General features: G+C 43.0%; 39 protein-coding genes and 2 pseudogenes. 13 read left to right on the plus strand and 28 right to left on the minus strand.

Annotated elements, in window-relative coordinates:
* Positions 1-174, plus strand: a pseudogene (locus L4D76_RS23835) (IS5/IS1182 family transposase); the annotation flags it as partial.
* A 43-nt stretch (positions 175-217) separates the two neighbouring features.
* Here the strand turns inward: L4D76_RS23835 and L4D76_RS23840 are convergent.
* From L4D76_RS23840 to L4D76_RS23885, 10 genes and pseudogenes are all read right to left on the minus strand, one after another.
* On the minus strand, positions 218-1,015 hold the full coding sequence (locus tag L4D76_RS23840; RefSeq protein ID WP_428443392.1) for a methyl-accepting chemotaxis protein: 798 nt from the start codon (positions 1,013-1,015) through the stop codon (positions 218-220).
* A 47-nt stretch (positions 1,016-1,062) separates the two neighbouring features.
* Entirely contained in the window at positions 1,063-1,575 is a 513-nt protein-coding gene (locus tag L4D76_RS23845) for a hypothetical protein (RefSeq protein WP_428443356.1), read from the minus strand.
* Positions 1,576-1,946: 371 nt separating this feature from the next.
* A complete protein-coding gene (gene leuO, locus L4D76_RS23850) occupies positions 1,947-2,903 on the minus strand; it encodes a transcriptional regulator LeuO (protein ID WP_428443357.1) in 957 nt (318 codons plus the stop codon).
* Positions 2,904-3,010: 107 nt separating this feature from the next.
* A complete protein-coding gene (locus tag L4D76_RS23855; protein ID WP_428443358.1) occupies positions 3,011-3,751 on the minus strand; it encodes a MipA/OmpV family protein in 741 nt (246 codons plus the stop codon).
* Positions 3,751-3,912, minus strand: coding sequence for a hypothetical protein (locus tag L4D76_RS23860; RefSeq protein ID WP_428443359.1), 162 nt, complete (start codon positions 3,910-3,912; stop codon positions 3,751-3,753). Before L4D76_RS23860 ends, L4D76_RS23855 begins: the two co-directional genes overlap by 1 nt.
* Positions 3,913-3,937: 25 nt before the next feature.
* Entirely contained in the window at positions 3,938-4,075 is a 138-nt protein-coding gene (locus L4D76_RS23865; protein ID WP_428443360.1) for a hypothetical protein, read from the minus strand.
* A gap of 3 nt (positions 4,076-4,078) precedes the next feature.
* Entirely contained in the window at positions 4,079-4,492 is a 414-nt protein-coding gene (locus L4D76_RS23870) for a hypothetical protein (protein ID WP_428443361.1), read from the minus strand.
* A gap of 759 nt (positions 4,493-5,251) precedes the next feature.
* Complete coding sequence (locus L4D76_RS23875) at positions 5,252-5,737, minus strand: TetR/AcrR family transcriptional regulator (RefSeq protein ID WP_428443362.1); 486 nt, start codon at positions 5,735-5,737, stop codon at positions 5,252-5,254.
* 684 nt (positions 5,738-6,421) lie between these two features.
* Positions 6,422-6,649 (minus strand): annotated as a pseudogene (locus L4D76_RS23880) (IS6 family transposase); the annotation flags it as partial.
* A gap of 239 nt (positions 6,650-6,888) precedes the next feature.
* Entirely contained in the window at positions 6,889-7,635 is a 747-nt protein-coding gene (locus tag L4D76_RS23885; RefSeq protein WP_428443363.1) for a GntR family transcriptional regulator, read from the minus strand.
* 156 nt (positions 7,636-7,791) lie between these two features.
* Here L4D76_RS23885 and L4D76_RS23890 point away from each other — a divergent pair, with 156 nt between their 5' ends.
* The 3 genes from L4D76_RS23890 to L4D76_RS23900 are packed head-to-tail and all read left to right on the plus strand — an operon-like array spanning position 7,792 to position 11,221.
* Positions 7,792-8,868 (plus strand): ADP-ribosylglycohydrolase family protein, encoded by a 1,077-nt coding sequence (locus L4D76_RS23890; RefSeq protein ID WP_428443364.1) that lies wholly within the window; start codon positions 7,792-7,794, stop codon positions 8,866-8,868.
* On the plus strand, positions 8,855-10,258 hold the full coding sequence (locus L4D76_RS23895; RefSeq protein ID WP_428443365.1) for a purine-cytosine permease family protein: 1,404 nt from the start codon (positions 8,855-8,857) through the stop codon (positions 10,256-10,258). The genes L4D76_RS23890 and L4D76_RS23895 overlap by 14 nt, the downstream gene beginning before the upstream one ends.
* 15 nt (positions 10,259-10,273) lie before the next feature.
* On the plus strand, positions 10,274-11,221 hold the full coding sequence (locus L4D76_RS23900) for a PfkB family carbohydrate kinase (RefSeq protein ID WP_428443366.1): 948 nt from the start codon (positions 10,274-10,276) through the stop codon (positions 11,219-11,221).
* A 145-nt stretch (positions 11,222-11,366) separates the two neighbouring features.
* On the opposite strand, the gene L4D76_RS23905 is transcribed toward L4D76_RS23900, so the two are convergent.
* Positions 11,367-11,747 (minus strand): hypothetical protein, encoded by a 381-nt coding sequence (locus L4D76_RS23905; protein WP_428443367.1) that lies wholly within the window; start codon positions 11,745-11,747, stop codon positions 11,367-11,369.
* Positions 11,748-12,267: 520 nt separating this feature from the next.
* On the opposite strand from L4D76_RS23905, the gene L4D76_RS23910 reads away from it, so the two are divergent.
* The gene (locus tag L4D76_RS23910) at positions 12,268-13,263 is read left to right on the plus strand and encodes a YdcF family protein (RefSeq protein ID WP_428443368.1); all 996 of its coding nucleotides are present in this window, start codon (positions 12,268-12,270) and stop codon (positions 13,261-13,263) included.
* 252 nt (positions 13,264-13,515) lie between these two features.
* Here the strand turns inward: L4D76_RS23910 and L4D76_RS23915 are convergent, their stop codons facing one another.
* The 3 genes from L4D76_RS23915 to L4D76_RS23925 all read right to left on the minus strand — a co-directional run bounded on the left by L4D76_RS23915 (position 13,516) and on the right by L4D76_RS23925 (position 16,551).
* Positions 13,516-14,829 (minus strand): malic enzyme-like NAD(P)-binding protein, encoded by a 1,314-nt coding sequence (locus L4D76_RS23915; RefSeq protein WP_428443369.1) that lies wholly within the window; start codon positions 14,827-14,829, stop codon positions 13,516-13,518.
* 420 nt (positions 14,830-15,249) lie between these two features.
* Positions 15,250-16,233 carry a Gfo/Idh/MocA family protein gene (locus L4D76_RS23920; RefSeq protein WP_428443393.1) on the minus strand — a complete coding sequence of 328 codons (984 nt, stop codon included), beginning with the start codon at positions 16,231-16,233 and terminating at the stop codon, positions 15,250-15,252.
* A gap of 15 nt (positions 16,234-16,248) precedes the next feature.
* On the minus strand, positions 16,249-16,551 hold the full coding sequence (locus L4D76_RS23925; RefSeq protein WP_428443370.1) for a putative quinol monooxygenase: 303 nt from the start codon (positions 16,549-16,551) through the stop codon (positions 16,249-16,251).
* A gap of 380 nt (positions 16,552-16,931) precedes the next feature.
* Between L4D76_RS23925 and L4D76_RS23930 the strand changes: the two genes are divergently transcribed.
* Entirely contained in the window at positions 16,932-17,813 is an 882-nt protein-coding gene (locus tag L4D76_RS23930; RefSeq protein WP_428443371.1) for a LysR substrate-binding domain-containing protein, read from the plus strand.
* 43 nt (positions 17,814-17,856) lie between these two features.
* On the opposite strand, the gene L4D76_RS23935 is transcribed toward L4D76_RS23930, so the two are convergent.
* The 9 genes from L4D76_RS23935 to L4D76_RS23975 form a co-directional block, all read right to left on the minus strand.
* On the minus strand, positions 17,857-19,635 hold the full coding sequence (locus tag L4D76_RS23935; protein ID WP_428443372.1) for a choline/carnitine O-acyltransferase: 1,779 nt from the start codon (positions 19,633-19,635) through the stop codon (positions 17,857-17,859).
* 233 nt (positions 19,636-19,868) lie between these two features.
* Entirely contained in the window at positions 19,869-21,086 is a 1,218-nt protein-coding gene (locus L4D76_RS23940) for a hypothetical protein (protein WP_428443373.1), read from the minus strand.
* A gap of 389 nt (positions 21,087-21,475) precedes the next feature.
* Positions 21,476-23,170 carry a choline dehydrogenase gene (gene betA / locus L4D76_RS23945; protein ID WP_428443374.1) on the minus strand — a complete coding sequence of 565 codons (1,695 nt, stop codon included), beginning with the start codon at positions 23,168-23,170 and terminating at the stop codon, positions 21,476-21,478.
* A gap of 96 nt (positions 23,171-23,266) precedes the next feature.
* Positions 23,267-24,727: a betaine-aldehyde dehydrogenase gene (betB, locus tag L4D76_RS23950; RefSeq protein ID WP_428443375.1), complete on the minus strand. Its 1,461-nt coding sequence runs from the start codon at positions 24,725-24,727 to the stop codon at positions 23,267-23,269.
* Between the two features lie 42 nt (positions 24,728-24,769).
* On the minus strand, positions 24,770-25,363 hold the full coding sequence (betI, locus tag L4D76_RS23955) for a transcriptional regulator BetI (RefSeq protein ID WP_428443376.1): 594 nt from the start codon (positions 25,361-25,363) through the stop codon (positions 24,770-24,772).
* Between the two features lie 256 nt (positions 25,364-25,619).
* Complete coding sequence (locus L4D76_RS23960; RefSeq protein WP_428443377.1) at positions 25,620-25,916, minus strand: DUF503 domain-containing protein; 297 nt, start codon at positions 25,914-25,916, stop codon at positions 25,620-25,622.
* 255 nt (positions 25,917-26,171) lie between these two features.
* Positions 26,172-26,747, minus strand: a complete 576-nt coding sequence (gene efpL, locus L4D76_RS23965) for an elongation factor P-like protein EfpL (RefSeq protein ID WP_428443394.1) — start codon at positions 26,745-26,747, stop codon at positions 26,172-26,174.
* Positions 26,748-27,540: 793 nt separating this feature from the next.
* Complete coding sequence (locus tag L4D76_RS23970; RefSeq protein WP_428443378.1) at positions 27,541-27,891, minus strand: carboxymuconolactone decarboxylase family protein; 351 nt, start codon at positions 27,889-27,891, stop codon at positions 27,541-27,543.
* Between the two features lie 82 nt (positions 27,892-27,973).
* A complete protein-coding gene (locus L4D76_RS23975) occupies positions 27,974-28,855 on the minus strand; it encodes a LysR family transcriptional regulator (protein WP_428443379.1) in 882 nt (293 codons plus the stop codon).
* A gap of 99 nt (positions 28,856-28,954) precedes the next feature.
* Between L4D76_RS23975 and L4D76_RS23980 the strand changes: the two genes are divergently transcribed.
* From L4D76_RS23980 to L4D76_RS23990, 3 genes are all read left to right on the plus strand, one after another.
* Positions 28,955-30,022 carry an HlyD family secretion protein gene (locus tag L4D76_RS23980; protein ID WP_428443380.1) on the plus strand — a complete coding sequence of 356 codons (1,068 nt, stop codon included), beginning with the start codon at positions 28,955-28,957 and terminating at the stop codon, positions 30,020-30,022.
* A 39-nt stretch (positions 30,023-30,061) separates the two neighbouring features.
* Positions 30,062-31,138 carry a DUF2955 domain-containing protein gene (locus tag L4D76_RS23985; RefSeq protein WP_428443381.1) on the plus strand — a complete coding sequence of 359 codons (1,077 nt, stop codon included), beginning with the start codon at positions 30,062-30,064 and terminating at the stop codon, positions 31,136-31,138.
* A gap of 75 nt (positions 31,139-31,213) precedes the next feature.
* Positions 31,214-31,474: a hypothetical protein gene (locus tag L4D76_RS23990; RefSeq protein ID WP_428443382.1), complete on the plus strand. Its 261-nt coding sequence runs from the start codon at positions 31,214-31,216 to the stop codon at positions 31,472-31,474.
* 59 nt (positions 31,475-31,533) lie between these two features.
* Here L4D76_RS23990 and L4D76_RS23995 read toward each other — a convergent pair whose 3' ends face one another.
* Positions 31,534-31,749 carry a dodecin gene (locus L4D76_RS23995; RefSeq protein WP_428443383.1) on the minus strand — a complete coding sequence of 72 codons (216 nt, stop codon included), beginning with the start codon at positions 31,747-31,749 and terminating at the stop codon, positions 31,534-31,536.
* Positions 31,750-31,975: 226 nt separating this feature from the next.
* Complete coding sequence (locus tag L4D76_RS24000; RefSeq protein WP_428443384.1) at positions 31,976-32,173, minus strand: hypothetical protein; 198 nt, start codon at positions 32,171-32,173, stop codon at positions 31,976-31,978.
* 400 nt (positions 32,174-32,573) lie between these two features.
* On the opposite strand from L4D76_RS24000, the gene L4D76_RS24005 reads away from it, so the two are divergent.
* Positions 32,574-33,146 carry an SOS response-associated peptidase gene (locus tag L4D76_RS24005; RefSeq protein WP_428443385.1) on the plus strand — a complete coding sequence of 191 codons (573 nt, stop codon included), beginning with the start codon at positions 32,574-32,576 and terminating at the stop codon, positions 33,144-33,146.
* Between the two features lie 158 nt (positions 33,147-33,304).
* Here the strand turns inward: L4D76_RS24005 and L4D76_RS24010 are convergent, their stop codons facing one another.
* Positions 33,305-34,390: a saccharopine dehydrogenase gene (locus L4D76_RS24010; RefSeq protein WP_428443386.1), complete on the minus strand. Its 1,086-nt coding sequence runs from the start codon at positions 34,388-34,390 to the stop codon at positions 33,305-33,307.
* A gap of 545 nt (positions 34,391-34,935) precedes the next feature.
* Here L4D76_RS24010 and L4D76_RS24015 point away from each other — a divergent pair.
* Positions 34,936-35,871: a S1 family peptidase gene (locus L4D76_RS24015; protein ID WP_428443387.1), complete on the plus strand. Its 936-nt coding sequence runs from the start codon at positions 34,936-34,938 to the stop codon at positions 35,869-35,871.
* Between the two features lie 109 nt (positions 35,872-35,980).
* On the opposite strand, the gene L4D76_RS24020 is transcribed toward L4D76_RS24015, so the two are convergent.
* Entirely contained in the window at positions 35,981-36,988 is a 1,008-nt protein-coding gene (locus L4D76_RS24020; protein ID WP_428443388.1) for a hypothetical protein, read from the minus strand.
* 910 nt (positions 36,989-37,898) lie between these two features.
* Here L4D76_RS24020 and L4D76_RS24025 point away from each other — a divergent pair.
* Positions 37,899-38,564, plus strand: a complete 666-nt coding sequence (locus L4D76_RS24025) for a GIY-YIG nuclease family protein (RefSeq protein ID WP_428443389.1) — start codon at positions 37,899-37,901, stop codon at positions 38,562-38,564.
* A 92-nt stretch (positions 38,565-38,656) separates the two neighbouring features.
* Here L4D76_RS24025 and L4D76_RS24030 read toward each other — a convergent pair whose 3' ends face one another.
* Positions 38,657-39,022, minus strand: coding sequence for a DUF3653 domain-containing protein (locus L4D76_RS24030; RefSeq protein ID WP_428443390.1), 366 nt, complete (start codon positions 39,020-39,022; stop codon positions 38,657-38,659).
* 436 nt (positions 39,023-39,458) lie between these two features.
* Between L4D76_RS24030 and L4D76_RS24035 the strand changes: the two genes are divergently transcribed.
* Entirely contained in the window at positions 39,459-39,947 is a 489-nt protein-coding gene (locus L4D76_RS24035; protein ID WP_428443391.1) for a type II secretion system protein, read from the plus strand.
* Positions 39,948-40,378 lie beyond the last annotated feature (431 nt).

Consider the following 40,378-nt stretch of genomic DNA (forward strand, 5'->3'; position numbering starts at 1 on the left):
GGGTATCATTTTAGATCGCTCTCAGAAACTGCCATGTCGAGATACAAAGGACTAACCAACGGTACATTGACACTCCGTAGTTACAACGGTCAAGTTGGCGAAGCCCTAGCCAATGTAAAAGCTATAAACAAAGTCATAAGACTAGGTATGCCTGAAAGAAAAGCTATTGCATAGCATGCGGCTAATTAGAACTAGATCCGCTTAGAAACTGATTTGATCAACAACGCCCCGCAAGATTGATAGTTTCGTTTGTTGTAGCTTCTCCATTCGCAGATAACTCACCGACAATTTCATGAATGGAGGTCATGTTACGTGTAATTTCATCTGCAACAGTGCTTTGCTGTTCGGCTGCTGTAGCAATCTGCATATTTAAGTCATTAATGTGCACCACTGAGTGAGCGATAGCATCGAGGTCATTCGCCACCATAGACGTATTTTCCACTGTTCTTTCACATGTTGATTTAGTGGAATTCATTGCAGATATGGCTGCATTTGAGCCATTAAGCAACTTATTTAACGTTTGTTCAATTTCCGCAATGCTGGTAGATGTATTTTCAACATCCTCAACGAGCTGAGAAACCGTTGTTGTAGCGCTGGTTACAACGCTTTTAGAGCTAATAACTTGAGAGTTTGTATTATCAGTGGACTGTGATGCCTCAGATGCGTTCTGCGCTACATCATTTGCAGTCGCACTCATTTCCTCAACAGCGGCAACAATTTGCACGGTTTCCTTGGTGTGATCCTTTAATACATTGCTGTTTGCTTCTGTTTGATTTTTAAGTTGGTCGACACTCGTAGAAATGTGCTCAGAGCTCTGCGAGACTTCTAACATCAAAGTTTGCAGGTTTTGGATAAAGACATTAATTCCTTCTGAAATTTGACCTAAATCATCATCACTGGTTACAGGCAAGCGTCGGGTTAGATCGCCATTACCTTTCGATAAATCCAGTACCACCTCTTTAAGTGTGAGTATTGGTCGATATAGAATGTTTAAGATGGTGATAACTAGAAAAATCCCAACGGCAAGTCACCGCTTTCAAACCTGGGTCGTACTTATAAAGCTCACTGATTATTATTTGCAGTCGCTAGTTCTTCTGCCCTTGTCATTTCTTCGATTATGTCAACGTTTAACATAGCTACATACTCAAGGCCGTATAGCTGCACTAGGTTCATTGCGTCAACTGTGCTACCCACAAAGAAACGCTCGGACTCAAGGCCGAAACAAATCTCAAGCGTTAGCTTTGTCCTGCCAGTATTGCCAATATAAAGCGAACCTAATGTTATGACTTTGTGGTTTCCGTGCTTAAGCTGATAACCAGACTCAAAACCGTAGCTAACACCGTAGCTAACACCGCCAGTGTTGCCACCGATACTGCCCCACGTTATTTTTTTAAGTTCTTTAGACATGGTTTCCTGTGTGAACCATTTGCCGTTAATAAAAGCGCCATGAAAAATTAAATCATTATCTTGCATATTGTTTCTTCCTACATATTCAACATTTAAAAGCCAGACAAAGACCCCCCCCAAAAAAAAGGATCGCTTAAACAGATTTTGTTTAGCGTGTTCAATTTCCAATTGTTAAAGAACCGTTACTCTAACGGCAGCTAACGACGACGTCCGCAAGAAGAAAACAATAGCGCCCCGTTTAATTAGTGAATTGCGTTCGTTTTAGCTGATTCGGTGCGGCAATATGAAACCCAAGAACGCCAATCGGCACATAGCGATTTGTTGTTAAGATTAATATCGTGACGGAATGTGTACTCCTGACCATTTCAATTCAAAGCTAGGCTTGGATTTGAGGGGGGGAGCATTATCAAAACAGCGAAAGCTAATGACCTTAAGCCGAATGTAATCCGTAACGACCAAATGTTGTATGAATCACCTTTTCGTATGTACTTTAAATCATCAATCGCCGAAAAAGCCGACTGACGCCGGCTTCTAAGAAATCAGAACGATGAATCACCACAGATGGTTAGCAGCTGATCGCGCATCCAGATAATGCCTTTATCTTTCTGCGAAGATTCATGCCAGCTCAGATAACCACGGATAGAAGCCGATTCAAACGGTAAAGGCAGCACTTTTAACTGCAGGTTTGCCGCAACAGATTCCGCTAGCCAGCGAGGCGCTACAGCAACCAATTCAGATTGACCAACCACATACATGATATTACTCAGGCTAGCCCCCTGATATGCTTCCTGATATGAGATATGCTGGTTGTAAATATCATCAGCAAACATATTTAAACCCGGCATCGACTTTAATACCGCATGCTTTTCTAAGTCAAACATAGCTTCAGAAATAGCGTCACCGATCCGAGGATGATTATCTGCCGCAATTACGACCAGTTCATCACTGAATAATTCAGTGCTGCAAAAACCGGGTTCATCAAAGCGAACGTAGTCGATAACAAAATCAATTTCCTGGTAATACATTTTTTGCGTTAGCTCAGCATCAAATTTTGCTTCAAGCTGCATACATAAATTCGGCGCCTGCTCTGTTACATTACGAAGTATGCGAGGTGCAAAACGCATATCCAACGGGCTGCAAATTGCCAGCTTAAAGGTACGAGTTGAGGTTTCTGGCGAGAAGATCGACGATGGCAGTTCACTCTTCACCAGTTGTAATGCCTGGCGTAAAGGACCAAACAACTGCTTAGCACGTTGCGTTGGCTGAATACCACGACCATGACGAATGAAGAGTTCATCATTAAACATCACCTTTAAACGAGCGACAGAATTACTTACAGCAGGTTGAGACATACCCAGGTTTTGCGCTGCTCGGGTGATGTTTTGCTCTTGCATAACCGCATCAAATACAGTCAGTAAATTAAGGTCGACACTTCTTAAATTTGACTCCACCTTGTAACCATCAGCAGGGTGAATAGAAGAGCTTCTATGTGTCATATGTTGCCTCTAAATGAATTTTTCTGGGGGTGTAGTGGTACGGTGCATCCGTTATGCCATTGCTGAATTAAAGAACCGAAATCTTGTTCTTATTTAATCCAGCGCCCTTAGAAGACATAGGCAACGCCAAGCGTTCCAGATAAAGCATTTTCAGTTTTAACGATTGGGCTATTTGCCAGTTCATCATCAAGCTTTGTGTATCGTAGCGAGCCGGTAATGCGGATCTTCTTTGTTATGTGCATGTACGAACTGGCACCAACAAACAACTTCCCACTCCAACCAGCATCAAAAGCGTCAAATCGGGTTCTCTCTGCTTCAGCGCTAGATACTCCGTATAGGTGGTTATTGAGCTTGTCGCTGTTATATGCGTAACCAACCTCGGGGATTAACCCATAACGGCCATTGATGAAAGGCTTCTTCCAGGTAACTTCAGAGTAGAGCCCGTAATGGTCGCCAGTAACGTCACTACCAACCGAGAACTGAAATACACCAGCCTGGTTGACAGCCTGTAAGGTGACACCACCCAACACACCAGGCTCTCGCTCATCGAGCTTTTGAATATCCAAATCATCTGAATCACCAGGCCTCAGCGTTCTTGGGTCATACTGAAGAAAACCAATCACGTTGAACGGGGAACCTGCAGGGCGTAAGCGGATACCACCGCCAGTGCCTCTTAAGTAAAGGTGCTTTCCTTCGTAACCAATCATCGGGAACGGAACAACATCTGAATCCAGGCCCTTGTAAACTGCAGGGGAATACGAGGTGACTAAGCCTAAAGAGAACTCACCTGCGTTTGCGGTTGGTGCTGTTGATAGCGCGATGGCCGCTAATACTGCTAATTTTTTCATTAAATCATACCGCCTGCTGTACGTGCCATTTGGAAAGTTTGTAAAACCTTAACGTTCATTGGGGTTTCTTCGTAACTGTCTAGATTCTGTAATTGAGCGTCTCTTGTTGAGCAGCCAGAAAGAGCAATAACAGCAGCAATTGCGATGACTAGTTTTTTCATTGTTTCTTGTCCTGATTATTTCTTACTAAAGCCATTTATCTCTAAGAGCACTGCACATAACAGCCTGGGCGTATATTTTGCCGATTGAACGAGCAGGTTTAGCTAATGCCTGAGGTGCTACAAGTGCTGCTGCCAGAACAATTGCTACTGCTTTAAGTTCCATGTGTTATTTCTCATTAATTTTGTCGCGCTGGTTAAACTCAATATCAACAATGTCGTAGAAAAGGCGATAATCATCTGGCCACACCTCTGCAGGGATATCGACAAAGTAGCCACGTTTCATTAGCTTGTAGTCGTGGTGCCAGTCATTAAGCTCTCCGTCGGTAAAACCAGAAACAAGCTTTGCGTACTTTGCAACGGTGCTAATTTCATTTTTCACTACACCCCTTACGCTATACTTTGCCATCTTGAAGATATACGTAATAACGATGACAGCGCCCATCAGAAGCAACAAAAGAGCGCCAGCATTTAGCGCATTGGCCAATCCACCGCTCATAACGTCGATGATTGTTTTTGCGGTGCCTAAAAAAACAAGAATGCCGATAAATATCATGCCGCTTTTGTCTGGTTTGCTTCTCATATCATTAATCCACTTAAGGCCAAATGTTGTTCAGGATGTAAATTTCGCCTACCTGTTCTGTTCTGTTCTGTTCTGTTCTGTTCTGTTCAAGGATGTGCATGGTAATGGGTTACCGCCAAAAAATAAAGGTCAGCGACATCTATTTTTACATCTAACATCTCTTCTTTGTGTAAGTTCAGCCCATAATGACAGACATCTTGTCGTCCACTTTGCATGTATTTTGTAGTGCAAAGTGCATAGCACTTTATGTTTCACGAGAACGGCTTCCATGTTCACCAATAATACTATGCAAATAAAAATCAGTGACTTACTAGCCAGCTGACGACTATTGACATTCGATTGTCAGTTTGAAGCGTTACGTTATAAACGGAGTGTGGCCTGTAGCGATTCCGAGTTGCAAATCAAAGACTTACTCAGCGAAATATCACTCACCTTCAGTCACCGGTGTTGCACACTCTCGTCCGAAACAAACTAATTTAAATCAACAAATAACAGACGCCAACCATTAAGTCAGAGTGTAATGGATAAATAACTTTACGGTTGTACATATCGACAAACAATGCAGGATAAGAAAAATACCAGCAATAACTGGCCATTATTACTACGAATAGTGGTTACTGCAGGTTATATGTTGAATGCTTATAGATAAGCCTGCAAAGTGTCAACTTATCTCAGGATGGGACATAAAATCGCGTCCAGAGGATCGCTTGATAACTTCCAAAAAAGTAGGCCGTATAATCCGATCCTAACTTATTGAACTCACCTATCAGACGATTTAGTATCGTCTGTTCTTGTGGCATTGAGTGTCTCTGCGTTTGGCAAGTTCATAACTGCATAGCCAATACTCATATAAATACAACACTCGACTTCCTTACTATCGCCTTTAATCTTGCTTAATAGTCTGTTAAGCCCGCTGCTTTTTGGTATGACTGGCTCTGCATTCACTATCGCCTTAATGAATTCATTGTTGTTGTTGATTGCATACACCCATGAGGTAAAGAATAGCTCCGGTGATGAAAATATTAATGGCTTACTGATTATCGCTGAAAATAGCGGCGTAAGTTCAGCCAGCAAATCAGACTTTAGCTTGAAGTGAGCATTTATACCTGAGCGGGTTATTCCGACTCTTTTTGTTACCTTGCTGAACGTAAAGTTTTCAAACCCTTCATTCATGATGATATCAAACGCAACCTCAATTATTTTTTGTCGTGTTTTCGCGGCTTCAGCTTGGCTTACTCTTGGCATATTGCCCGCCATATAGTGGTCAGTGACAGTTATTTGAGCTATGATTATATTTCCAATCAGGCGGTATTACCAGCTTTTACAAAAATTTCAGGTACTTCCGCTGCTGCAAATAAGCATCAAGTTTAATAAATAATTTCGGGGGGTCATTCATTTTGACACCTAAAGCAAAATAAAAACTATCGCCTCAAGCTTAATGGGTGGACAGTGGCCACCGAGGAAAGGGAATAGGTTTACAGTTAGGACATTACATGTACAGAGTAATAAAAGACTCAACAATAAACAGTACTTTAAACGGACTAGTCTCGGAACTCAGCAAAGAAGACGGTTATCAAGATAGACGATTTTCACCAGGCCAGTATTCAAACCTTTTTTCGGCTGCTTGTGTCTGGGGAAACAAGATAAGTATTGAGCTTTGGGGCCTGCGTCGTTGGGTGATGATTAGAGAGGAAGTTACCCCATATGCGCGTTCTTAATTCCTCTGTCACCGTCGCCAAAAGAACTCAACGAGTCAAAACAAGTTGCAACAGCATTATTGAGTACACATCTTTTGTTGTTCGCTGGTATGAAGATGGCGAAAAGGTGGAATCAACCAAGTGGTTTGGCCCCCATCGATACGGATCTTTAGAGGATGCAGAGATAGCGGCCAATATGTTCGCAGCAAAAAAGCGAGCTATCCATACCAGTGGTGAATTGAATCTGCCACGATGAGTCTGTCCGGATGAATTGATGGCGACGTAACTTCTTGCGTAATGTCGGGGCATATTCAATGAACCAACGATAAATGGTCGAGCGATTAACCGAAATCCCTCGCTCTACCAGCATGTCGCTGAGGTTGGCGTAACTCATTGGTGTCGAACCATACCAACGAAGGCACCAAACAAAGTGTTTCCATTTGAATTCTGGGTTGGTCATTAAGTCGCTAGATTAGAGAGGGAAAAGAAGGGATTCTGAGCCTTGGTTGAATTTTTTGTAACAGACCCACCTACAGAGGGAAGTACTCAGCATCAAACAAATAACATTGATGCAGATCGTTCAATAACATTTTGGGTCAAAAGTGATCTCCATCGATGTTATTCGGTGATCTGGTTGAGTGTTATTAGGCGATCTCCATCAATGTTAATGGGTGATCTCGATGGATGAAAATATGCAAGTTATCCACTTAACTGAACTTTAAACTTAAAGTTGTAACTAGCACTACGACATATCGCATATCCATACTCTAGTACGTTTCCTTCCTTATTAAGACTTTTCAGTATAATTTTTAATGCAGGCTCACTCACCTCAATTTCTAGCATATCGGCTTCTTCTTGAGTTAACTGGTGCACATTTATTTCATACTCTTGAGTGCAAGGTTTGATGCCTTGCTGATTCCAATAGTTGTAAAGCGACCCTTCAAGCAGCTCAGGCCGAGGCAAGTACACAGGTGCTATAAACATGGTTTCGATAGAAACAGGAATATCATCAGCTAAACGAACTCTTTTTACCTTAGCTACTTTGCTTCCTTCATCCACTTCTATCTCTTGTCGGATATTTTCATCGCCCTGAATAAGCTCTCTACTAATCCAACGATTCGACAACTTACCCTGACTTTGTAACTGAGATGAAAATCCGCCACCAGACAAGTTGTAGTCCAGAGGGAAGTTTACCGTTGTACCCTTGCCTTGCTTTTTAATTACCAAGCCAGATTTTCTCAGCTCATCGAGCACTTTCACAATAGTAACTCTGGACACATTCAACTCTTGCGCAAGCTTTCTTTCTGAAGGTAATACCGCGCCATTAGCAATGATTCTTTTTTGAATCACACGCTCAAGACTTTCTTTCAATTGAATATATTTAGGCGTTAAAGAGTTTTCGCTTAGGTTTTCTTTAATCGCGGTTACTAAGTCTTTGCTCGTCATTTGTCAAAATTCTAGGTTGTTTTTGAATCTAGGTGAAGAGTAACAAAAAACGTGCGAGGTGTCACACTGGACTACAAAATCGCCCCACTGGACTTGAGCTGGACTTGAACTGGACTTATACTAGCTACAGCAATTCAATTCTTATGGTGACACAACATGACTAAAACCGCAGTTAATGACAATAGCGCTGCACTTAGCCGAATCCAGGGATGCTTATTCGGCCAGGCCTATGGCGATGCTCTAGGCATGCCATCAGAGCTTTGGACTAAAAGCAGAGTAGAAAACTATTTTGGCTGGATTGATAGTTTCCTAGTTGGGCCTGAAGAAAATATAGCGGCCAATGAGTTCGCGAAAGGACAGTACACAGATGACACTAGTCAGGCTATCGCCTTAGTTGAGGCTGTTATTGAGGCTGATGGGGAAATCGACCCGAAGATTATTGCTAAGCACATAATCAAATGGGCAAATGATATCGATGCGTTCAATAAAAATATTTTGGGTCCTACGTCCAAAAAGACACTCAATGACATAGCGAAAGGTATTGAGATTGAAGAAATTGAATCCAATGGCGTTACCAATGGTTCAGCCATGCGAATCTCGCCAGTTGGCTGTCTTCTTAAATCAGACGACTTAGACCAATTTATTAATAGCGTTCGCCTTTCATGTATCGCTACTCACAAATCCGACATTGCTATTGCAGGGGCTACCGCTATCGCATGGTGTATTAGTCGCGCAATTGATGGTTTCCATTGGGACAGCATAAAAGGAGAGCTTTGCGAAGTATCCAATTTAGCGCAAGAGAAATATCAGTCTACTTTTAGTCCCCTACTGGGCTACAGAATTAATTACGCTATGGATTTAATTGCTGAGTTAAAAAAACAGCGCGATGAAGCATCCAAAGAATATAAAGAGGATGTTGTTAAAGTCGTATATGAACAAGTAGGTTCAGGGATGGATATTATTGAATCGATTCCAGCGGCAATTGCGCTGGTTGAAGCTTCAGATACAGACCCCCTCCTGTGTGCAGAACTGGCAGCAAACTTAGGTGGAGACACTGATACCATTGGCGCAATGGCAACTGCTATATGTGGCGCAATTCACGGCATTCAGGCTTTCCCTACAGACAGCATATCGCTAATCGAGGAAGTAAATAATACAAATTTCAACCTATATGCAGGCAAATTGACTGAGTACAGACTTAATAAAAAGGGTGAAAACAATGAAAACCGATAACACAAGCTCCATATCCAGCGGTATAGACGCAGGCTCGAATGCAGACTCTACATCAATTAACGATCTTGGCATTGATATTGTGCCAGAAGACCAAAAAACAAAATCACCGTCGGAGTTATTCTTCGTTTGGTGTGCAGCGAATATAGGAGTACTGGGGGTAGTTTATGGCGCAATCATTGTTTCATTCGGCCTCTCATTTTTTCAGTCAATACTCGCAGCTATTGTTGGTATTGCCTCTTTTTCTCTAGTGGGCATAACAAGTATTGCTGGTAAAGTGGGTAGCACAACCACGCTAACTCTATCTAGAGCTAGTTTTGGTAAGAAGGGCAACATCGCGCCTACGTCATTCTGCTGGATGAACTTAATGGGATGGGAAGCCGTCAACATCATCACTGGCACACTGACCTTATCTGCTCTTTTTGCAGCGTTAGGCTTTGAAGAGTCAACATTCATTACCGTTGTGTCTTTGGTTCTGTTTGGTGGCTTAACGGTTGTTGTCAGCATCTTGGGGCAAAACTTTGTTCTGAAGATGCAAGAGTGGATAACTCGCACATTTGGCATCATGACATTGATTGTTGTTGTTTACTTGCTAGCAACCTCTGATTGGGCTGCAATCATGGCACTTCCACATGGTGATTGGCTAACAGGGTTCTTGCCTGCGGTATCTATCATTGCTGCTGGTACTGGTATTAGCTGGGCTATTGCTGGTGCAGACTACAGTCGCGACCAATCTAGAACGTCTAGCAACAAAGGCATTTTCGCATCCGTTGTTGGTGGTGCAGCACTGCCTCTATTCCTGCTGATTACCGCCGGCATTCTGCTAACTGCTCAAATCCCAGATTTGGCTTCTCACGAAAACCCAATCGCGGCCATTGGTAAGCTACTACCGACTTGGATGGCAATTCCATACCTTCTAGCGGCTGTTGCAGGCATCGTTACCATCGCAGTTCTTAGCCTATACTCTGCGAGCCTAAACCTTCTTACTATTGGCGTTAAATTAAAACAACGTACAGCTATTGCCATTGATGCTTTCTTAGTTCTTGGCGTTGCTATCTACGTATTGTTTGTCTCAGGCGACTTCTTAGGGCCATTCATCTCGTTCCTAGTATTCTGTGGCGTATTCCTTGCTGCATGGGCTGCAATCTTCATTAACGATTACTACACCCGCCACAAAGACAACGGCTACAAGTTTGAAGACCTATATGGCGACACTGGCATCAACAAAAATACTTTGGGTTGTTGGTTAGCAGGTGCGGTTTCTGGCTTGCTTGTGACAAATACGGGATTCATCGACGGTCCATTTGCGGTAGGTATCTTTGCCGACTCTAGCTTAGGCTTATTTGTCTCATTTTTCGTAAGTCTGATTGCACATCGCATATTTTCCAAGTAAATAGAGGGGCTTATTTTGGACTTGAATCAACTAAACCAAACAACGCCTATTGCTGTGATAGGAGCAGCATTTGGCGACATCATTCTTGAAATGAATAAACTGCCAGCGAGCGGTGGCGATGAGATAGCAAGCGAACAATCCAGACAAATTGGCGGCTGTGCTTTTAACGTTGCGCGTTCTTTGTCTCGCTTAGGGGTAAACATAATCAACGGTATCCCTGTAGGAAATGGCTCCTGGGGTGAAGCGGCAAAAAAAGCTATGCAGCAAGAAGGCATTGAGCCTGTTTTGTACAACGACAGTGTGGATAACGGATGGTGTTTAGCCATTGTAGAACCCGATAAAGAACGCACCTTTATCACGGTAGAAGGCTGCGAACAGTATTGGAGTCAAGCGCTATTAAACAAGCTCAACGTCAATAGCGGTTCAATTGTTTACGTATCTGGCTACGAGCTAGTTGATAAAGAAAGCGAACCGCTAAAAAACTGGCTACTAGGATTAGATGATTCGACCAAAATATTTGTCGATTTCGGACCTCGCCTTGGCGATATCGAGACGTCATTTGTCGATAAGCTACTTCTCAAGCAGCCAATCCTAACGGTCAATAGAGACGAGCTTAAAGTGCTAATCAAGAAATCTGATGCCACAGTAAGTGACGCAAAAGCTTTCTCTAGCGACAAAGGCGTAAGCCTTGTATATCGTCTCGACAAGCAAGGTGCATGGGCGATTGAACCTAACTGCAAGCCTGTCAACATCCCTCCATATAAAGTTGAGGTTGTAGACACTATCGCCGCTGGTGATAGTCACTGCGGTGGTGTGCTGGCGGGACTTTCGTCAGGCTGGTCACTTGAAGACTGTGTGCGGTTAGGAAATATGGTTGCAGCTATGGTTGTCGCAACACAAGGCGCTGACGGTGCTCCAACGAAGCTGGAACTCGAAGAATTTAATAACATACAGCAAAAATAAAAAAGGATTAGAGGTAGAATATCTGGGCGGGAGCATACTTTGCTTGAATTTTAACCAAAGAAAACTTCCGCTCGATAATTAAAAATGGGCAGCTCGACAATCCTGAAGGCTTATCTGTTTGGGAGCAGTTTTACGCGCTAGCAGCCTAATTGTATCTGAAAATTAATACACTTATACTTCTACATAGCTTTGCGACAAAGCCCTCTTTTTTGAGTTGTAGGATGTCGATTATGTTTTTCCTGACTTCACTATCTACGTCATCAGATGCCATGAACTCAATAAATTCCATAGCTAGCTCTCTAAAAGTCAATGTCACCGAATGCTTTGATTCGGAATATTCCACAATCCACCACACCTGCCGGCTTTTATAACCCTGTTCAGCAACTAGATCATCGGTCAGCTTAATCGACTGTGTATAAAGTCCCAGCTTAGCAAGCAGTAAAATATCTTGGGCATCTATTGGCATTACGCCATGTGTGTTTGCAAAGTCTTCATGGCTAATTGTAAAAGTGTTTTTTTGCGACAATCAAACTGACTAATGCAGTAATTAAAAGCGAAACTTAAAATTCATGATTAATATATTTGCTTGATTTTCACTAATAAGCAAAATACAAATTAAAAGCAATTCATCACCTTATACACAAACGACATATACGGTTTTACGGTGGAGTTGTGCCTTACCTATGTCCCCTTCCCTTGATTAGCGCCCTTGCTACACCAATCAAAACCATATCTTTCGTTACCAGGCCCCTGCATTTATCTATCTGTGCATACCTGCGACCGCGGTGCCTTTGTTGTCACATTAATAGCTATAAAGTTATATAAATTAAATACAAAACCCTGTTTGATATAGTAAAAAGCAAGCATAAAAAATAGATCGAGATCCAGATATAACGTACACTGTCCGCTAATACGAGTTTTAAGGCAAAGAAAGACATTTCTGTACCCGGCACTGACCGCCAGATTGATGTAAGCAAATAAGATACATGCACCCTCACTGGTTGAGGGGGCTTTTAACGAAACTCTATAAACAGGAAAGACACAACATGAAAAAGCTAATTCTTGCGGCTGTTATTACTGCAACTTTCTCCGCTTCTGTCCTCGCTGGTAGCGTTGACACTTACGCAAAAGACGCAACATTGGCCCCGGTTGTTGAAGACTTCAAAACGCGTCAATTTCAAGAAGGTCTAAACCTTGTTGACGCTATCGTAGCAAAAGACCCGGCTAACCTAGACGCTCACAGAATGGGGATGCTTATCGGCACTAACAAAGATGATTTCACAACAATCATTCACCATGCCGACTCAATCCTTGCTCAACAGCCAACAGACGCACAAGCGCTATACATGAAAGCCATCTATAGCAAAGGCACAGGCTTACAGGGTTATGACGCCGCATACCAGACAATGAGCATTGCAAAGCCTAACGCAGCTAAAGCGATGAAAGATGTTGTAACGGCTGTTGATGCTCTATGGGAAAAGCCAGTTTACAAAGAAGCGCCTGACGTATCACCTGACGGCTTAGGCATTCTAGCGCTAGGCTCGCCAGCGAACCCAGACGGCACGCCACAGCCACGACTACAGAACACGCTAAACCGCACGCTTGAACTAGCGAACGCGTTCCCTAAATCGCCAATTTTCGTCACTGGCGGGGCTATTTACACAAGCATGACTGAATCACAGGCTATGAAAAACTGGCTAGTGAAAAACGGCGTTGATGCTGACCGAATCGTAATGGAAGATCAAGCGCGTGACACAGTAGGTAACGCGATCAATATCATGCCGTACCTAAAAGAGCAGAAACTTGATCGTCTATTGCTTGTAACTGTTGAGTATCACCTTAGACGTTCAGCGCTAATCATTGACGGCGTGTTAGATCAGCAAGGCGTTAACGTTGATGTTGTCGGCGTAGCTGGCGAGAGTGACAAAATCGGTCACGACTACGCGAAGCGGATGATCGTAGAGCGTGCGGCAAGCTACCGTGATCGTGGTCGTGCTTACGGATTATTCCAGCATGACGACTTTTTAGCTTTAGATAAGTAACAACATACAGCCCCGGCATGGTCGGGGCTAATTCTCTACATACCAACCTTTAACCGCGCACACCTCGCCTCTGATTAGCTTACAAGGCTCATGCAGACTGCGTCTGCGGCTTTTACGCTGAAAGCCTAGCTTGATACCCTGTAACTCTTTGTTATCACCTTAGGTCACCGGAATGAAAGGCCGTCTATAATAAGTGAATTCAATGTGTATAGAAAAATTGAACATTATCTGAGCGTTTCAACAAAGCTATAATTAAAGATATTCGTTCTTTTGTTTTATCGCAGCTTGATATACAGCTTCAGCCACTTTGTTATGCGCATCCTTATTTAAGGACGCCGGCACTAAAGCACCATTTTTCGCCAGTGCCGACAAGGTTTCTGAAACGGCAATTTTCATTTGGTGAGTGATTTTTGTAACATCAGCATCTAGTGTACCTTTAAATAAACCAGGAAAGGCCAGCATGTTATTCACTACTTTACCGCAGGTGGCAAATAGTGCGCCATTTTCTAAAGCTACACTAGGTTCAATTTCCGGATCAGGGTTGGTTAATGCCATGATGATTTGACCTTCACGAACCATTTCTGGTTTTATTAAGCCTTTCACCCCGGTGGTGGCCACTACCACATCGGCGGTTGCCATAACCTCTTCTAAACTTAATGGCTTCCCGCCTAAACTGCGAAGTTTCTTTTCTGCATCAACACTTAGATCGCAACCAACAACATCTTTTACGCCATAATCTAAGAGTAAGCTACAAATGCCCATACCTGCAGCACCAAGACCTATTTGGCCGAATACACGATCTTTTAAATTAACCTGGGTTTGCTTTGTAGCAGATAACAGTGCTGCTAATACCACCATTGCTGTTCCATGTTGATCATCATGAAAAACTGGTTTATTTACTCGCTTAATTAATTCATCTTCAATAGTAAAGCATTCAGGCGCTTTTATGTCTTCCAATAAAATAGCACCAAAAGATGGTGAAATGGCTTCAACAATTTCAATAATTTTTAACGGGTCTTTTTCTTTTAACAATATTGGTACGCCAGATAAACCGACTATTTCCGCCAGAATCGCGGCTTTACCTTCCATTACCGGTAAACCCGCTTCCGGGCCAATATCGCCTAAACCTAAAATGGCGGTACCATTGGTAACTATAGCTACAGTATTTTGAAGGTTGGTAAAATCCTTTATTTTACTCGGCGTTTGTTGTATTGCTTGGCAAACTCTGGCAACGCCAGGAGTGTAAACATCTCTTAAAATTTCTAACGAATCTATAGTAATGGTCGATACGGTTTTAATCTTACCTTGCTTATGACGATTAAAAACTCGATCTGATTTACCGGTTATAAAGGTATCTGGAAGAAGATTGATTTGCTCAAATAATTCTTCAATGCTTAGTGAATCATCATATTCTAGAGTGACCTCCCAAATTGTGTCTTTATCTAAACGACGAACCGCATTTAAGCCTTCTACCGTTGCACCAAACTCACCAATCACACCAAGAACTTTGGCCATATAACCAGGTTTATGTGGGGCTTCTACTAATAATATTTCAACAATGCGCATATCCACCTCGGTTTATGATGTTTTGGTATAAAAACAATACGTTACCAGGCATACCACATTTGGCGAGAGCTTACTAATGAGATTTAAAAAAAATACGGTTCTGTCACATCTTGGAATTGAAATATAGATACACTAATCCCCAGATACGATTAGGCCGCTAGAGCTGGATCCCGGATATCTCGTTCCTCAATTCCGGGATGACGTGTTTAGGTGCTTCAACTATTCATAATTTATGTGAAAGAGTTCTAGGGAGTAAAATTGCTCCCTAACAGACATATCTTCAGCATTTTTCATCCGTACATCAAAACGGGTGGCAATTGTATGAATGGCTATTTATTGAGTACCAAGATGCGACAGAACCCAAATTCTTGCTTAAAAAGAATTACAGGAACTTGGAACGACACTTTTAGCCAAGCGGTTTTACGCCGTTTGACTTGCTGCTTCCCAATCCGTCAGTATTTTCATGATCTGACGAGAATCTTTTGGTGTCGCCGCTGGGCGTTGAAGGAAATTTTGACCCTGCTCTAAGGCGTTACGAATTAATCTAACCTGGTAGAGGAATCCGTTGCCGTCAGCTGGTACCGTTACGGTTTCGCTTTGCTGTTCATATTCAGTAATGACCAATTGATTTTTTTCACCTTCCGGTAACCAAGGGTTAGATACAAGCTCTAAACTTCCTTTGCTGCCAAGTACCGTAAAACCCGCATGCAGGCCATAGTCTTCCGCCGTATGAAGCTGGCAGCTAATACCGTTAGTAAATTGAATGGTTGCGGCCGATTCGCAGATATTGCCATCTTCGCCAACTCGCCCCGATGCTGCAATATGGTAGTTGTCGAAAACACTGTCTCCGAACGCTTGCTGCATAACAAGGTGCATGAGAGACGCGGGATAGCAGCCAAGATTATAAAGTGCGCCCTTGCTATCTGGATTAACAAATTGAGCAATAGAGGCACAATACTGACCGTTGATCGCACGGATATCTCCAATTGCACCTTCTCGAATAATTTCACAGATCGTGCTGGCAAACGGATGAGTGAGATACATTAAGCCTTCCGCAAAGAAAACGTTATTCTTTGCAACGGCTTCAAGTGCCTCATCCGTTTTTTCCATATCAATAGATAACGATTTTTCGCAAAGAATCGCTTTACCTGCATTGGCTGCTTTTACCACGAAATCATGATGAAGGTGATTAGGTAGCGCAATGTAGACAATATCAACGTTGTCATCATTGATCAGGGCATCGAAATCGGTATATGTTTTTTCGATACTGTATTTTTCAGCGAATGCCGTTAACGGTACTTCCGAACGTCCGGCCACTGAATACAGTCGTGTATTGCCTTCTTCAACTATGGCATCAGCCATAACGCCTGAAATAAAGCTGGTGCCGAGAATTCCCCAATTCAGTGTCTTTTTCATTGTTTATTTCTCCACTGTTACTAGTTGGGTTTCAAATGCCTGAACCAGATCCGTTAAGCCTGATTGAATAAAGCGTTGAGTGTGCTCCGCCTGAAAGTGTTGTTCAAAGGCTGCTTTATCTTCATAACGTTCCCAGAAGATAAAGCGACGAGGGTTTTCTTTATCTTGCAGTGGAACAGCCATCGAGCATCCTTCTTCACTATTCATCCCTTCACAAAAGGAATGAATTGCAGCAATGGCCGTTTCGAGATCGATTTCAGGTTTGATGCGTAGTTCTGCTGTAATAAACAAGCCTTGTTCAAACATAATTTTTCCGAGTTAACGTAGGGAAACAATCAAATAGTAGGGTGGTATACCCAAACCACTTCAAGATGTAATGCTCAGCGAGAATTCAGTGGCTTTTAGGCAAGGCAGCCATATGAGCGAATAGTGGTTCTATTTGGAATATGGCTAACGCAGTATAAAAGCCACTAAAACTCGCCCCTTGGGAGCTCCTCTGGAAACTCACTTCCGCGCAAAATGTGCTTGAAAGGGGATGCCATACCTACACACATTTCGCTTGAATTGAATTCCCAGAGGATGCTCTGAATCATGCATCTTGAAGTAGTTTGGGTATAATATAATTGAATCCCCACAGTTGATAAACTACCATCTGGTTTGTTGTTTATAAACTATTGGTTGTTAATGTGGATAAATTGAAGAGTATGCAGGTGTTTGTGTATGTGGTGCAACATGGCAGTTTCTCTGGTGCCGCGGTCAATTTTGCTGTCACTTCAACCATGATTGGTAAACACATTAAGTTTTTGGAAGCGCACCTCGGTACAAGGCTGTTGAATCGAACCACGCGTAAGCAATCGCTGACAGAAGCTGGGCAAATCTATTATCTTGAATGCAAGCGAATTCTGGATGATATTGCAGAAGCCGAAAACAGCCTGCAAACATTAGAAAATAAGCCAAAGGGTACGGTGCGTATTAACTCCCCTGTTACGTTCGGCAATATTGTACTTGCGCCGATAGTGGCGGATTTTCTGCAGCAGTACCCTGATATCAATATCGAGCTTACGTTAGATAATGATTTGATCGATCCGCTGCATGAACAAGTGGATGTTGTGATTCGTATCGGTGATCTTGCCAGTTCATCGTTAATTGCCCGCCAAATTACTGTTTATGAGATGGTGTTTTGCGCATCCCCCGATTATCTTGCCAGTCATCAAATACCGCTTTCACTGAATGATTTAGTGACGCATCAATGTTTAGGGTTTAGCTATCGTGATATTCAAGCGAGCCTCGCGCTACGCATTGATACTTTGGCGTTTGATAAACAGCATACGAGACTGACCTCAAATAGTGGCCAGGCTTTAAAAGTCGCAGCGCTGAAAGGAACGGGAGTATTACTGCAGCCGCGTTTGTTACTTTCTGAAGAATTAGACCGTGGGGAATTAATCGAAATTTTGCGCGATCAAGTGCCGACGCCAACGCCGGTCCATGTCCTGTATAAGAGCAAAGCGTTACCACTCAAAACACGAGTTTTCATTGAGTTTGTTTTGTCTACCATGACCAAATCATGAAACGGAAACTCTGAATCTCGTATCTTGAGGTGGTTTGGGTATATCAGCTTCGCATCAAATCTGCCATTTCAAGCAGCGATTGCTCGATATAGATTCGCATCTGCTCGAGTTTGTCCTGCATTCCGGTTCGACTCGTCATATTGAAGCAGATGGAATCATTTCGCTTAAAGTACCTGATCCCATAACCGTCATCGACAATCGGACCATAACCCGCCAGTTCAACACCATATTCTGACGTGGTGCTGGTACAAACCACACTGTGAGTCAGGGCCTGGTATCCTTTATCGGTAAATATTTCTGGAAGCGTATCAATTCCGATGTCACGGCCAGCCGATTGATAACAGTATTTAAGGGCGAGTAAATGGGTGTAAATCCCATGACCAAACCTGCACTCGTTTGCCCTTTCGATGTGCTTTTGTGTCGCCTGAATGAGTGAATCGATCTTAGCCTGATCGCTACAATCGGGGTCACGTATATTTTGAATAAACGCCATCGACTCGGGCGAAACGGTATACAAAACATCGATACGTCCGTCAAGAAACGTTCTGGTCATCACTGCTTCATAGGCACTGTAGCACTTTCCATAAAGCTTATGTTCAGCCAATTGTAACGCCATCTGAACGAACGCATCGGGACTCACGCCAAATTGCTTGATCTGATTTTTACCAAACTGAGTAAAATTCAAAACCCTGGTTTGGGTATTGGCCGTGTGTTGACAAAACGCATCCGTTGCTGCACGAATCGTCTGCGTCAGCGCATCATCTAAATCAAACTCAATTTCTTCAGCTCTTGGGGCCAGCGATCCCTTTATCTGTGCAGAAGCGCCCCTTTCATCAAAAGAAACCTTATCAATCGTGTCATAGAGATATCCAATCAGGCGCAACATAACAGAGCCATCCACCGCTGTATGCTCGAAATTGACCCCGGTCTTACCATTTTTGAAAACGATAAATTGCAGCGACTTATCGAAAAAGCGATCCTTGCCATCTCCATGAAGTAACTGTTTTGATACCTCGGTTATCTCTTCCGGGTTGTTTTCATCCAGGCACAAGGCAAAAGCAGCTTCTTCGATTGCTGACATCGCTTCTCTATTATTAGCCGAGATCTGAAGCAAATCTGCCCTGCTTTCTGCCCAAGCATCTCGCTGCATTGTGGTTAGCACGCCTAAGTTTTGCCCTTTTCCTGAGATAGAAAGAATGCAATCAAGATCAGATTCAATCGCTGATGGCGATCTGATACTTCCTTTCTCATCAAGAATAGTAATCTTGTATATGCGCTGATTATGCATTACCACAATATGCTTTCTGGACGATGAAACTTTGAACTCATCCGTCCCCTGCTGCGCTATTCTTGTTGAGGAAAAAAGGTTGTTGTACTGATTCATGCAAAGCGGCATGTCTTTTTGCATGTCAACAATGAGCTCTTTTTTATCAATCAAAGAGATAAAATTATAAACGCTGACAATAAGCGCGGCGGCAATATTTGCCTGTGAACAGGCCTTTTCATCAAGCTTACTTTTCAGGTAATAAAAAACGTTGCTGTTAATCACCAGAGGATCTCGGGATTCCAGATAAAGAGCTCGCCAGACGGGCGCGGACCAGTTAGCGTGACCGTGCCGGTTAGCCCATTCAATCAGCTCATTTTGTAATACTTCTCCCTCTCCGCCAGACTGCAGAAACTGCTCAATCACCTTTCTGGTTCTGGCTCGCTCTTCGTCCGTTAATAACGGCTCAGCCCATTCAATGAGTTTACGACATGTTTTATTTAAGCTTGGCACCGGCATTATCGGTAACTCGTTTTGACAACTAAATGTGTTTCCCATTGTTTTTTTAATTCCTTGGGGTCTGTCTATTTTTTTAGAATGAGTCTTGCTGAACGCTATTATTCTCACCGCTGGGCGGCAGATACAAAGTAACCCTATTCGGTAACGCGCGGGTAAGCCTAAGCCCTATGTATAAAGGCTAAGGCTTACCTGCGCTTTCGAATATAGAGGTCGAATTATGTGCTGGTTTCGTATCGAACAAATTCCCGCTATCACTCTAGCGGAAAACCGATTTAGCTCGCTAATTCAATTTTGCAAAAATCTATTTTGTTTTCTTTCGGCGAACATTCAATAATGGCTACTTCCTTATACTGTTTCACTAAAATATAACCGAAGCAGCCTAAGATTAGGGCGATAGCCAACGCGCCGACCCACTGTATCTGCAAGAAATCCAGTTTGAACAACAAGGTTAGTCCACTCATTAACACTATGTTACCAATGATGTATTGAGCCTTACCGAAACGCTGCACCGTCAAGTTTAAATTCTCGGTATAGAGTCGGATCAGTGAGTCCAATGAATTGACTACAAAGGTGATACCGACCAGCACCATAGCTAGGTTATAAAAGCCGGTGGTGGCTATTTCGTTCGCGCTGTAATAATAGAGTACGGTAAACCAGACCGCGATGGGGATCGATGGAAACACCATCATAGCAATCAGCACTTGATAGGTTTTCATACCACCCGCAAAACGTGAGGTAAATTGACCAATCATGATGCTCCAAGCAAACCACCAGAATAAGTAAAATTCATGGTAATCATTCATTGGTAAAACAAAATGATGCAAATTGCCAAAGTAATTACCGATCAAAGCAAAGGTGGTCACAAACTCACTTATGTCTGAACCATCTGATAAAAACGCGCCTGCCCACATCAAAGCAATTAAGCCCAAGAAGAGCCAAGTACTGGCTAAGCTCAGTATGCGCACATAACGAATACTCGTGCTTGAATAAACTGCAGCGGCAATCACCACAAAGACAATCAGGTAAAAACTACTAACGATCGTTTCTCCGTCACCTAATTCTGGCAGATACCAAGGTAAATTTGTCAGTAGCAGGTAAGCGGTAAAGGCACAAGTGCCGATAATGATGAGATTGTTGATGAACTTAATCAGTGGGATCTCAAAGAACTTCACCTTCGGCTCTATGACACAAAAATAGAAACAGGTTAAGAAGTAAAATGCCCAGATCAGAAATGCCCAAAAGCCAAATTCGATGGCTAAAGGATTACTAAAGCTGTATTCAGGGCTTGCGGCCAGGTCTGCGTATCCCGCAAACTCGGTAAGCGGGAACATGATCAATCCCACGTCCAACCCGGAGGTAAACAAAATGGCAATAAAGGTAAAGGTGCGCACAGGGGTGACACCAATACATTGCACATTACCCCAACGGTAAATCACGAATGCAATCGCGACAAAAGTAAATAAAATACCTGTAATAAGCCAAGTGGTCATTATTGAGTCCCCGGCTTAATCTTTAAATAAAACATACTCATGGTTCCTTGTATTATGTTTTTAAATAACCAAGTACATTTTTAAAGGCTGTAAAAACCCCTCAAACCTTAAATATCGTTCATGCGATATTTAAACCCTGATAAATTAAACTTGGCGATAATAGACCTTTTAACCGAAGTGGCTTAGGCTGGCCTTAAACCTAGAGACCATATGTGTCTTTTTAAAAACACATATGGCTGTATTCGTCTTCATGACTTTTCTTTTATCCTTGTTTTTTTAATGCAAGAGCTGCTTCATGCAACTATCGTTTTTAGGTTGTGAAAACCCTCTTGAAACGCGAAAAACGTTCCCAGTAAAAATATCGTTAGCGAATTAAATGATTGGTATTGTCAGGGAAATACTGAACGCTTGGCTGCGCCACTGCGTTGCTCTGTTTCCCATTGCGGAGCGATCCACGTTGGTGCGTTTGATGGTGCGAGTGGTCTATTTCCCAAGATGGCATCTGCTGCCTTTTCGGCCACCATGATGGTCGGGGCATTGAGATTGCCATTTGGAATAGTCGGGAACACAGAAGAGTCGATCACTCGCAGTGATTCGATACCTCTGACCTGGCAATCTTGGTTAAGCACAGCCATTGGATCGTTATCCGCTCCCATCTTACAGGTACAAGACGGGTGGTAGGCGCTTTCCACATTTTGGCGAATCCAAGCATCAATCGCTTCATCACTAGTGATATCCGCACCGGGCTGAATCTCCTCTCCGCGATAGTCATCCATGGCTGGCTGAGCCAGGATTTCACGGGTCAGGCGAATGCAATCGCGCCAATCCTGTTTATCTTGTTCGGTGCTGATGTAGTTGAATTCAATGTTTGGCTTTTGGTGCGGATCAGCCGATGTCACCCAAATACGACCGCGGCTTTGCGGTTTGTTCGGACCAACATGCACTTGGAAACCATGACCATCAAAGGCAACTTGGCCGTCATACCGCATGGCGGCAGGCAGGAAGTGATATTGAATATTTGGCCATTTCAGACCCGCACGAGAGCGGATAAAGGCGCATGACTCAAAGTGGTTGGTTGCCCCCAAGCCATCTTTTCGCAGTATCCAGCGCGTACCAATCAAGCCTTTGCTGACAAGCCCCAGTTTACTGTTCAGGGTAATTGGCTGGTGACAGGCGTATTGGAAATAGACCTCAAGGTGATCTTGCAGGTTCTCACCAACGCCCGGTAGATCGTGTTCAACGGTGATCTCTGCTTGTTCCAACACCGCTTTAGGACCAATGCCCGATAGCTGAAGGAGCTGCGGTGAACCGACGGATCCGGCAGATAGCAACACTTCTGTGTTGGCGTAAACCGACTGAACTTTACCGCCAACTTCTATTTCAACACCTATCGCCTGTCTGTTTTTGATCAGTACTTTACGGGTTACAACACCTTTCTTCACTGTCAGGTTATTGCGCTTCATGGCGCGGCGCAGGTAGGCGTTTGAGGTCGAGGCACGTACACCTTTATCGACCGTCATATGCATTGGACCAAACCCTTCCTGCTGATAGCCGTTATAGTCATCGGTTTTCGGATAGCCCGCTTGTTGCCCTGCATCGATAAATGCCTGATACAGCGGGTTAAGCTGCATATCGTTGCCATTGCAGGTTGCGACAGGACCATCGCCTCCGCGATAGGCATCTTCTCCACGTATCCATGATTCAGCGCGACGGAAATACGGCAGGCACTCCTGGTAGCTCCAGCCCGCGGCACCCTGCTCTACCCATTCATCAAAGTCGCAGGCATGGCCACGCACATACACCATGCCGTTGATTGAAGAGCTTCCACCCAGTACACGCCCTCGCGGACAATGCAGGCGGCGGTTATCGATGCCTGCCTCGGGTTGTGTTTCGAACTGCCATGCATACTTTTCACTGTTCATTGGGTATGACAGTGCAGTGGGCATTTGAATAAAGATACTTCTGTCACTTCCCCCGGCTTCAAGCAGCAAGACGCGGTGTTCGCCCGAAGCGCTTAAACGGTCGGCCAACACACAGCCAGCGGATCCCGCGCCGACAATGATGTAATCATAAGTTGTGTTCATTTGATTTCCCTTTCGATTCTGCAATTAAGATTGAAGCCTGCTGTTACCGATATCTACAGTTGCTAGCGATACCTGCAATTGCAGGTATCTAACGGCTTATTCGTAAGGACACTCAAGATCACCGAGTTCAATCATCACACTCTTGTTCTGGGTGTAATGGTTAAGCGTTTCGATTCCATTTTCACGGCCAATTCCAGACTGTTTGTAGCCTCCCACTGGCATTTGAGCCGGCGAACCACCCCAGGTGTTCACCCAACAAATTCCCGCTTCTATTTGAGCAATAACACGATGGGCACGAGAAAGGTTTTGGGTAAATAGGCCGGCAGCAAGTCCGTACTGCGTTGCATTCGCCCGCTTGATCACCTCATCCTCGTCGGTAAATCGCAGTATCGACATCACCGGGCCAAAGATCTCTTCCTGGACCTGAGGCATATCGTCGGTGCAATCGGCAAAGATAGTGGGCTGAACAAAGTATCCCTTGTCGAGTCCGTTGCCAGTTTCACGTTCACCCCCGCAGATAAGACGCGCGCCGGATTCTTTGCCCGCTTGAATAAAGCCGAGTACTTTTTCCAGATGTTCGCCAGAGATAAGAGCGCCGATTTGGGTCGACATATCGGCAGGATTTCCGATAACCAATTTATTGGTCCTATGGGCAAGTTGCTCGATGAAATCATCGTAAATCGCGTCATGAACAAACACACGGGTACCATTGGTGCAGACTTCGCCTTGGGTGTAGAAATTAGCCAGCATCGCTGCGGAAACTGCGTTATCCAGCTTGGCATCATCAAATACAATCAGTGGTGATTTACCGCCAAGCTCCATCGTAATATCTTTCAGTGTACCGGCAGCATCGGCCATCACTTTCTTGCCTGTACCTGACTCACCAGTGAAAGAGACCTTGGCAATGTCAGGGTGGCGAGACAGCATTTGACCGACACGATAATCTCCTTGCACAACGTTGAAGACTCCATCTGGAACACCAGCCTCAGTGAAGATCTCAGCCAGCTTCAATACCGACAAAGGCGTTTCTTCCGAAGGCTTAAACACCATGGCATTGCCCGCAGCCAATGCCGGTGCCGATTTCCACATTGCGATCTGAATTGGGTAGTTCCACGCGCCGATCCCAGCGCAAACACCTAGTGGTTCACGACGGGTATAGAAAAACTGACCATGCCCCAAGTCTTGTTGCTTTCCTTGAATCGCAGCGGCAAGCCCCGCGTAGTACTCGATAACATCCGCGCCAGTAACAATATCCACCTCGATAGCTTCCTGGATCGGTTTCCCCGTATCTTTGACTTCCAGCTCGGCAAGCTCATCGTTACGCTCTCGAAGAATGGCCACCGCCCGCATCAAGATACGACCTCTTTCCATACCACTCATGGCTGACCACACTTTGAAGCCGTCTTGCGCCGATGCAATGGCACGATCAACATCTTGGGTTGATGCCTGACCGATTTCAGCCAGTTGCTCACCGGTTGCAGGGTTAGAGGTTACAAAGGTTTCTCCTGATGAGACGCCAGTAGCTTGACCATGGATGTAAAGGGACTTCATTTTCATCAAAATGCCTTGATAATTAGTTTTTTATTATGAGATTGCACGTCAGTTCGAGTAAGGGGCGAGTTGTTTTTCCAGATAATCGGAAATGATCTGCTGTGCATTTTCGGGACAAATCCCTTTAGGATTCAGCGCGCCTCGCAGCCAGATCCCATCGATTAGCGCGGCAATTCCCTGCGCAACGAAGGCGGCTTGTTCAGCGGGTAAGACTTGCTTGAGTTCATATCGAAGGTGTGACAACAGGCGACGTTCGTTGACACGTTGGAGTCGATGCAGATCAGCATCGTGCATTGACAGTACCCAGAATGCGAGCCATGTCTTAACAACTTTGCTTTCGACTTGATAGCCATCGAAATTGGCGGCGACAATCGCCTTAATCCTTGCCGTAACATCATTACTGCCAACAGCACGTAAATGCTCAATCAATGTTGCCGATAGTTGACGTAACACCGAGCGCATCGTTTCTTCCAATAAACCGTGCTTGCCACCAAAATAGTGATTAATGATACCTGGGGATACGCCAGCTTTTCGGCTGATCAAGGCCACACTCGCTCCCGATAATCCGACCTCATCAATAACGGCCATCGTCGCTTCGACAAGTTGCGGCCGACGTATTTCTGGCATCCCTACCTTTGGCATAACTGTTACTCAAATATTTTTAATTGAACGTTTAATTAAAAATAAATTTACACTATCTCAGAGCTAAGTCAAAAAAAATGTTTCGTACAGTAACGAATTAAACCAGACAACCACACACAGCAACAAACACAAGATACTGTTATGTAAGGGTTTATTCGTTTAATCGTAAATTTTAATTTCATTTAAATGTTTTGTGTCGAAAACAACTAAAGATGGCTTTGTTCTGCAATATTGATGTGATATTTGGCGTCGTAAATTACAGCCATTCCTGAACGATAGCGGCGATCTCGATATCAGCGGCCTCTTCACAAAGGGTACGGATCCGGTCTGTATTTGACTCTAGCTGACGCTTGTCGCTACCCACGAGGCAAACCGCCAGAACGGCACGTTGCCATTTATCCTGGAAACCCACCTCGGCCACAGAAGCGTTGAATTTGTTCCTGATGCGATCCTTTAGCCCACGTACCTCGCTGCGCTTCTCTTTAAGCGATTGAGCATGGGGGATCACCAGTTCGATGGTCAGAAGAGTAATGAATATGGATTGATCGCTCATAGGGGATCACCATTATTAAAGACGTTGGTATTGTTGGTCGTGAACGTAACGTAGTTATGATCATGCAATTGGCTTCGATAAAAAGAAAGCTAGAAAGTTAGTTTCTTATCTCAATTACATGCATAGAATCGGGTGAGGTCAAGCCACCACATTCTTTATGATGGTTACGGTTTACCATAAGTTGCCCCAAACCAATACATAACCTGATTTGAGGCCGCTTTATCACAAAACCAAATTCAATCTAATATTCTTCTATTACTTTGAATCAGCACGGCTCATGAATTTATGTTCAGCGGTGTTGATCTTAATCTTTTCACCATTTGCAATGTATTCTGGAACTTGAACTGTCAGGCCAGTAGAAAGGATCGCAGGCTTAGTACGAGCACTTGCAGATGCACCTTTAATTGAAGGATCGGTTTCAACAATCACCAATTCAACAGTAGCAGGAAGTTCGAGAGCAACAGGAGAGCCGTCAACGGTAAGTACTTGCAGGCCTTTTGTCTCTTCTGTGATGAAAAGTAGCTCTTCTGAAATAGACTCTTTATTGAAATTATAAGGCGTGTAATCTTCGCTATCCATGAAGACGTACTCATCACCATCAATGTATGAAAAAGTCACTTGGTGGCGGCTAAAGTCAGCAAGGTTGATCATCTCATCGGCTTTGAAGCTCTCATCAGATTTTGCACCAGTTGCAACATCATAAAGACGCATTCTGTATAGACTAGCTCCAGCACGGCCACTTGGGGTTAGTTTGGTGATTTCTTTAACAAGCAACACTTTTCCGTTATGTTCGATGGCTGCAAATTTTTTTATTTCACTTGCCTTTGGCATGATCATTAGTCCAAAAAATAAATTGTGAAATGAAAATATCATGAACTGAATTTTTGGCAAGTGTTGAGGGTAAGAAGCGCTGATTTCTTCACCGCTTAATACATAATATTGTATTTAATAATCTCATATTGTATACCCAAGTTACCTCAATATGCAGGATTCAGAGTGATGCCAGCCAGTTCAATTCAAGGAAAATGAGCGAAGGAATGATTGGTCCTTTCGAGTGCATTTGACACAGAAGTGGGCTGGCTGGATCACTCCCGAAGGGCGAGTTTTCCAGGCACTAATGTTGCGTTGCTGATTTTTGATGTAGAGCGACTATATCTGCAAATCAGCGCCTGACCTTAGCGCCTGGAAATTCTCGCTGAAACGAGCATCTTGAGGTTACTTGGGTATATATCTCGCTATGCTATCAGGTACTTAGATGATTTCAGACAACAGAACAGAATGAACGCCACCTAACAGAAGATAAGCGATTGATATTATTTCAATAAAATGGTGATACACAGTGATTTCTAACAATTTGGTTCTGATAGCTGGACGATTCTTGAAGCTGATCTATAATTACTAATGAAGAGCGTTTCTTTCCGCCAATAGGTCTTGTGAGATGAGGGGAAAGAGTAGCAACCACGTAAGTTTCTGGGCTTGCAGCGTGGTCAACGAGAGAGAAGCAGAACCCTGTCATAGCTAACTCTCGACGCGCTTTTCATACTCCTGTCTGTTTTGTAGAGAATCAAGAAACCCGCCTGTAACGCGGGTTTTTTCGTTTTATTTCACTGTTTAAGGTCCTTGCTCACACTTCCCATTCTGAACCGGCTTCGGTTGGCTTGCTGGCGTCTAACGTCTCATCGGCCCAGCTAAGCGCTGCCATCACGCAAGGAAACCCCAGGGTACTGGTCAGAAGAATAAGGACATGGCGAATTTCATCAATGCTGGCTCCGGCTTCAAGTGCCCTTCTGGTATGGCTGTGGACTGCACCTTCCGAGCGGATTGCCGCAGCCGCGGCCAACTGGATAAGCTGCGCCGTTTTCTCATCTAACGGCCCTTCCTGCTTAACGGCCTTGCCGAGTGATTCAACGGCATTTAATAGATCCGGATGCCTTTGTTTGATCTTAAGGTATTGATTGGACGGATTGCCAGCCATAAGTCTCTCCTAACAAATTGAATTAACTCTTAGTATAGCCAGCTCTAACCAAGTGACATTTTCATTTTTGTCTTAAACACTCTCAAAGTGATGTTAGCCGGTTATGAACAAAGGTATCGCGCAATAATTGCACCATGGCGCGGGTTTTCTCTGGTAAATACGACTTAGACGGATACACAAGAGTTAACTTTATTTCTGGCAGAGCTTCATTGGGTAATACAGGCAGTAACTCACCACCAGCAATCGCATCTTGCACCAAAATAGCGGGCAATAGCGCAATTCCTTGACCAGATTTCGCCATATGTTGGATCATCTGTAAATCATCTGAACACAATCGAATCGTTAATCCATCAGCCAGTGCTGTGGCGTTATAACGACTAACCAAAATACGATGCTGATATAAATCATCCAAATGTGCCGGCTCACCATGAGTGGCAAGATATTCAGGCGACGCAACGAACCTGCATGGATATGGCAGCAAGGTTTGCTGAACATAATCTTCATTCACCACCTTCTTAGTGCTCGGCAGTAACTGCAAATCAATATTTTCGCGCTTTAGGTCAACACTGTCCTGGCAATGTTCAATCTCTAGTGATACCAGCGGAAACTTCACCGCATATTGCTCAATTAGCGAAGCAAACATGCTCGATGTGATCAGCGCGGCGGGAACCGCCATCCGAATGACCCCTTGTAACTCTTTCTGCTGGCTATCCAACAAGTTAACGGCTTGATTGACGGTAGTTAATGGCTCACTGACTTGCTCATACAATAAGCGACCATTTTCTGTTAACTCAATCTGCCGCGTAGTACGGATCAATAACTGGCAGCCTAATGCTTTCTCCAACTCTTGTAACCGTCGGCTTACTTTCGAGCGTTGCAGGGAATACGATTTTGCTGCTGCGCTGATCCCACCGTGGCGTACCGTCAAAACAAACAGGTACAGATCGTCCATACTAACTTTCATTGTCCTACCAATAGGTCGCAAATGTGATATTTGTCATTCTATTTAATCTAATTGATAATTTCTATAATAACGGACTTTTCTATTGTTACTTGGAATACTATGCAAACCGCAGAGTTGAAATTTCGTCGCTGGATGCAAAGCCTCATTATCTTGTTTATTCTTTTTGCTGCTTACATTGTTATTGCAGATCGAAATGCACCATTAACCACTCAAAGCCGCGTTCAAGGTTATGTGATTCAAATAGCGCCAGAAATTTCGGGTACAGTGACAGGTGTTCAAATTATCAATAACCAGAAAGTCGCCGCAGGCCAACCACTCTTTACGATTGATCGTCGTAAATATGATTTAGCCGTTGAAAAAGCCAACGTCGCCCTTACCCAAGCTCACGAGCAAGAAGCATCATTATTTGCTAAAGCAGAAGCGGGAGAAGCAAAAGTCGCAACCACTCAAGCCGCCTACAACAACGCACGCAGTGAATACCGGCGCATTAAACAACTGGCACATAAAAATTTGGTTTCAGCATCGGTGCTTGATAGTGCGTTCACCAATCAAAATGTCTCATTATCAAACCTTCATGCCGCACAGCAAGAGTTGCGGGCCATTCAAGTACAGCTTGGTGATGCACCAGGCCAAAGCAGCATGGTACTCGCCGCTGAAAATGCATTAAAGCAAGCCCAGCTAGATTTATCACACACTCAAGTCAGTGCACCAAGTGATGGAGTGATCACCAACTTACAACTTGAAATCGGCAGCACTGCCAGTGCAAACAAACCATTACTGACTTTTATCCCAACCGATTCGTTATGGGTTGCAGCGGATTTTCGCGAAAAAGCCATCGCTCTGATGTCTGACCATTCAACTGCACTGGTCACTTTCGATGCCTTTCCGGGTAAGACCTTCCCCTTCAATGTACAGAGCCGCGACTTTGGTGTTGCTGCAGCCCAACAAAGTCCAAATGGGATGTTAACGACCGTTGAAACCAATAATCGCTGGGTACGAGATGCACAACGGGTACGAGTAAACTTAACGACTGAAGAAATCCTGCCAGAACAACTGTTTGTCGGCTCACGCGCCACTGTGGTGATCTACCCTGACGATAATGTTACCTGGTCGCTATTGGCTAAGGCTCAAATCAAACTGGTTGGCTTGCTGCATTACATTTACTGATCACCAATAATACAAAAACAACATGATGAAGGCTTTGCTATGAAAACAATGCGAATATGGTTCGGCTGTGTCACGGGCTTAGCCGTAACCCTGGTATTTGGCTGGTCATACGGCTTATTTACCGCGTTATTGCCCTTATTCGTCCTCACTCAAATAGATCGCTGGCAGTCGGGCGTATTAGTTCAATTAGCGCTCGGCATTATATGGGTAAGCATTCAAGTCAGTTTTATTGTCGGCTTTTTTCAGCCCTATCCGCTACTGATGATTACCGCCGTCGGCATTATGCTGATGTGTAAATGTATCGCAATGACCCACAAGAGTACTTACCTCTTTGGTTATACCGGGCTATTAGTTGGCTCTATTCTGCTGAATTTTGCCAGCTACAATGGCTTTGATCTTGAAGAATTCATTATGGGGTTATGGGCATCGGCAATTGTCACTGCACCAATTGTCGCACTTGCACTGTATCTATTCCCTGATGAATTGCCTGAAAACGCTAAAACAGCAGCTAACGTAAAAAACGAAACTGCCGTCAACAAGCAAGCTCCGGCATCTAAAAAAGTCGAGATAAGAAACCTCCGCAAAGATCAGATTGGTATGGTTCGCCAGGCTGCGCTTGGCTGGATTGTTGCCATGGCCGCTTTCATTTTATTCCAAGTAGCAGATTTGAATGATTCATTATCAGCCCAGGCATCTATATTGATAGTGCTTACACCTATGACTTTAATAGGATCTTTAGGTGCAGCAAAAATCCGTATTATTGGTACGTTTCTTGGCTGTGTCGCAGGTATGATGGTTCAGTTAAGTTTGTATACGCTGTCTAACAATGGTCTGTTATTTCTGATCTCATACGCTATTGCTGCGGGTATTTTTTGTAAGTGGTTAGCCTCGGGAACCATCAAAGCAAGCATCGGTTTTTCAGCCATGTCCGCGTTGACGGTCCCATTAACGACTTCTTTTGTCCCCGAACAAAAAGATGCGTTCTTTTCTATCTGCTACCGGTTTAGTTCTATTTTTATCGCAGTTATCGGTACATCACTCATCATTTGGATCACCCATCACATGCTGGTTCGTTTCATCCCTTTAGATCCAAACCAGTCCAAGGAACAGAATTGACAATATGAACCCGAGGTAAATTAGGTATATCTATTGTATCCTTGATTTAATCTATCCAATATTTGGAAGGTATTAATGATGATTATGCAAAAGCATGAATTTCTATCAGAACGAAAAGAAGAAGTGACAGAGATTTTTGAGCGCATCGTCAATGCATCTCAAGAAAGTGTCGAAACTACTGGAAGTTACGTAGGTGATTTTGATTTTGATCGTAGCACAGCAAGGTGCGTAGCTATTAAAGCTCTCGAACGTGTAAAGGCGTTATACGTAGATAGTGGGTGGGATTTCGATTATAGCTTTTCGCAAGATACCACCAGCTGCTCTATCATCAGCTGATATAAACTCTAACCTCGCTTTTCAAGGGCGCTCATATTGATGCGCCCTTTTTGTTATCGCTAACTGCTCTCTATTTTAAAGCCTATTTTAACGACCACCTGAAAGTGACCTATCTTGCCATCAACAATATGACCACGAGTTTCAACGACTTCAAACCATTCCATGTTTTTAATGGTCTTATGACATTCATTAACTACGTTGCTGATGGCATCTTCGATACTGGTTTTAGATGAACCAACCATTTCTAGTTTTTTATAAGCGTGGTGTTCAGACATATCAAGCCCCTGTATTAACGAAGAAAACTTATAGAACTATAGTTGAAGAATAATTACTTTGCCAAAGTGCTCGTTTGATGAATAGCTTTGAGTGAGTTCTATTCACCAGTATTGATGGCCAGAAAAACTAAGGCGATTTGTACACCAAAGCGAGATAACGATTAAGGGCGAAATATGGCAATTCCGATTAAGCCTATCCATGCCTGAGGGATGAAACACTAACCCGTTATTGCACCGGCCTTTTATTAGGCTTCAAAAAAATGATGGGTTGTGGCCGCGCCATCATCTCCATTGTCCGATACAGCTCCATATGCTGGTTACGAAACTGCTGTGCATCAGGATCGGACGACGGTTGCAAGGCCGAGGATGAAGTACAACCTGCCATATACAAATCAAACAGTAAGAAGAACAGTAACTTACACATAACCAGAACTCATTGGCATGGCACAGTCAGACAAGAAAATCTCAGGGTTTAGCCGGAAACGGCGTGGAGGGACTTAGGTGAAAGTAGGCCAGTTACACTAGTTAAGTTTAACTCACTATCTCTATGAATGGGGCGAAAGCATGCCCTCTATTGACCGTCCGTGAACACCACTAATGAAAGTGTCACTCGAATGCTCGATCTGCTGCTCATCGAGGATCAGCGGCAATTGCAGGTAATCAACTACAGAACTTCGTAGCCAGTGAACAGGCACTTGCACGAATTGGGATAATGTTCATAATTAGAATACTGTTTATTTGTACAGCCTCTTTTTCATAGCAAGTTGCAGGACGTTCAAGAAAGAAATGACATGTAGCAGCCAAACGGAAAAAAGGTAAGCATCATGTGCGGACGGTTCAGTGTCTTAGGCGACATGCTGAGCAAGATGGTCAGCGAAGAGGTAGGAATTAGCTTTGAAGCCGAGGAGAACAACGACCTGCGGCCAACCCAGACCGTAGCGACCATCATCAGCGACGGCAGTACCCTGCGCCAACAGAATACCCAATGGGGTATCCAACCTGAGTGGGCTAAACGACTGATCATCAACGCCCAGGCCGAAACCGCCGCAGAGAAGAAAACCTTTCGCCAAGCGATGCAGACCCACCGTTGTCTGGTGCCCTGTAGCGGTTGGTACGAATGGCGGGATGAAGGTGGCCAACGCAAACAAAAATACCTGTTTTCCCATGCCACCAACAAACCACTGTATATGGCCGGGATCTGGTTTCCGTCAGAAACACCGCATATGGTCACCCTGACCACGGAACCTAACGCCATCTACCTCCCCTATCACAACAGGATGCCAGTGCTTATTCCAGCCGATACTATTAAGCTCTGGCTCGAAGGTGAACTAACCGCCCTGGCTCCTTTGATGATGCCTAACGACACTACGCCCATTGCGGTCACCGTGGCGGAATAATGACTCTCTAACAAAGTGCTCTAACCACATAATCAATCATCACGATCTTTAGCTCATCCATCTGCGATAAATCACGTTTTTATAATGCATTTAAGTTAACCAATGGAACGAATGAACGTAGCCGTTGCTACACTCATTCCCCCGGATACTCGGCATTATTAAGTCATCGGTGTTACTACGTCTTCACTCACACTATGATAAAGATCTAACGCCTTTTGCCACACATCAGTCAGCAAATCTTCCGAACAGAGTTGAAGCAGATGAGGCAATAACGCGTCTGCAAATTCTGCACTGGCTTCTTTAGGTAATAAAGTTGGCAGATGATCGATTGCCTGAACATAGACCGGATGCTCGTCGCTGTATTTTGCTTGAACAAACGGTTTGTCCATATAAGTGATCGCATCATAAACTGGGATCGGATTATTAGCGCTATTGGGATCGCAGCTGACATCACTAATAATGCGCAGCTTCTGATTCTGGCTCAGTAGTGACTGATCAATCATAGGCGGAATATCGCCTTTTAAGTAGACACAGTTGATAAAAACATCTTGGTCTAAAATTGCCGTGATCGGCTTTGGTGATTGCTCATATTCTTCTTTGTCCCACAGTGTCATTTTCTCGATGCCAACAGCTGTAAGCAAATCCGTTGCGCCAGTACCACAACGACCCAGCGATCCCATGACCATTACGTTAAGTTTGTTCAGTTCACTACCCAAGTGCTGCTTAATGGTATTCACAAAACTGACTTGATCGGCAAAAGGAGTCACAGCCGGAAACGGCGTTTGTTGTTGCTGAGAATGTGCAAAGCCTAGCAAGCCAAGCCCTGCCCCAACAAATCCTGCCCAGTAACCGAATGCAGCTACACGGCGATTATCGGCATCGGTTAAAAACTCAATATCAAAAATCTTCCCACCACCGGATTTAAAACGAGATAAGACCTGCGGTGCCTCATCTTGCCCTTTAAACGAATGGGCAAAGTAGATGTGATTATGAGCGATAGGCGTTTCATTTACAGGTAACTCTTTTAAGCCGAGCACCAGTGTATCTTGTGGCATTTGCGACCAACAGGTGGTGGTAATTTCTGCCCCAACAGCACGATAGGCCTGATCGGTAAATATACGGGTTGTTGATGATTCAATAATGACCTTTACACCCGCATCAATAAGTGTTTTTGCGCCATTCGGCGTTAATGGTGATCGGTGTTCACCTTTTTTCTGTTCGTCTCTAAGGTAGATTGTTTTCATGAATAAGTGTCTTTTCCTGAAATTCTGGATGAAGGAAATAGAAAATACTCATAGCACTGGTCATGATATAAACCGTGGGATTTGAATATCGCCATTGTTACCCGTAATTACAACTAGTGTATGGAAGTTATAAAACACCATAAAATGGGTATTTGCAATTCACTTACATGGCTTATGAGAGTCCAGAGTTTCTTTCACAGACTTCCAGCCCTGAGATTAGAAAAAACAGGGCAAATATTAAGAGAGTAATGTTCTAGAAACTGGCAATGAGTACCCTTTTTCACTCAAACCTTTCAGCCTGTTTTTTTTACCGCACTTTTTGTGTGAACTGTAGCAAACTTACTACCGAATTGTGCATGATTTTGCATACATAAGGCGCTAGAATAACTAACAAGATACGATGTTTAGCTGAAAGCGGCATTTTACTATGCAAAATCAGCTATTTAACATAATACGTATTTTGCGAACTTGGTTACGCGTTATAGGTTTAGTGTTTATACATTAAAACGTGATGATATATTTTTTAGTTGATGGGTGTTTTTAGAATGAAAAGAAGATTGTTCAAGATAAGCATTTTAGCGGGTGTTATTTTAACTGCTGGTTGCCAGACAACAGGAAACACCGCCGACAGTTTATACAATCAATATAGAGGAAAACCGAATAATAAAGCTTATGCTATCGGGACAAACAATGTTGCAGGTGCTGCGTGGGGAGCGAAATCAACGACTGAAGCTATAAAACTAGCTAAAAAAACCTGTGATAATTCTGGAGGCATAAATTGTAATGTTACCGAAGTTAATGGTAGTGCACTAACTAATGAATCAATCGGTCAAACAGTTAATAATTTCAATATAGTTTCACAGGGAATTACTTACAAACCGAATTTAAAGGTTGCATCGACAGGCTTTTTTATTAACAAAAGCTATATCTTAACAACCAGTGACGTTGTTGAATCTTGCTCAAAAATCAACTACGAACGCAGTGGTCGCTTATTAGAAACAACAGTTGTTCGTGTAGATAGAACCAATAACATTGCAGTATTGAAATCATTAGAACCAAATATTAACTCTGCAACAATAAGTTCTAATAAACAAACTAAGCAAGGTGAGCGAACCTACACATATGGTTATGACTTATCGAATAGGGAAAATTCAAAAACACCAACATATCAAGGTAAAATCACAGATGGAATTATTAGTTCAGCATCAGGTAAATATAATGATGTTAGGTTTATGACCACAACTAATGAAGTGAACTCAGGCAATGTTGGCGGTCCGGTAATGGCTGAAAATGGTGATGTTATTGGTATAATTACAAATATAGGCAAAGAATCAATAAAATCATCTATGTTTAGTATTTTCTTAAATGAACTCAATATAAAGTATCAAGTAACTAAAAATAAGGCTTCTGTTTCTCCTGCTAAAATAGCGGAGAAAAGTCATGATTTTTCTGTACCACTAGTCTGTTTAAATGAAGCTTAATTTTTAGTGTTTAATTCACCCCGTCTAGTAATACGGGGTGAAAGTAATATGAGATTTCTGCAATGGTTTATCATGACCACACATTAAACAAATACTACAGGACAATTTGTCATTTATCCTTTTTTGCCAACATCTTTCGCAACGAATCAGCTTTACGCTTAACGCCAATCTTAGGGTTGATTGTTAGTGCTTCATCAAATGCCTCTAAAGCCCTCTCTTTGTTGTCTAACAATTCGTGAGCCAGCCCTTGTACTTTAAGCGCTATGCCTTTCCAGTATTTGTTTTCGTCTGCTCCAAGAGAACGAGCTCTTAGGATTGCTTCAAGAGCCAATTTAACGCGTTCTCTACTCGGCTCCGGTTCTTTAAGGATTTCTTCAGCCGTCAGAAGAACTGTATCAAACCTATCGCAGCATAGTTGTGCAGCATCATATTTTTCAGCATCCACAAAAGCTCCTTCTTTGTCGTAACGGAATGATCCGATTTCGTCGATGACTACTGTAAAATAGGGTGTGTCTTCAATGAAGTCGTAACTGTCTGCCCAATCAGTTGTTGGATTTATGGAGAACAGCTCAGTGTTTTTTTCAACATCAAAAGCAGACAACAGGTTCCCGTCTTCGCTTTCGGGGTTATTGGCGGTTTGACAAATAGCATAGCGTCCGCCATCTGATATACTGCTGTTAAAAATATTCGCTTCGAATTTTCTTTTTATAAGTTCATCGCCATTCGCCGCGAAAACGTAAAACGTTCCTGATAAGTCATTTCCAAAATGCCAATCTTCAATAGAAAAAATACCATTATTGGCGATATAACCAGAGTTCGGGCGTTCTAATTTTCCCTGTAATACAATCTTTTCTTGTTTTGCATTGTATAACACATAACGTCCGAATCCACTTTCTCGATACCCACCTGTCTGCTGTTGAGGATCGCTGTCACTCCAGCATATAACCCATTCGCCAGAATCAGATTTTTGGTACTGACCAAAGAAATTGATTGATGATATTTCAATAAAATCATCGTGATATGAGATTTTTTCACTTGGCTTAGAAGTTGAGTGTTTTTGATTCGTTTGCGTTGTTTTGTCTTGATTCTTACCGAATAAATCATTGAGTAATACCATGGGCTCTCCTTGCACTTTGATTACCAAGCTACACATCAATCCGCCAAGATTGAGAACTGCGCAACTCTCTGTTTGTATGAGTATAAAACAAACTTTAGTAATACGCTTAAAGAAACAACTTGCATATAAGTGGTTAGGATGTGAGATTACTAAACATAAGGTAAACCTTTAGCTCCTAACATCAGAATTTTGCCATATCTATCACGCAATGGAGACGTTATCGAGCACGCTTTTCCTTAAAGCCTGCACAAAGGTTCATTCGTATTTGATCTATAAAATATTGCGCAACGCTCGTTATTGGGAGTTTGCCAGACTATGTCGTATTTCGTTAACTTAGGCTGTTAGGTTGAGTATGAATCAGTACATATGATGAGAATCACTTCACAAAGTTCTGATTCATTTTTGGTGGCCAACTTCCTGCCCTATACAGTGAGATTAGTTCGTGGTTAAAGAGGGTCTCCAATGGTTAGGATTCAGAGGTGTCCAGTTTGTGGTTCATGCGAATACCTTCAATCGCGTTCTCTTGGGATTAGGGTTTGACTGTGTGGTGTAGTAATATTTGAGGCAGTAAGCAGAGCGGAAGTTTTACTATTTTTTTCTTTGAGAGATTAGTCTTGCCACTTTGATACTGGTTCGCCTTTTCTCTTCATCTATCGTGATTAGAATGGCAGGCTGAAAATTGCATCTTTACTCACACTCTAAATATTCTATGTAGTCTTAGTTTGAAACTAACTTCCAACGGCCAAACTTGACTTCTCAGAATTGCTAGGCTTTACTCAATTAAAGACCGCAGCAATTTCTTGGAATTAATTATTCCAAATAGAAATTGTGGCGGTTTTTTTGTTTTTATAGGGTAAGGAAGAAATCTTCAATACCGTCAGTGATTTTTCAAACTTGGAGAAGTGATCAAATGACTATAACACCACTAGAAATTAATGGTTACAGCTCTCTTTCTATCTTTCAAGAGCTCCTTAGCCAACAACCACAGCTTCTAAAAAACGCACCAAAAGAGCCAGGTATATATCTGCTTTATAGCCACGATGGTTCTCCCTCATATGTTGGGGCATCTACAAATATTTATGGCCGGATAATGAATCATGTGAGTGGTGATGGAAGACAAGGAGGGAACTCACATAAATTCACTCAATTGTATAAAACTGGATTAATGTGGTTTGATCGTTTATGTATTGATAAAGAAATCTTAGGTAAACATCAAACTCAAGAGCATGTTGAAGCCGTTAAGAAATTACGTAAATATGCAGTTCGTCAAGATTGCAGGTGCGCTTTCTTTGTTATCAAACCAGTGCCAGATATAAGTCTTAATGAACATTATAAGACTGTACTTAAGCCACTTGAAGAGAATATTATTGATTGTATCGACAAGCAAGGCTGTATTGGCCCGAGTAAGCTATTGTGGAACAACAGTCAGTGTCTTACATCTGAGTTCACTGATATTGAAGGCTGGCAACAAACTAAAGTCGAACAAGCGATACTTGAAGGTGTGATTAATGAAGAGGAAAAAGTTCTAATTTTAGAGCAACTTGAGCTCTATCAGAAAGTAATAGCGGCAACATAATTCGCTTTATATTTTCATACAGCTAAACAAATTCACGTTCTTCTGTATAGATTATTGTCAGGATCAAAAGAGCAGATTCCTGCTCTTTTTTCTTACCTGGTGATTAACCTTGCTACTTTGATGATAGTGCTGAGGTTTTTTCTGTCGTTCTCGGCTCCTATCTCTATCAAGGCATTGCCCGTAATGATTCGTTCTGGTGTTAACGACCATCTATTTGGAGTTACAAGCCTTCCTTTTTTTATACTCCATCCTCTCCATTCATCACTTAATGGGTCAAGTTCAAGGCCGGAATACATCCGCATTAACCGTTTGCACTCTGGCGGTATTGGTTTTCCTTTATCCCACAGCGTGACAGTTCTCACACTCTTAAAACAAAGTTTAGCGGTATCTTCTATGCTTAATCCGCATCTAAAAAATCGGAAAATATAGTTTTCTGTTAGTTCATCTCTATTTCGCATCAAACCCTTCTTATCGCAAAGAAAGGATTCTAATTGATTGTTTTATATTTACTTTTTGTTTTTAACATAAGCCAGCATAATGCGYACTGAGCTATAAATATATGTCTGTTATAGCTACCCCGTATAGTAATACGGGGTGAAAGGTTTTTGTGTGCGTCATGCTCTACAGTCTACAGTCTACAGCGTGGTCATGAACTCACGAAATGTACCATGGGATAGATTCCACCAATTCTTACAGCCTACACCCTTCCGGACTATCAACGTGTGTGCTCTCTATTTTGAGTGCACCATGTTTTACAATACGGTCATGAACTCACGAAAAGTGTTACATCTCTGATTTCCGTCAATTTATGTGTATGTTTTTCTAGACGTTCATGTCGCCTAAAGGTGCATTCCGCTGCATAATATCGGCACTTGGTATACAAGGAAGTGTCTCTTGAAACGTCAGAATGGTTTTACTTTAATCGAATTGGTAGTTGTTATCGTTCTTATGGGGATCATTGCGATTACTGCTGCTCCTCGATTTCTTAATGTGCAAGATGATGCTAAAGATTCAACATATTTAAGCCTAAAGGGATCATTTCAGTCCGCTGTAACTCTATTTCATAGTAAATGGCTAATCGATGGCGAACTAGATCCTAATGTTTCTGAAGGCCGTGAAGGTGATTGGGGCTACACTATTTATAATCTTCATTTCAATAAATATGGTTACCCCCGAGTTATCGGTTCGCAAGAAGAATGTGACGATATTTTAGAAAATTTATTGCCTGATTCTAGTTTGACAAAGGATGATGACTATACACCAGTGATTACAGGTGATGGTTTGGATGGCAATATGTGCACATATAATTTTACTGATGCTCCATATAACCTTACTTACTCTGAGACGAATGGTGAAGTTACTCTAGTTAAACGCAATATTTAACTGTATTTGAAGAAATTTTTTTGGGTACTCCATGCTCTACAGCGCGGTCATGAACTCCCTAAATGTATCACGGGGGTAGATTCCACTAATACATGCAGCGTTCGTGCTGACTCTCAACATACTGGATAGGTTCAGGTGCAAGCCTATCTTAAAAGTTGTGCTTTTTGTTCGAACTGCCCTCGCCTGTTTGAACAATGTCATATGCATTGTGAACAGTAACAAACTTACAGTACATTTATGTATAATCCTTTAGACATAAGGGCGTAGAATGTCCGACTATGTACGATAAAAGGCTGAAATGTGCGTTTTCCTATGCTAATTCAGCTATTTAACGTAATTGGTATAATGTACACCGTAAATGTAAATTGATTTCAAGATTTCGGGTGAGATATACAAAATCACTTCGTTGAATACAATGTTAGGTATTAGTG

Source organism: Photobacterium sagamiensis (assembly GCF_050337085.1).
In the GTDB taxonomy this organism is placed as follows: Bacteria; Pseudomonadota; Gammaproteobacteria; order Enterobacterales; family Vibrionaceae; genus Photobacterium; species Photobacterium sagamiensis.

Excerpts from the sequence above, each read along its gene's own strand:
- L4D76_RS23910 (WP_428443368.1), top strand. The coding sequence starts at position 12,268 with ATGAAAAAGCTAATTCTTGCGGCTGTTATTACTGCAACTTTCTCCGCT.
- L4D76_RS23940 (WP_428443373.1), bottom strand. The coding sequence starts at position 21,086 with ATGACCACTTGGCTTATTACAGGTATTTTATTTACTTTTGTCGCGATT.
- L4D76_RS23915 (WP_428443369.1), bottom strand. The coding sequence starts at position 14,829 with ATGCGCATTGTTGAAATATTATTAGTAGAAGCCCCACATAAACCTGGT.
- L4D76_RS23990 (WP_428443382.1), top strand. The coding sequence starts at position 31,214 with ATGATGATTATGCAAAAGCATGAATTTCTATCAGAACGAAAAGAAGAA.
- L4D76_RS23855 (WP_428443358.1), bottom strand. The coding sequence starts at position 3,751 with ATGAAAAAATTAGCAGTATTAGCGGCCATCGCGCTATCAACAGCACCA.
- L4D76_RS23995 (WP_428443383.1), bottom strand. The coding sequence starts at position 31,749 with ATGTCTGAACACCACGCTTATAAAAAACTAGAAATGGTTGGTTCATCT.
- L4D76_RS24030 (WP_428443390.1), bottom strand. The coding sequence starts at position 39,022 with ATGCGAAATAGAGATGAACTAACAGAAAACTATATTTTCCGATTTTTT.
- L4D76_RS23895 (WP_428443365.1), top strand. The coding sequence starts at position 8,855 with ATGAAAACCGATAACACAAGCTCCATATCCAGCGGTATAGACGCAGGC.
- betA (WP_428443374.1), bottom strand. The coding sequence starts at position 23,170 with ATGAACACAACTTATGATTACATCATTGTCGGCGCGGGATCCGCTGGC.
- L4D76_RS23960 (WP_428443377.1), bottom strand. The coding sequence starts at position 25,916 with ATGAGCGATCAATCCATATTCATTACTCTTCTGACCATCGAACTGGTG.
- L4D76_RS23865 (WP_428443360.1), bottom strand. The coding sequence starts at position 4,075 with ATGGAACTTAAAGCAGTAGCAATTGTTCTGGCAGCAGCACTTGTAGCA.
- L4D76_RS23885 (WP_428443363.1), bottom strand. The coding sequence starts at position 7,635 with ATGACGAGCAAAGACTTAGTAACCGCGATTAAAGAAAACCTAAGCGAA.
- L4D76_RS24005 (WP_428443385.1), top strand. The coding sequence starts at position 32,574 with ATGTGCGGACGGTTCAGTGTCTTAGGCGACATGCTGAGCAAGATGGTC.
- L4D76_RS23975 (WP_428443379.1), bottom strand. The coding sequence starts at position 28,855 with ATGAAAGTTAGTATGGACGATCTGTACCTGTTTGTTTTGACGGTACGC.
- efpL (WP_428443394.1), bottom strand. The coding sequence starts at position 26,747 with ATGCCAAAGGCAAGTGAAATAAAAAAATTTGCAGCCATCGAACATAAC.
- L4D76_RS24025 (WP_428443389.1), top strand. The coding sequence starts at position 37,899 with ATGACTATAACACCACTAGAAATTAATGGTTACAGCTCTCTTTCTATC.
- leuO (WP_428443357.1), bottom strand. The coding sequence starts at position 2,903 with ATGACACATAGAAGCTCTTCTATTCACCCTGCTGATGGTTACAAGGTG.
- L4D76_RS24015 (WP_428443387.1), top strand. The coding sequence starts at position 34,936 with ATGAAAAGAAGATTGTTCAAGATAAGCATTTTAGCGGGTGTTATTTTA.
- betB (WP_428443375.1), bottom strand. The coding sequence starts at position 24,727 with ATGAAAATGAAGTCCCTTTACATCCATGGTCAAGCTACTGGCGTCTCA.
- L4D76_RS24000 (WP_428443384.1), bottom strand. The coding sequence starts at position 32,173 with ATGTGTAAGTTACTGTTCTTCTTACTGTTTGATTTGTATATGGCAGGT.
- L4D76_RS23860 (WP_428443359.1), bottom strand. The coding sequence starts at position 3,912 with ATGAAAAAACTAGTCATCGCAATTGCTGCTGTTATTGCTCTTTCTGGC.
- L4D76_RS24020 (WP_428443388.1), bottom strand. The coding sequence starts at position 36,988 with ATGGTATTACTCAATGATTTATTCGGTAAGAATCAAGACAAAACAACG.
- L4D76_RS23890 (WP_428443364.1), top strand. The coding sequence starts at position 7,792 with ATGACTAAAACCGCAGTTAATGACAATAGCGCTGCACTTAGCCGAATC.
- L4D76_RS23980 (WP_428443380.1), top strand. The coding sequence starts at position 28,955 with ATGCAAACCGCAGAGTTGAAATTTCGTCGCTGGATGCAAAGCCTCATT.
- L4D76_RS23875 (WP_428443362.1), bottom strand. The coding sequence starts at position 5,737 with ATGCCAAGAGTAAGCCAAGCTGAAGCCGCGAAAACACGACAAAAAATA.
- L4D76_RS24010 (WP_428443386.1), bottom strand. The coding sequence starts at position 34,390 with ATGAAAACAATCTACCTTAGAGACGAACAGAAAAAAGGTGAACACCGA.
- L4D76_RS23935 (WP_428443372.1), bottom strand. The coding sequence starts at position 19,635 with ATGGGAAACACATTTAGTTGTCAAAACGAGTTACCGATAATGCCGGTG.
- L4D76_RS23985 (WP_428443381.1), top strand. The coding sequence starts at position 30,062 with ATGAAAACAATGCGAATATGGTTCGGCTGTGTCACGGGCTTAGCCGTA.
- L4D76_RS23970 (WP_428443378.1), bottom strand. The coding sequence starts at position 27,891 with ATGGCTGGCAATCCGTCCAATCAATACCTTAAGATCAAACAAAGGCAT.
- L4D76_RS23870 (WP_428443361.1), bottom strand. The coding sequence starts at position 4,492 with ATGAGAAGCAAACCAGACAAAAGCGGCATGATATTTATCGGCATTCTT.
- L4D76_RS23925 (WP_428443370.1), bottom strand. The coding sequence starts at position 16,551 with ATGTTTGAACAAGGCTTGTTTATTACAGCAGAACTACGCATCAAACCT.
- betI (WP_428443376.1), bottom strand. The coding sequence starts at position 25,363 with ATGCCAAAGGTAGGGATGCCAGAAATACGTCGGCCGCAACTTGTCGAA.